This window comes from Saccharopolyspora elongata (assembly GCF_004348985.1).
GTDB classification, from domain to species: Bacteria; Actinomycetota; Actinomycetes; order Mycobacteriales; family Pseudonocardiaceae; genus Saccharopolyspora; species Saccharopolyspora elongata.
This window is the reverse complement of record NZ_SMKW01000053.1, coordinates 1-57,345: the sequence shown is the minus strand read 5'-3', so window position 1 is coordinate 57,345 and position 57,345 is coordinate 1. Positions and strand designations below refer to the sequence as shown.

Here is a 57,345-nt window from a genome sequence, read left to right as displayed (position 1 = left end):
GGCGCGCCCGCTTCGAGCTGATCAGCGAGATGAGCGTCAAGCCGGTGACGTTCTACTACTACATCGACTACGAGACCTACGGCGAAGCCGACCCGGAACTGGGCTACTTCCACGCGCAGTGGCGGCGGCAGAACCCCACCGACGGCGTCGAGCAGGGCGACCAGACCAACGAGGAGTTCCTCTTCGGCGGCACCAACACCGACGGCGCGGGCAACTACGTGCTGCTGGAGGCGGAGGGTCGCGGCCACTACGTCGGCACCGTGCTCAACGTGCACAACCTCCGCCACACCAGCGACTGGAACTGGTACGGCGAGGGCGACGACATGTTCTTCATCGACGGCGAACCCTGGCCGCCGCGGCTGCACGGCACCGGCACCGAGGACTACTTCAACACCGCGTGGTGCCCGAACCAGCCGTACCAGGCGCCGTACCACGGGCTGACCATGCCGGGCGGGCCGAACTGGAGCGGGCAGGTGTCCTACTACCGCTTCCACGTCGAAGACCCGGTGGTGTTCGAGAAGTCCATCAAGGCGACCATCGAGCACGGGCACGCCAACAAGCGCTCCGACGACGTTTCGTCGGTGGCGTACTGGTACCAGACCCTCCCGGCGCTCCCGGTCACCCTCGCCCCGGTCGCGGACCGCATCCCACACCCCCTGTGACCCGGAAGTCCGCAATTTCAATGGAAATCGAACCTCTGATTTCCATTGAAATTGCGGACCGTCACACCAACCGGGGTCGCTCACCCGGGAAATCGCTAGACGGCGCAGCGGAGCGGGCCTCCGTTGTAGGCGATCGCGTCGGCGAACGCCGCCGCCCGGTCGAATTCGGTCTCGTCCGCTTCGGCGTAAGCACGGTGCAGGTTCAGGACGATCCGCTCGCGGTCCGGCCAGCCCGCGAACTCGCCGAGGTCGCAACGCCGGGCCGCCTCCAGTGGCGAGAGGCCGTCGGTGCGGGCCTGGCGGGCCGTGTCCAGCACGAACCGGTAGTAGCGGGCGTGGTCCTCCAGCACCCGCGGGAACGCCGAACCCGGCAGGACAGAGCCGTGGCCCGGCACCACCTTCGCCGCGCCGAACCCCGCCAGCCAGTCCAGCGCCTTCAGCGCGCCCTCCACCGAACCCATGAACACCAGCGGCGTGACGCCGTGGAAGATCAGGTCGCCGGTGAACAGCACCCCGGCGTCCGGCACCCACGCCACCACGTCGCCGGGCGTGTGCGCGGCGTACCCGGGGTGGTGCAGCTCGATCCGCCGGTCGCCGCTCTGCAGGACCAGCGAATCCTGCAGCAGCACCGTCGGCGCGCGGCACTCGGTGATGCCCCAGTCCGGCACGGGATCCCACACCGGCGGCGGCTCCGCGAGGATCGTCTCCGCCAGGATGCCCGTCCGGGTCGCCGGGTGTCCGATGAGGACGGTCGAGTCGGGCAGCAGCGCGTTGCCGTGCGTGTGGTCGCCGTGCAGGTGGGTGTTCACCGCGAACCGGATCGGCGCGTCGTCGCTCGCGGCGCGCACCGCGTCCAGGAAGCGGCGGGTGCGCTGCGCGGTGGCGCAGGTGTCGACCAGCACGACGCCGTCGTCGCCGAGCACCGCCCCGGCGTTGTTGATCCACCACGAACCATCCGGTTGGACCCACGCGTGAACCCCGGGGCCGACCTCGGACAGCGTCGCTCGTTCGGGATGGGCGTTGTCGATGTTCACTGCTGACCTCCGCGGATCCGGGCTCTTCCGAAGTGCGCGATCACGGGCGTCCCCCAGTGTGCCCCGCCGGGCCGCCCCCGGCGGTAGACCGAACGGTCGGCGCACCGAGATCCGGGCGGTCGGCCCCCGCACGTAGGGTGGAGGCGTGGCCGATCCGTCCACCTACCGACCAGCGCCAGGCACGATCCCGGACGCCCCCGGCGTCTACCGGTTCCACGATGCCGGCGGCCGAGTGATCTACGTCGGCAAGGCGAAAAGCCTGCGCAGCAGGCTCTCGTCGTACTTCGCCGACCTCGCCGGACTGCACCCGCGGACCCGGCAGATGGTCACCACGGCCACCGGCGTGCAGTGGACCGTCGTCGGCACCGAGGTCGAGGCGCTGCAGCTGGAGTACTCCTGGATCAAGGAGTACGACCCGAAGTTCAACGTCCGCTACCGCGACGACAAGTCGTACCCGGTGCTGGCGGTGACCCTGCACGAGGAGTTCCCGCGCCTGCACGTCTACCGCGGCCCGCGCCGCAAGGGCGTGCGGTACTTCGGCCCGTACGCGCACGCGTGGGCGATCCGCGAGACCCTCGACCTGCTGCTGCGGGTGTTCCCCGCACGCACCTGCTCCGGCGGCGTGTTCAAGCGGCACTCGCAGATCGGCCGCCCCTGCCTGCTCGGCTACATCGGCAAGTGCTCGGCGCCCTGCGTGGGCCGGGTCGACGCCGGCGAGCACCGCGACATCGTCGAGGACTTCTGCGACTTCCTGGCCGGGCACACCGACCAGCTGATGCGCAAGCTCGACAAGGAGATGCAGGCCGCCTCCGCGGAGCTGGAGTTCGAGCGCGCCGCCCGGCTGCGCGACGACCTGGAGGCCCTGCGGCGGGCGATGGAGAAGCAGGCCGTGGTGCTCGGCGACGGCACCGACGCCGACGTGGTGGCCTTCGCCGAGGACGAGCTCGCCGCCGCCGTGCAGGTCTTCCACATCCGCGGCGGCCGGGTGCGCGGCCAGCGCGGTTGGGTCATCGACAAGGTCGAGCAAACCGAGACCGCCGCCCTCACCTCGCAGTTCCTCACCCAGTTCTACGGCGAGCAGGCGTCGTTGGCCGACCAGGCCGACGCCGGCGGCAGCCCGGTACCGCGCGAGGTGCTGGTGCCGCAACTGCCCGACGACGCGGAGGCGATCGCCGGCTGGCTCGGCGAGCTGCGCGGCAGCCGGGTCAGCCTCCGGGTGCCGCAGCGCGGCGACAAGCGGGCGCTGATGGAAACCGTCGAGCGCAACGCCAAGGAGTCGTTCCAGCAGTACAAGCTGCGCCGCGCCGGCGACCTGACGGCGCGGTCGGCGGCGTTGCAGGAGCTCCAGGAAGCGCTGGCGTTGGACACCGCGCCGCTGCGCATCGAGTGCATCGACGTCAGCCACGTGCAGGGCACCGACGTGGTGGCGTCGCTGGTGGTGTTCGAGGACGGCGTGCCGCGCAAGTCCGAGTACCGCCGCTTCGAGGTCCGGGAGGGCGCCGAGGGCGGCGACGTCGGCTCCATCGACGAGGTCGTGCGCCGCCGCTTCCACCGCTACCTCAGCGAGACGGCGAAGTCCGACATCCCGCCGGAGCAGACCGGTTCGGGGCCCGTCGGCGCGGCGATCGACCCCGACACCGGCCGCCCGCGCAAGTTCGCCTACCCGCCGAACCTGCTGGTGATCGACGGCGGCGCGCCGCAGGCCAACGCGGCCGCGGACGCGCTGACCGAGATGGGCATCACCGATGTCGCCGTGATCGGGCTGGCCAAGCGGCTGGAGGAGGTCTGGCTGCCCGCCGACCCGGACCCGGTGATCCTGCCGCGCACCAGCGAGGCGCTCTACCTGCTGCAACGGGTCCGAGACGAGGCGCACCGCTTCGCCATCGGCTACCACCGCAAGAAGCGCGGCAAGCGCATGACAAGCTCCACATTGGACGCGATTCCGGGCCTGGGCGAAACCCGCCGCGCGGCGTTGCTCAAGCACTTCGGCTCGGTGCGCAAGCTGCGCCAGGCCGGGGTGGACGAGATCGCCACGGTGCCCGGGATCGGCCGCCGCACCGCCGAGACCGTGCACTCGGCGCTGGCGGCCGAAGGGGGAACCGGGCCGAGCCCGGTGCCGGACGACCGGGCGGGGCCCGGCGCCGACAACGCTGAAGGGGAGAGCAGTGACTGACGAGCAGTCGGGCATCGAGGTCGCCGTGGTCAGCGGCCTGTCCGGGGCGGGGCGCAGCACCGCGGCCAAGTGCCTGGAAGACCTGGGCTGGTTCGTGGTGGACAACCTGCCACCGGAACTGATCGCCACGATGGTGGAGCTGGGGGCGCGCTCCAGCGGCGCGGTCACCCGCGTCGCGGTCGTGATGGACGTGCGCAGCCGCGCGTTCACCGAGGACCTGGGCGCGGTCATCAAGGACCTCGACGCCCGCGGCTACAAGCCGAAGGTCCTGTTCCTGGAGGCCACCGACGAGGTGCTGATCCGCCGCTTCGAGCAGGTGCGGCGCGGCCACCCGCTGCAGGGGGAGGGGCGGCTGGCCGACGGGATCGCCGCGGAGCGGTCGCTGCTGTCGAAGCTGCGCTCCGAGGCCGACCTGGTGCTGGACACCACCAGCCTGTCCGTGCACCAGCTGCGGTCCAAGATCGAGGACGCGTTCGGCACCGAGGCGAGCACCCGCACCCGGCTGACCGTGCTGTCCTTCGGCTACAAGTACGGCCTGCCGATGGACGCCGACCTGGTGATGGACTGCCGCTTCCTGCCGAACCCGTTCTGGATCCCGGAGCTGCGCGAGTTCAACGGCCTCGACGAGGAGGTCCGCAACTACGTGCTCGGCCAGGAGGGCGCGGAGGAGTTCCTGCAGAGCTACCAGCAGCTGCTGCGGCTGGTAGGAGCCGGCTACCACCGCGAGGGCAAGCGGTACCTGACGCTGGCGCTGGGCTGCACCGGCGGCAAGCACCGCAGCGTCGCGCTCGCCGAGGAACTGGCCCGCCGCCTCGCCGAGGACGACGGGATGATGGTCAAGACGGTGCACCGGGACCTGGGGCGCGAGTGAGCGCCCAGCTGCGCGCGGTCGCGCTCGGCGGCGGCCACGGCCTGCAGGCGACGCTGTCCGCGCTGCGCCAGCTCACCACCGACGTAACGGCGGTGGTGACGGTGGCCGACGACGGCGGGTCGTCCGGGCGGCTGCGCCGCGAGCTGGGCATGCTGCCGCCGGGCGACCTGCGCAAGGCGCTCGCCGCGCTCGCCGACTCCGACGCCGACGGCCAGCTGTGGGCGACGGTGTTCGAGCACCGCTTCGGCGGCAGCGGGGCCCTCGCCGGCCACGCCGTCGGCAACCTGCTGCTCGCCGGGCTGCTCGAGGTGCTGGGCGATCCGGTCGAGGTCCTCGACCACGCCTGCCGGCTGCTCGGCGTGCAGGGCCGGGTCCTGCCGATGTCGACGGTGCCGCTGGACATGGCCGCCGACGTCGTCGGGCTCGACTCCGATCCCGACGCGATTCGCACGATCCGGGGGCAAGTCGCCATCGCCAGTACGCCCGGACGAGTGAAACAAGTGCGTTTGCACGCGAATGGTGTCGAAGAACCGGCAGCCTGCCCGCAAGCGGTGGAGGCCGTGCTGGGCGCCGATCTGGTGCTGCTCGGACCCGGCTCGTGGTTCACCAGCGTGCTGCCGCACCTGCTGGTCCCGGAGCTGCACGAGGCATTGGTGAGCACCACCGCGCGCCGCGTGGTGGTGCTCAACCTCGTCCCGCAGCCGGGTGAGACGGCGGGCTTCTCACCCGAACAGCACCTGGACGTACTCTCGCAGCACGCACCGCGGCTGCGGGTCGACGCCGTGTTGGCCGACGCTGACTCGGTGCCTACCCCTGATCGGCTTCGAGCTGCGGCCGCCGGTCTGGGTGCGCAGACTTTGCTGGACAAGATCGCCGCGCCGGCCGTGCCGGGACGGCACGACCCGGAGGCGCTGGCGGCCAGCCTGCGGGCCGCATTGGAGAGGAGGACGGACCGGTGGCGATGACCGCGGCGGTCAAGGACGAGTTGAGCCGGTTGTCGGTGACGAAGACGTGCTGCCGACGGGCTGAGGTGTCCTCGTTGCTGCGCTTCGCCGGCGGGCTGCACATCGTCGCCGGCCGGGTGGTGATCGAGGCCGAGCTGGACAGCGGCTCCACGGCGCGCCGGCTCCGCAAGGAGATCCACGAACTGTTCGGGCACCAGTCCGACGTGCACATGATCACCTCCGGCGGGCTGCGCAAGGGCACCCGGTACGTGGTGCGGGTGGTCAAGGACGGCGAGGGCCTCGCCCGGCAGACCGGACTGCTCGACCCGCGCGGCCGCCCCGTGCGCGGCCTGCCCGCGCACGTCGTCTCCGGCGGCGCCTGCGATTCGGAAGCCGCGTGGCGCGGCGCCTTCCTGGCGCACGGCTCGCTGACCGAGCCGGGCCGGTCGTCGTCGATGGAGGTCACCTGCCCGGGCCCGGAGGCGGCGCTGGCACTGGTCGGTGCCGCGCGGCGGATCGGCGTGGCGGCGAAGTCGCGCGAGGTGCGCGGCGCGGACCGGGTGGTGGTGCGCGACGGCGACGCCATCGGCGCGCTGCTGACCAGGCTCGGCGCGCACTCCAGCGTGCTCGCGTGGGAAGAACGCCGGATGCGCCGCGAGGTGCGGGCGACCGCCAACCGGCTGGCGAACTTCGACGACGCCAACCTGCGCCGCTCGGCGCGCGCCGCGGTCGCCGCGGCCGCCCGGGTGGAGCGCGCGCTGGAGCTGCTCGGCCCGACGGCCCCGGATCACCTGACGGTGGCGGGCCGGCTGCGGCTGGCGCACCGGCAGGCATCTCTGGAGGAGCTCGGCCAGCTGGCGGACCCGCCGATGACCAAGGACGCGGTGGCCGGCCGGATCCGCCGCCTGCTGGCGATGGCCGACAAGCGAGCCCGCGAACTGGGCGTCCCAGATACCGAATCCGCGGTGACCGCCGAGATGCTGGAAGCAGACGCCTGACCGGTCGACCGCAGTTTCAATTGAAACTGCGGTCCCGGCGGACGGTAAATCACCGTTTGAATTGGAACTGTGAAAAACCGGCACGGCGCCGAACCGGTGCAGAGATGCCGATCACGGGCCGCGATCGCCGCCGCCGCTCAGATCGAGTCGCTCCGCAGTGCGTTGACCTGCGCTGATGCGCGTGTGGTCGCGGTTGGTCGCGGGCCGGGTGCGGCTGGTGGGAGACATCGCCTTTCCGGAGCGTGAGCCCGCTCGCCCGCCCGCGTGCGAAGGCCCCGGTGGCAGATAGGGTGATGCCGAGACCATCAACCTCACCCGCCGCGTCGCCGGCCGGGTCAGTCACGAGGAGAGATCGGCGTGACCGTTCGCGTAGGTATCAACGGCTTCGGTCGGATCGGGCGGAACTTCTGGCGGGCCGCGACCGCCAGTGATCACGACATCGAGATCGTGGCCGCCAACGACCTGGGCGATGTCGCGACCATGGCCCACCTGCTCAAGTACGACAGCATCCTCGGCCGCCTCGACCAGGAGGTGAAGGTCACCGGTGAGGGCATCGAGGTGGGCGGCAAGCTCATCAAGATCCTCGCCGAGCGCGACCCGGGCAAGCTGCCGTGGGGCGACCTGGGCGTCGACGTCGTCGTGGAGTCCACCGGCTTCTTCACCAACGCCGCGGACGCCCGCAAGCACGTCGACGAGGGCGGTGCGAAGAAGGTCATCATCTCCGCCCCGGCCAAGGGCGAAGACCTGACCGTGGTGCTGGGCGTCAACGACGACAAGTACGACGGCTCGCAGACCATCATCTCCAACGCCTCCTGCACCACCAACTGCCTGGCCCCGATGGTCAAGGTGCTCGACGACGCCTTCGGCATCGAGCAGGGCCTGATGACCACCATCCACGCCTACACGCAGGACCAGAACCTGCAGGACGCCCCGCACAAGGACCTGCGCCGCGCCCGCGCCGCCGCGGTCAACGTGGTGCCGACCAGCACCGGTGCGGCCAAGGCGATCGGCCTGGTGCTGCCGGAGCTCAACGGCAAGCTGGACGGCTACGCGCTGCGCGTGCCGGTGCCGACCGGCTCGGTCACCGACCTCACCGCCACCGTCCGCAAGGACGCCACGGTCGAGTCGGTCAACGAGGCGTTCAAGGCCGCGGCCGCCGAGGGCAAGCTCAAGGGCATCCTCAAGTACAACGAGGACCCGATCGTCTCCGCCGACATCGTCACCGACCCGCACTCGACGATCTACGACTCGCCGCTGACCAAGGTCATCGGCAACCAGGTCAAGATCGTCGGCTGGTACGACAACGAGTGGGGCTACTCCAACCGCCTCGCCGACCTCGTCGACCTGGTCGGCAAGAAGCTCGCTTGAGAGTTCCAGGCTCGTTCTGCGTAGCGGTGCGGGTGGCGGAACCTCAGAAGCTTTCTCGGCTCCGGGATCCCCGACGCACGTATGACCAATACGTCGCGTCGGGGCTGTCCTCGCGACAAAGCTTCTGAGAACCCGCGGCGGTGCCAGTTGCGTAGGTGGGCTAAGCGGCTTCGCCGCTTGCGGCAGCTCAGGCAGGTAGCGGGCTGAGTACCGCGGCGGCCGGTCTACCGCTGGAAGCGGCTGCGCCGCTTGCAAAGACCAGTCTCTGAAGGCCCGCACGAGCCGTTCGGCAAATCCCGGCTCGTGCGGGCCTTTTCCATAACTGCGTAGGAGCAGACGTGAAGAATCTCGACGATCTGCTGTCCGAGGGCGTTCGGGGTCGGCGTGTTCTGGTGCGTGCCGACCTCAACGTGCCGCTGGACGGCGAGAAGATCACCGACGACGGCCGGGTGCGCGCCTCCCTGCCGACCATCCGGAAGCTGACCGGTGCCGGCGCCCAGGTGGTGCTCACCGCGCACCTCGGCCGCCCCAAGGGCGAGCCGGACCCGGAGTTCTCCCTGGCCCCGGTCGCGCGGCGCCTCGGCGAGCTGCTCGGCGCGGACGTCGCGCTGGCCGGTGACCTGGTCGGCGACTCGGCGAAGTCCACGGTGGCGGGCCTGACCGACGGGTCGGTCGCGCTGCTGGAGAACGTCCGCTTCGACGCCCGCGAGACCAGCAAGGACGACGCCGAGCGCGGCGCGCTGGCCGACGAGCTGGCCGCGCTGGTCGGCCCGGACGCCGCCTTCGTCTCCGACGGTTTCGGCGTGGTGCACCGCAAGCAGGCGTCGGTCTACGACGTCGCCAAGCGGCTGCGCGCCTACGCCGGCGGCCTGGTGCTCGCCGAGGTCGAGGTGCTGCGCACCCTGACCGGCGACCCGAAGCACCCCTACGTCGTGGTGCTCGGCGGCTCGAAGGTCTCCGACAAGCTCGGCGTCATCAAGGCCCTGCTGCCCAAGGTCGACAAGCTGCTCATCGGCGGCGGCATGGCGTACACGTTCCTGGCCGCCCAGGGCCACAACGTCGGCAACTCGCTGCTGCAGGAGGACCAGATCTCCTCCACCGAGCAGCTGCTCGCCGAGCACGGCGACAAGCTGGTGCTGCCCGTGGACGTGGTGGTCGCCGACCGCTTCGCCGCGGACGCGGAGAAGCAGGTCGTGGCCGCCGACGCGATCCCGGCCGACTGGATGGGGCTGGACATCGGGCCGCGCAGCGTCGAGCAGTTCGCCGGGATCCTCCGCGAGGCCGGCACGGTGTTCTGGAACGGCCCGGCCGGCGTGTTCGAGTTCCCGGCGTTCGCCGACGGCACCCGCGGCGTCGCGCAGGCCATCGTCGACTCCGACTCGTTCAGCGTGGTCGGCGGCGGCGACTCGGCCGCCGCGGTGCGGACCCTCGGACTGCCCGAGGACGGCTTCTCGCACATCTCCACCGGCGGCGGCGCGTCGCTGGAATACCTCGAAGGCAAGGACCTGCCCGGTGTGGCCGTCCTGGAAGGTGAGCGCTGAACATGGCCAGGCAGCCACTGATCGCCGGTAACTGGAAGATGAACCTGAACCACCTGGAGGCGATCGCCCTGGTGCAGAAGGTCGCCTTCGCGTTGCCGGAGAAGTACTTCGCGAAGGTGGAGGTGGCGGTGCTGCCGCCGTTCACCGACATCCGCAGCGTGCAGACCCTGATCGACGGCGACAAGCTGCTGCTCAAGCACGGCGCGCAGGACATCTCCGAGCACGAGTCCGGGGCCTACACCGGTGACGTGTCCGGGCCGATGCTGGCCAAGCTCGGGTGCAGCTACGTGGTGGTCGGCCACTCGGAGCGCCGCGAGTACCACGCGGAGACCGACGAGCTGGTGAACAAGAAGGTCCGCGCCACCCTCAAGCACGGCATGTCGCCGATCCTGTGCGTCGGCGAGCAGCTCGACGTGCGCGAGTCCGGCGGCCACGTCGAGCACTGCACGACGCAGCTGATCAACGCGCTCAAGGGCCTCAAGGCCGAGCAGGTGCGCCAGGTCGTGGTGGCCTACGAGCCGGTGTGGGCGATCGGCACCGGCAAAGTCGCCACCGCTGCGGACGCGCAGGAGGTCTGCGGGGCGCTGCGGGCGGCGCTGGAGGAGAAGTACGGCAAGGAGATCGCCGACGAGGTGCGGGTGCTCTACGGCGGCTCGGTGAAGTCGAGCAACATCGGCGACCTGATCGGCCAGTCGGACGTGGACGGCGCCCTGGTCGGCGGCGCGAGCCTCAACGGCGACGAGTTCGCCAAGCTCTCCGCCATGGCCGCGGGCGGCCCGATCCCGTGATGCGCTTCCGGCCCGTTCACCTCTCCCGGTGAGGTGAACGGGCCGTTCGCGCCGACCCGCCCGGCACCCCTGGGGTGCACCGGGTGGAGCAGTGTGAGACCGTCCTCGCGGCAAACGGGTGGACGGTGGTCAACTCGCTGTTGGTGGCCCGGTACGCTTGGTCGCGGACCGCTGTGCGAACGAGGACGTGATGACTCTTTTCCTGCAGATCATGTTGATCGTGACGAGTGTGCTGCTGGTGCTGCTGGTGCTGCTGCACCGGGCCAAGGGCGGCGGTCTGTCCTCGCTGTTCGGCGGCGGTATGCAGTCCAACCTGGCCGGTTCCAGTGTGGCGGAGAAGAACCTCGACCGGATGACGTTGTTCGTCATGGCGCTGTGGGTCATCTCCATCATCGGTGTCGGCGTGTTGATCAAGATCGGTTGATCGACCGGGCACCCAGCCGGTCGACAACCCCGGGCCGCTTGGTGGGTGAAGACGGATGACTGGTGGCAACGCCATTCGCGGCACGCGTGTGGGCTCGGGCCCCACGGTAGGCGAGTCGGAGCGGGGGGAAGCCGCGCCGCGCAAGCGGGTCGACTACTGGTGCGCCAACGCGCACCACAGCCGGCCGTCGTTTGCGATGGACGCCGAGGTGCCGGAGGAATGGGACTGCCCGCGCTGCGGTTTGCCGGCGGGCTTGGACCAGGAGAATCCGCCCGAGGCACGGCGGAACGAGCCGTACAAGAGCCACCTCGCGTACGTCAAGGAGAGGCGCAGCGATGCCGACGGGATGGCCATCCTGGAGGAAGCGCTGACCAAGCTCCGCGAGCGCAAGGGCCGCTGAGATCAACGAACCGGGCCGGGTGGGCGACAGCTCACCCGGCCCGGTTCGTTTCTCGTGAGTGCTGGTTCCGGTAAGAACCGGCTTCAGCGCTCACGACGGCTCGACGTCGATCTCGTTGACCGCGGCGAGCATGTGCCGCAGCACCCGCATGGTCGTCGCCACCTCGGGCATCGGTCAGGTCGCCGACGACGCGCCCGCTCCGGTGCCTGATGTGCAGTTTCAATTGAAACTGCGGTACCGGGGCCGGTGTGGCGTTGGTCGCGGTGCGGGGCCGCGTCCGGCTACCGGTGGGTACGCTCGCCGTCCACGACAGCGGCGATCCGGGAGGACTCATGGCTCAGGCGACGGCTGATCTCGCGGACCGGGAAGGCCCGGAGGTGCGCAGCTGCGACGTGCAGTTCCGCAACCTCGGCGGGCGCGAGGCGTTCGAAGGCCGGATCCGCACGGTCACGTGCTTCCAGGACAACGCCCTGCTCAAGAAGGTCCTCTCCGAGCCCGGCGACGGCCAGGTGCTGGTCATCGACGGCCGCGGCTCGCTGCACACCGCGCTGATCGGCGACCTGATCGCCGAGATCGGCCGCTCGAACGGCTGGAGCGGCGTCATCATCAACGGCGCGGTGCGCGACTCGGCGGTGCTGGCCGGGATGGACTTCGGCGTCAAGGCGCTGGGCACCAACCCGCGCAAGAGCACCAAGACCGGCGAGGGAACCGTCGACGATGTCGTCGAGCTCGGCGGCGTCCGGTTCGTGCCCGGCGAGCACGTGGTGTCCGACCAGGACGGCATCGTGGTGATCACCGAGCCGTAGTTCCACCGGCCCGACGGCCGAGCGCACGCGCAGGCCGTCCCGATCGCGTTCCGACGGTTGGCGGCGGTGCGCAACCGCCCTGCCGTGTCGCGGGCAGCCCCGTCCGGGCCGAGCACTTCGCCGAACTCGCCTGACCGGGGTCGTGAGTGCGCAACCGGGTCGGAGCCCGGTCACGCGCTCACGACCGCTCAGCCCAGGCCCAGCACCACCAGCAGGAACCACGGCACCAGGGATCCGGAGACCAGCATGGCGCCGGCGTAGCTCAGCAGCTGGCGGAAGTAGACCTGCTTGTCGCGGTTGCGGACGTTGGCCATCAGCATCGCGCCGCTCGGCGAGGTGGGGCTGACGTCGACCACGCTGGCCGCCACGCCGAAACCGGCCACCGCGCCGGGGATGTGCGCGAAGTTCGCCGCCTGCAGCGGAGGGATCAGGATCGGGAAGGTCGCGCCCAGCGTCGCGGTGGTGGAGGCGAACGCCGACACGACGCCACCGATCACGAACGCCAGCAGGGTGGTGATCAGCGGGTTGCCCAGGCTGCCGATGGCGTTGGAGGCGTAGTCGATCGCGCCGACCTCCTTGGCGACGCCGACGAAGACGAACAATCCCGAGGTCAGCAGGATGACGCTCCACGAGATGCCCTTGACCGCGCCGTCGGCGCGCTTCGGGAAGAACAGCGTGAGCAGCGCGCCGAGCCCGAACGCGGTGATGCCCACGTCCAGCCCGAAGCCCAGCGCCAGCACCATCAGCGCCGCGATGGCCAGCAGCGTGACCTTCTGCTCGCCGGTGATCTTCGTCCGCTCCACGGTGGTGTCGACGCCGTCGACCGCGGGTTCCTCGCCGTGGCCGTGGCGGATCAGGTGCATCCCGCCGAAGGCGAAGTACACCACCGCCATCAGCAGCACGTACATCGCCAGGAACAGCGTGAACACGGACCAGATCGACACGTCGGCCAGACCGGATTTCTCCAGCACGCTCTTGGTCACCGCGCCGTAGGAGTTCAGCGGCGACATGGCGGTGGCGTTGACGCCGTGCAGGATGATCAGGCCCATCAGCAGCGGGCTGACCCGGTACTGCGCGGCGAAGGTCATCGCCAGCGGCGCCAGCAGCGCCAGCGCCGCGGAGGGGAAGACGCCGAGGCGACCAGGACCGCGGCGATCACGCCGAACACCACCGGGATCAGCGCCACCTTGCCGGCGACCAGCCGGACGCCGGTCCGGACTATCAGCTCGACGGCGCCGTTCTCGCGGGCGATCGCGAACAGGTACGTGACCCCGGCGATCAGCACGAAGATGTCGGCGGGGAAGGATTCCAGCACCTGGTCCACGGACAGCCCGCCGATGCCGGCGACCACCAGCGCGCCGACGAAGCCGAGCACGCCGATGTTGACGTTGAAGGCGATCGCCAAGGCGAACATCAGGACCAGGCAACCCACGCTGGCCGCGATCGCAGCGGACATCGTTGTTCCTCTCTGCGGGGTTGGGCGACGAAGAATTCAGCCGAATGCAGCAGTGTGCGAATGTATGCAGCAGAATACGGACACGCGGCGTGAGGTCAAGAGCTTCTTCGTCGTCGACTCGACTCCGTTGGGGCGCAAGGGTTCGGGCTTGACACGTCGCGACGAAGCGAGAGTATGCTTTTGTATACAACGGCGTACCGGGATCCGCAGGCCTGCGGAGGTACCTGCCCTCGGCGCGGTGACGTCGACGACGACCAACCATGGAGCGCGTCTCATGACCAACCCCAGTGACCGGATGCTCATCGGCGGGCAGCGGGTGCGGGCGTCCACCGGGCAGGAGCTGCCCGCGATCAACCCCTTCACCGCGGCGGAGTTCGCCACCATTCCGGACGCGAGCCCGCAAGACGTCGACGCCGCCGTCGCCGCGGCCCGCGCCGCCTTCGACGGCGGCTGGTCGACGACACCTGGCGTGCGCCGCGCCGAGCTGATGAACCGGCTGGCCGCGCTGGTGGACGAGTACGCCGAGGAACTGGGAAGGCTGGAGTCCACCGACAACGGCAAGCTGGTCCGCGAGACCACCGGCCAGGCGCGCTTCGCCGCCCGCAACTACCGGTTCTTCGCCGGTTACGCAGACAAGCTCTACGGGCGCACCATCCCGTTGGACAACCCGGACACCCTGGACTACACGCTCGCCGAGCCGATCGGCGTCGCCGCGCTGATCACCGCCTGGAACTCGCCGATGCAGCTGCTGGCCAACAAGCTCGCCCCGGCGCTGGCGGCGGGGTGCACAGTGGTCATCAAGCCCTCCGAGCACGCCTCGGCGACCACGCTGCGCATGGCCGACCTCGTCGAGCAGGCCGGGTTCCCGCCGGGAGTGATCAACATCGTCTCCGGTGGGCCGCAGGCCGGGATCGCGCTGACCGAGCACCCGGGCCTGGACCGGATCAGCTTCACCGGCAGCGTGCCCACCGGCCGGGCCATCGCGGCCGCCGCGGCCACGAACCTGATCCCGGTCACGCTGGAGCTGGGCGGCAAGTCCCCGAACATCGTCTTCGCCGACGCCGACCTGGACCGCGCGGTCACCGGCGCGGTCGCCGGGATCTTCGCCGCGGGCGGCCAGACCTGCATCGCCGGAAGCCGGCTGCTGGTGCAGGAATCGGTCTACGAGCAGGTGGTGCAGGCGGTCGCGGCGCGAGCCGCGGAGATCCGCCTCGGTGACCCGGCGGATCCGCGGACTCAGATGGGGCCGGTCGCCAACGAGCCGCAGCGCGACCGCATCCAGCGCGCCATCGACTCCGGTGTCGAAGCCGGCGCCCGCGCGGTGGTCGGCGCCGAGCCGGTCGACGACCCGGCACTGGGCGAGGGGCTGTTCGTGCGGCCCACGGTGTTCGCCGACGTCGCGAACGACTCGAAGCTGGCCCGCGAGGAGATCTTCGGCCCGGTGCTGAGCGCGATCCCGTTCGCCGACGACGACGAAGCGGTCAAGATCGCCAACGACAGCGATTTCGGCCTGGCGTCCGGGATCTGGGCCAACGACCTGACCCGCGCCCACCGGGTCGCCAAGCGGCTGCGAGCGGGCACGGTCTGGGTCAACACCTACCGGGCCAGCGCCGCGCAGGCGCCCTTCGGCGGCACCCGGAAGTCCGGCTACGGCCGCGAACGCGGCGAAGAAGCCCTCCACGATTACCTCAACACCAAGAACGTGATGGTCGACCTCACCGGCCAGACCCCCGACCCCTTCTCGATCCGCCTCTGAGGGATGGCGAACGCCGATTTGGTCGCAACTGGAAAGGAGAACGTCGGTGAGTGACACCGTTTCGTTGTGCGGGCTGGGGAACATGGGTGGTGCGGTCGCCGGTCGGCTCGCCGCGCACGGGCCGCTGCGGGTGTTCGACCTCGACGCCGAGCGCGTTGCCGAGGTCGCGAAGGCCCCTCAGGTGAGCGCGGTTGCCGAGGTGGCCGAGCTGGCGGAGTCCGATGTGGTGGTGCTTTCGCTGCCGACGCCGAAGGTTTCGCTGCAGGTGATCGCCGAGCTGGCGCCGCGGATGCGGGCCGGCGGGGTGATCGTGGAGACCAGCACGGTCAATCCGGCCGACATGGCCGAGGAGCTGAAGATCTGCGCTGCCCACGGCATCGGCATTGTGGACGCCGCGATCCTGTCCGGGGTGTCGCAGATGGCCGGTGGCACCGCCACGCTGCTGGTCGGCGGCGAAGAGTCCGATGTGGACAAGGTGACCGACGTGCTGGCGGCGATCAGCGCGACCATCACCAGGTTCGGGCCGGTGGGCAGCGGCATGGCCGCGAAGGTGATCAACAACGCGGTGGCGCACGCGGTGATGGTGGTGCTCGCCGAGGCCGGTGCGCTGGGCGCGGCCACCGGGGTGTCCGGCTCGGCGCTGGCCGCGCTGCTGTCCGGCCCCGAGGCCGGGCTGACCCGCCCGCTGACGCACCGCTTCGTGGAGCGGATCCTGCGCGGCGAATACGACGGCGGCATGCCCACCGAGGCCGCCCGCAAGGACTCCACCCTGGCGTTGGCCATGGCCCAGGACACCGGGGTGCCGCTGTTCGGCATCCAGGGCGCGCACACCGTCTACGAGCTCGGCGTCTCGGAAGGGCTCGGCCGGCTCGACTACGCCTCGATCGCCACGCTCTGGGAGCGCTGGACCGGGCGGCCCATGACCGAAACCTCGAACGACAAGGGAGACGAAGAATGAGCAAGCCGGAGACCGACCGGTTCGACGTCGTGGTGGTCGGCGGCGGCAACGCCGGGTTCTCCGCCGTGCACTCGGCCGTGGAGCAGGGCGCGAAGGTGCTGCTGCTGGAGAAGGCGCCGGAAGACGCCGCCGGCGGCAACTCCTTCTACACCGCCGGTGCGTTCCGGTTCGCCTTCGACGGCCTCACCGACGTCGCCGACCTGCTCGAACCCGACGAGCGGCACGCGGATTCCGTGGTGCCCGCCTACCCGGAGAGCGCCTTCGAGGACGACATGCGGCGGGTCACCGACGGCAAGTGCGACCCGGTGCTGACCAAGATCCTGGTCTCCCGCTCCGCCGATGCCGTGCGCTGGCTGGCCGGCAAGGGCATCCAGTGGCGGCTGATGTACGAGCGCCAGGCCTACCTGTCCGACGGCAAGTGGGTGTTCTCCGGCGGCCTGTTCGTCGGCACCGTCGACGGCGGCAAGGGGCTCATCGCCCAGCACACCAAGGCCGCGCTGGAAGAGGGCGTGGAGATCCGCTACGACGCGGAGGTCACGGCGCTGCACCTCTCCGACGCGGCCGAGCGAGGCGTCACCTACCGCGATTCCGGCGGCGCCGAGCACCGGATCAGGGCACGTGCGGTGGTGTTGTCGGCCGGTGGCTTCGAATCCGACCCCGAGCGCCGCGCCGAGCACCTCGGCGAGGGCTGGGATCGCGCGCTGGTGCGCGGCACGCCGACCAACACCGGTGACGTGCTCGACCTCGCGCTGGCCGCCGGCGCCGCCCCGCACGGCGACTGGGGTTCCTGCCACAGCGTGGCGTGGGACGCCGACGGCAGCCCGACCGGCGGCAACCGGGAGCTGACCAACCAGCTGACCCGGCAGAGCTATCCGATCGGCATCGTGGTCAACATCGAGGGCGAGCGGTTCGTCGACGAAGGCGCGGACTTCCGCAACTACACCTACGCCAAGTACGGGCGGGAGATCCTGCGCCAGCCGCAGGGCCGGGCGTTCCAGCTGTTCGACGCCAAGACCCGCCCGCTGCTGCGCAAGGAGGAGTACGACTCGCGGCCGATCGCGGGCGCGCAGGCCGACTCGCTGGCCGAACTCGCGGAAGAGCTGGGCATCGACGTCGACGGCTTGCGGCGCACCGTGGCGGAGTTCAACGCGTCCATCGTGGACGAGCCGTTCGACCCGGCGGTCAAGGACGGGCGCGCCGCGCAGGTCCAGCCGCCGAAGTCCAACTGGGCGCAGGCCCTGGACACCGCCCCGTACTACGGCTACGCCGTGGGCTGCGGGATCACCTTCACCTTCGGCGGGGTGCACGTGGACGAATCCGCCCAGGTGCTGGACACCGAGGGGCAGCCGATCGACGGGCTGTACGCCGCCGGTGAGATGGTCGGCGGGTTGTTCTCCGGCAACTACCCGGGCGGCAGCGGCCTGACCTCGGGCGCGGTGTTCGGCCGGTTGGCCGGCGCCGGTGCGGCGAAGCCGGTGGGCAATGGCTGAGGACTTCCAGGTCTACGCGATCCGCAGGTGCTGCAACGGTTCCCGGCGGTGCCCGGCCTGGAAGGACTCGCCGTCCGCATCGCCTAGGGACGCAATGCATACCGAGGTATACTTTGCGTTCGGTGCTCGGGCGTGGCGCCTCCGACCGGGTCGCCCGGCGCGAAGGCGCCACGCACCGGACCGAACGTAGTCGTGAGTGGTCGTTCCGGTAGGAGCCGGGGTCGGCGCTCACGAGGTGGCAGAAGGAGTGACGACGCTGTCCGAGGTGTACGACCGGCTGCGCGGCGAGATCGTCGACGGCACCTTCGAGACCGGTGCCCAGCTGGTGGAGCTGGCCCTGGCGGAGCGGTACGGCACCAGCCGCACGCCGGTGCGCGAGGCGCTGCGCCGCCTGGAACAGGACGGACTGGTCGAGCGGGGCGACCGCGGCATGCGGGTCCGCACCCGAAGCCCGGAGGAGATCCTCGAGATCTACGAGGTCCGGATCTCCCTGGAGGCCACCGCGGCATCAGCGGCCGCCCAGCGGCACAGCGAGTTCGATCTGATCCGCATCCGCCGCGCCCAGGCTGCGATGGACAGCACCTCGACCGACGACCCGGCGGCGATGGCGGCGGCCAACCGGGCGGTGCACGAAGCGATCTGGGTGGCCAGTCACAACGGCACCATCGTCGATCTGCTGACCCGCCTGAACAACCACCTGACCCGCTACCCGGCGACCACCCTCAAGGTCCAGGGCCGCTGGGCGGAAGCCCTCGACGAACACCGGGCCCTGATCGACGCGATCGAACAACGCGACGCGGCCCGGGCCCACGACCTGGCCAGAGACCACATGACCAAGGCGCGCGATCTCCGCCTCCAGATCTACCGCGAAGACCCCACCGCCTGACCAGGTGACCGCCGCGGTTCCGGCGGAGATGGCGGCTCAGCGGTCCGAGTAGTGCTCCTTGACGACGCGGGCCATGGCTTCGGCGGCGTTGGTGGTCAGCGACTTCGCGCTGAAGTAGATATCGCCCTTGACGCCGCGGTAGTCGCTGTTGAGCGCCAGGTGGGCGGAGAGCTCGCCGGGGTCGGTCCAGCCCTCCTTGCCGACCCGGTAGGCGGCCTGGCCGATGTAGAGGTCCACGCCGGTGCCCGAGACCGTCTTGGACCACCACGGGATCAGGGCGGCGTAGTCGGCGGCCGGGTGACCGATCTGCCAGTAGACCTGCGGGGCGATGTAGTCGACCCAGCCCTCCCGCACCCACTTGCGGGTGTCGGCGTAGATCGCCGAGTACGACTCCAGGCCCTTGGTGTCCGAGCCGGCCGGGTCGCTGGACGCGTTGCGCCAGATGCCGAACGGGCTGACGCCGAACTTCGCGTCCGGCTTGGCCCGGTGCACCCGGGCGTCGAGGTCCGCCACCAGCTGGTCGACGTTGTGCCGGCGCCAGTCCTCGATGTCGTCGAAGCCCTTGCCGTGCTCGGCGAAGGTCTTCTCGTCCGGGACCTTCTGGCCCTCGACGGGGTACGGGTAGAAGTAATCGTCGAGATGGACGCCGTCGACGTCGTAGTTCTCGACCGCGTGCATGATCGCGCGGGTCACGAACTCGCGGGCCGCCGGCACGCCCGGGTCGTAGTAGAGCTTGCCGCCGTAGGCGAAGGTCCACTCCGGGTGTTTGCGGGCCGGGTGCTCCGGGACGAGCGCCTGCGGGTCGTCGGTCATGCTGATCCGGTACGGGTTGAACCAGGCGTGGAACTGCAGGCCGCGCTGGTGCGCCTCGTCGACCATGAACCGCAGCGGGTCGTAGCCGGGATCGCGGCCCTGCTGCCCGGTCAACCAGTGCGACCACGGCTCGTGCGGCGACGGCCAGAACGCGTCGGCGGTCGGCCGCACCTGGACGAACACGGCGTTCAGCCTGTTCGCGACGGCCTGGTCGAGCAGCTCCCGGTACTCGTCCTGCTGCTGCGCGGCGGAAAGCCCCGGTTTGCTCGGCCAGTCGATGTTCTCCACCCCGGCGATCCACATCCCGCGCATCGCGGTGGTCGGCTCCTTCGCCGCCGCCCCGGTGGTCCCGAAGAGCCCGAGCAGGATCGCCACCAACCCCAGTGCCAGCCCCATCACGTCCGCCCGGATCCGACGCAACCCCTGCGTGCGGGTCATCCCAGCTCACCTCGCCGCTGATCGACAACTGCGCGCCACAGCGTACGACCAACGACGCGGAAATGGCGAGGAACACCCATATCGCCCGATCCGGGCCGATCCCGGCCGGGGCGGGTCACGCCGCCCGGCGGGAGCGGTTCCCGGCCAGTTCCCGGGCCCGTTGCTCGGCTCGGGCCCCGAGCAGGGCCGGATCGCATTCGGCGAGGTGGTCGCGCACCAGCAGGTGCACGAACCGCCACTCGCCGTCCGACCGGCTCAGCAGGCTCCGGTCCGCGGCGTGCGCGAGGAAGTCGCGCCGCCTGGGCGGCAGGTAGCCGGTGAAGCGGAACACCAGCAGGCCGAGCAGCGATGCTCCTGGCCCGTCTTCCCAGGCGAGGAGCCCGCAGCCGCCGATCACCAACCCGACGGCGAACCCGAGGAATCGGGAGTCGGGCGGTGCGCCCACGGCGATGCCCGGCAACACGGCGACGAGCGCTCCCGCGACCACGCAGAGCACGTTCTGCTTGGTGAAGCCCCTGTTCTTCGGCGCGGCCCTGGTCAGCCGGGAGATGCAGAACTGGTCCGTGCCCGAGACCATCGCTCCGATGAAGGCGCTGCCCGCCAGGCCGATCATCCAGCCGGCCACCAGTTCTTCGGTCGGGCCGATCCACAGCACCAGCCCCAGGGCCGCGAGACCGGACGCGAGCCCGACCAACCACGCGGTGACGGCTTCCGCCACGTGGTAAACCGATGCGGTGAGACCGGCGCTGACGGCGGCGCCCGCGGCAACGATGGCGGCGCACACCGGTGCGGGGACATCGGCGAGGATCCAGCGCACCGCCAGCACGAGACCGATCGTGCCCGCCCCGGCAGTCAGGCCGACGACCACTGCGGAGCGGACGGTCTTCGCCAGGTGCGGCAACGGCCGCGCACGGGCGGGCGCGAGCGCGTCGTTGCTGGTCATGGCTGTCGCCGCCGCTGCGGCGCACGCGGTGACCACGCCCGCGAACAGGCCGAACCGCACCACTGCGGCGAGCACGATCGGTGCGGTGAAAGCCCCCAGGGCCACCGGTGTGAAAACGCCCGTGACCGCCACGGTGACGTCGAGCGGGACGCACTTGTACCAGTCGAGGTGGGACAGGAACCGGATCCGCAACGCCGCGTTGCCGCGGTAGGAATCCCTGGCCAGCATCGCCATGAACCACAGCGCGCGGATGGTTTCCCGGGGCGTGTAGCGGGATGGCGGAGTGACCCGGCGCGCCAGCACCTCGCAGACGTAGGCGTCGAACAGCTCCCGGCGCGCGGTGGTCGTGTCCTCGGCCCGCAGCTGCTCGCCGTCGGCTCCCTGCACGGCCAGCGCCATGATGTTGAGCATCAGCGGGGAGTCCAGCAGTTCCCACAGCTCCGGGTCGCTGGTCAGCATCGACCGGACGCCGTGGAGCCCCTGCCCGGTGCCCTCGAAGTACTCCGCCAGCCGACCGCGGGTCAGCGGCTGGATGCGCACCGCGCCGTGCAGGCTGAGCCGCTCGGGCAACCTGTCGTACTCGCCCAGGCGGCTGCACACCGCGATCTGCGGCATGAACACCTTCTGCGGCAAGGAGTTGAGTTCGCGGACGCACTCCTCGCGGTGTTCCGGGGCCACCTCGTCGAGGCCGTCGAGCAACAACGCCAGCTTTCCTGTGGCCAGCCAGGCGTCGGTGACGGCGTGCGGAATGGTGTACCTGCGCCGCAGTTCGTCGCGCAGCCATTGGACGAAATCGTTCGGCCCGCGCTTCTTGTCGTCGGTGCCGGGCCATCCGGAGAGGTCGACCAGCACGGGGATCGGCTGCTCCGGGTCCCGCCGGGCGCGTTCGACCAGCGCGCGAGCCAGCTCCAGCAGCAGCGTGGTCTTGCCCGCGCCCGGATCGCCGAGGATGAGCATCGACTGGTGGAGCTCGTCGAAGACCTCGGAGATCGGCGCGTTCGACGCGATGGCCTTCTCGGCACCGCCGACGGGTTGCACCGTCAGGGACTGCGGGCGGATGACCGCGTCCGGCCGTTCGTCGAGGTCCAGTTCGATGCGTGCTTTGGCGGCGAGCGACTGCGAGAACCGCTGGCCGACGTAGCGCTCGACGCGGTCCAGCGCGTTCGGCCGGTTGCGCGGGTGATCGACGGGGCGGCTGGTGATGGCCGACTGCTGGCGCGCCAGCATCTCCCACAACCCGACCACCACGGAAACGGCCCACAGCACACCGATGACCGGCCAGGTCCAGGCGGTGTACGGCGCGAGGAAGGCCGGGGCGGTGCCGCCGGTGCCGATGTTGATCGCGGTCGGCAGCAGCACGGCGCTGACGGAAATCCCCAGCACGAATGCGCAGACGCGAAGAAGTCGACCTCGTGCACGGCGCATAACGCGGAAGATTACCCAGCGCCCGCAGCGGATTGTTCCCGCTCACGCGGATTGAAACGATCTCGAGGCGTGCCCGGCGACCATCCGGGCATCGATCCCGACGACGAAGCCCGGGACCACATCTCGTTCCTGGTGCACCGGCCCAGCCTGAACCAGCGGACCGCCCGCGGAGCCGGAATGATCAACGGCCCCGCGACCAGATATGCGACCTGCGGAACGGGTGAAGGGCACCTCCGAGCGTGCTCGGGGTGCCCTTCACCCGGGGGATCAGCCTCCGGTCGGGACGGCCGATGCCGCGGTCGGGTCCAGCAGCCACAGGGTCCGGTCCCGGCCGCGGGCTCCCGCCGCCGGGATGTCCACCGGCTTCGCCCCGCCCAGCGCCGCCGCCACCGGTTCGGCCTTCGCCTCGCCCGTGGTCATCAGCCAGACCTCCGATGCCGCCTGGATCGCCCGGAGCGTCAGGGAGATCCGGGTCGGCGGCGGCTTCGGGCAGTCGTGCACGCCCACCACCGTCCGCTCGGCCTCCCGCACGTACGGCGTGTCCGGGAACAGCGACGCCGTGTGCCCCTCCTCGCCGACGCCCAGCAGCAGGACGTCGAAGTGCGGCACCGCGATGTCGGTCGCCCGCGACGCCGTGGTCGCGAGCACCTCCGCGTAGTGCGCCGCCGCCGCATCGGCGTCCGGGCCGAACTTGCCGTCCGACGGCGCCATCGCGTGCACCCGCTCCGGGGTGACCGGGACGTGGTCGAGCAGGGCGTGGCGGGCCTGGGTCTCGTTGCGGTCCGGGTCGCCGTCCGGCAGGAACCGTTCGTCGCCCCAGTACACGTCCACGTTCGCCCAGTCCACCGCGTCCCGGGCGGGGGAGCAGTTGACCTGTTCGAGCACGCCGATGCCCGTCCGGCCACCGGTGAGCACCACCGATGCCACGCCGTGCGCGGCCTGCGCGTCGACGATCCTGGTGATCAGCCGGGCCGCCGCCGCGGCGGCCAGCAGCTCGCCGGTGGCGTGCACGACCACTTCCGGTCGGCTCATGAACCGGCCTCTGCCGAACCGGCGACCTCCGCCGCCGGTTCGCCGCGCACGATCTCGTCCAGGCCCTGCAGGGTGGCCTCGTAGATCTCGTCCGGGTCGAGGCGGCGCAGTTCCTCGGTGAGGCAGTCGCGCACCTCGCGGCGGTGCAGCGACACCCGCCGGTCCGGCTGGCCAGGCTGGGTCAGCGTCCCGACCTTGCCGTCCGGGCGGACGATCTCCACGTTCCCGGACGGGCGCTCCAGCACCGCCGAGACGATGCCCGGTCCGCGCGGGTGCTCCACCCGGCGCACCGGGATGCCCAGGTAGCTGGCCAGCCACGCGGCCAGCAGGTCGGTCGACGGCGAGTCCGCCGCGCCGGTGACCGTGGCGGCCGTGACCGCCTCGTGCGGCGGCAGGTCCAGCGCCGCCGCCAGCACCGCGCGCCACGAGGTCAGCCGGGTCCAGGCCAGATCCGTGTCACCGTCGGCATAGGACTCGACGCGCTTCTGCAGCGAGACGATCGGGTCGCCGTCGGCCGCCGCGTCGGTGATCCGCCGGTGCGACAGCGCGCCGATCGGGTCCTTCGCGGGGCTTTCCGGCGCGTCCGAGGGCCACCAGGCGACCACCGGGGCGTCCGGCAGCAGCAACGGCACCACCGAGCCCGCGCCCTCGTCGGCCAGCGGCCCGTACAGCCGCAGCACGATGACCTCCGACGCCCCCGCGTCGCCGCCGACGCGGATTTGGGCGTCCAGCCGGGGCGCGGCCTGCCGCGCCCCGCTGGCCACCACGATCACCCGGCACGGGTGCTCCCGGCTGGCGTCGTTGGCGGCCTGGATGGCCTTCTCCACCTCGGTGCCGTCGCCGGTGACGATCACCAGCGTCAGCACCCGGCCCAGCGCGACCGCACCACCGGACTCGCGCAGTTCGACCAGCTTCTTGTTGACCTGCGAAGTGGTGGTGGACGGCAGATCGATGATCACGGTCGCCTCCAGACGCGTCCGGTTCGGGCCAGCATCGCGTCCGCCGACGGCGGACCCCACGTCCCGGCCTTGTACGGCTGGGGCTTGCCGCGGGCGGCCCAGTGCTCCAGCACCGGGTCCAGGATTTGCCAGGACAGTTCGACTTCCTCGTTGACCGGGAACAGCGACGGCTCGCCGAGCAGCACGTCCAGGATCAGCCGCTCGTAGGCCTCCGGCGAGGACTCGGTGAACGCGTGCCCGTAACCGAAGTCCATGGTCACGTCGCGCACCTCCATCGAGGTGCCCGGCACCTTCGCGCCGAAGCGCATCGTGATGCCCTCGTCCGGCTGCACCCGGATCACCAGGGCGTTCTGCCCGAGCTCCTCGGTCATGGTGCTGTCGAACGGCAGGTGCGGGGCGCGCTTGAAGACCACCGCGATCTCGGTGACCCGGCGGCCCAGCCGCTTGCCGGTGCGCAGGTAGAACGGGACCCCGGCCCACCGCCGGCTCTCCACCTCGAGGGTGATCGCCGCGTAGGTCTCGGTGATCGAGTCGGACGCGAAACCGCCCTCCTCGTGCAGGCCCGGCACCAGCGAACCGCCCTGCCAGCCGCCGGTGTACTGGCCGCGGGCGGTGGTCTCGTCGAACGGGCCGACCGGCTTGGTCGCCGACAGCACCTTGACCTTCTCCGCGCGCAGGTCCTGCGGCGAGAAGGAGACCGGCTCCTCCATCGCGGTGAACGCCAGCAGCTGCAGCAGGTGGTTCTGGATCACGTCGCGGGCCGCGCCGATGCCGTCGTAGTAGCCGGCGCGCCCGCCCAGGCCGATGTCCTCGGCCATGGTGATCTGCACGTGGTCCACGTAGTGCGCGTTCCAGATCGGCTCGAACAGCTGGTTCGCGAAGCGCAGCGCCAGGATGTTTTGCACCGTCTCCTTGCCGAGGTAGTGGTCGATGCGGAACACCGACTCCTCGGGGAACACCTCGTTGACGACGCCGTTGAGGTGCCGCGCGCTCTCCAGGTCGTGGCCGAACGGCTTCTCGATGACCACCCGCCGCCAGCTCTCGTCGGTCGGCTCGGTCAGCCCGGACCGCGACAGCTGCTTGAGCACCGTCGGGAACGCCGACGGCGGCACCGACAGGTAGAACGCGTGGTTGCCGCCGGTGCCCCGGTCGGCGTCGAGTTCCTTGACCGTGGCGGCGAGCCGGTCGAACGCGGCGTCGTCGTCGAACGAGCCGGGCACGAACCGGATGCCCTCCGCCAGCCGGTCCCAGACGTTCTGGTGGAACGGGGTCCGCGCGTGCTCCTTGACCGCGTCGTAGACGACCTGGCCGAAGTCCTGGTCGGCCCAGTCGCGGCGGGCGAAGCCGGTCAGCGCGAAGCCCGGCGGCAGCAGGCCGCGGTTGGCGAGGTCGTAGATCGCCGGCATCAGCTTCTTGCGGGAGAGGTCACCGGTCACGCCGAAGATCGTCAGCCCGCACGGGCCGGCGATCCTGGGCAGCCGCTTGTCCCGCGGGTCGCGCAGCGGGTTGTGCCACTGTTCGCTTTGAGTCACGCCCGGTCCTCCAAGGAGCGCAGGTCCTGCACGGCCTTGACCAGCTCGACGAGCCCGGCCGCCCGGTCGGTGAGGTGCAGGCGCAGCACCGGCCGGCCCCGGTCGGCGAGCACCTGGCCATCGCCGAGCGCCTGGGCGCGCTGCAGCCCGGCCAGGGTGTACGGCCGGTCCGGCACCTCCAGGTCCTCTTCGGCGGCACCGGTGATCTGCAGGAACACGCCGTTCTGGTGGCCGCCCTTGTGGTACTGGCCGGTGGAGTGCAGGAACCGCGGGCCCCAGCCGAAGGTCGTCTGCAGCCCGGTGCGGCGCGCCAGCTCCGGCCGCAGCACCGCGGTCGAGGCGTCGTCGAGTCGGTCCAGGTACGCCTGCACCGAAAGGTAGCCGCGCTCCGGCGCAATGGCCAGGAACGCCCGCAGCGCCTCGGCCACGGTGCCGACGCCTGCGGTCAGCCAGTCGCCGGAGGCGTGCACCTCGACCGAGCCGTCGACCAGCGCCGGGGTCGCGGCCGGGCCACCGGCCGGGCCGTCCAGCAGCGCCCGCGCGGCCTTCTTCGCGGCCTCCACGTCCGGCTGGTCGAACGGGTCGATGCCCAGCAGCCGGCCGGCCACCGCGGTCGCGAACTCCCACAGCAGGAACATGCCGCCCAGCGGGCCGGTGGTGCTGATCTGCGCGCCCGGCACGTACGGGCCGACGGCCACGGTCGTCGCGTCTTCGTAGGCGTCGAAGAATCCTGGTGCGTCGGTGTTCTCCACGACCACCGGCAGCAGGCCGGTGCCGTTCTTGCCGGTGGACTCGGCGATCAGCTGCTCGACCCAGTCGCCGAAGCCCTTGATGCCCGAGCCGGTGTCGGCGAACACGACCTTCTCCGCGCCCTTGGCGTGCGCGGCACTCAGCGCCGCGGCCAGCTGCAACGCCGGGTTGTCGGCGTCATCGGCGCTCAGCGGCCCGAACGCGGCGGCCGCGTCGTCCAGCAGCGCGGCGACGTCGGCACCGGCCAGCCCGGCGGGCACCAGGCCGAAGGCGGTCAGCGCCGAGTAGCGGCCGCCCACGTGCGGGTCGGCGGTGAAGACCTTGCGGTAGCCTGCCTCGCGCGCCGCCGACTCCATCGGCGAACCGGGGTCGGTGACCACGATGATGCGGGTCACAGGATCGATTCCGTTTTGCGTGAAAGCCCGCTCGAAGATCCGGCGGTGGCTGTCGGTCTCGACGGTCGTGCCCGACTTCGAGGAGACCACCAGCACGGTCCGGTCGAGATCACCGGACAGCGCGTCGGCGACCTGCCCGGGGTCGGTGGTGTCCAGCACGACCAGCGGCACGCCTGCGGTCGCGGTGATCACCTCCGGAGCCAGCGACGAGCCACCCATCCCGGCCAGCACGATGCGGTCCAGGCCCTCGGCGTGCAGATCGGCGCGCAGCGCGTCGATCTCGGCGAGCAGCGGACGCGAGCTCTCGTGCAGCGTCGTCCAGGACAGCCGGATGGATGCCTCGCTCTCCGCGTCCGGGCCCCACAGCGTGGCGTCCTGGGCGGCGAGCTTGCCGGCAACCGCATCGGCGGCCAACTGCTCGACCAGCGGTCGGGCCTCGGCCGCTAGCGCCACATCGCGAATGTCCACGGAGGTTTCGGTTGCCATGTAGTTCCTTCAGCGCTCGATTTAGTTGGACTCGAACCCCAGTTCGACCTGCGTTTTCCGGAGTTCGATCTTGGAAGCCAACTTCGTGCGACCACAGTGTCGCCGATCCGGGCCGGTGCGGCAGATGCGCACCGGCCCGGAATTCCCGGAGACTTCGGCTGTTCGTTACTTCGCTGCCGTCAGCTGCTGGCTGACGGTGTCCAGCAGTTCGGTCCAGGACTTCTCGAACTTCTCGACGCCCTCGCTCTCCAGCACCGCGAAGACGTCGTCGAGGTCGATGCCGATCTTCGCGAGGTCGTCGAAGACCTGCTGCGAGGCGGCGGCCGTGCCGGTGACCAGGTCGCCGCGCACGTCGGCGTGGTCGGCGGTGGCCTTCAGGGTCGCCTCCGGCATGGTGTTCACCGTGTTCGGCGCGACCAGCTCGTCCACGTAGCGCGTGTCGGAGTAGGACGGGTCCTTCACACCGGTGGACGCCCACAGCGGACGCTGCGCCTTGGCGCCGTCGGCCTCCAGCGCCTTCCAGCGCTCGGAGGAGAAGACCTCCAGGTAGGCCGCGTAGGCCAGCCGGGCGTTGGCGATCGCGGCCTTGCCGCGCAGCTCCTCGCCACCCTCGATCTTCGCCAGCCGCTTGTCGATCTCGGTGTCCACCCGGGACACGAAGAACGACGCGACCGAGGAGATCTGGCTGACGTCGTGGCCGTTGGCCTTGGCCTGCTCCAGGCCGGCCAGGAACGCGTCCATCACGTCGCGGTAGCGCTGCACCGAGAAGATCAGCGTGACGTTGACGCTGATGCCCTCGGCGAGCACGCGGGTGATCGCGGGCAGGCCCGCCAGGGTGGCCGGGATCTTGACCATCAGGTTCGGCCGGTCCACGGCCTTCCACAGGTCGATGGCCTCGGCGACGGTGCGGTCGGTGTCGTGCGCCAGCCGCGGGTCGACCTCCAGCGAGACCCGGCCGTCGACGCGGCCGGTCGACTCGTAGACGTTGCGGAAGATGTCCGCCGCGTCCCGGACGTCGGCGGTGGTCAGCTCGCGCACCGTGTCGTCCACGCTCGCGCCGCGGGCCGCCAGCTCGCGCACCTTCTCGTTGTAGTCGGCGGCGTTGGACAGCGCGTTGGCGAAGATCGTCGGGTTGCTCGTGACGCCGACGACCGCCTGGTCGGTGATGAGCTCGGCCAGGTTGCCCGAGGAGATCCGCTGGCGCGACAGGTCGTCCAGCCAGATCGAGACCCCGGCCTCGCTGAGCGCCTTGAGGTTCGGGTTGGTGGTCACAGAAATTCCTCCGCTCACGCCTGCTCGGCGTTGCTCAGGCTGCGCCGGGCCGCCGCGACAACGGCGTCGACGGTGATGCCGAACTCGTCGTACAGGGTCTTGTAGTCGGCCGAGGCGCCGAAGTGCTCGAGGGACACCGACTCGCCGGCGTCCCCGACGAACCGGTACCACGGCAGCGCGATGCCGGCCTCGACGGAGACGCGGGCCTTGACCGCCTTCGGCAGCACCGACTCGCGGTAGGCCTCGTCCTGGGCGTCGAACCACTCGACGCACGGCACGGACACCACACGAGTGGCAACGCCGTCGGCCTCCAGGATCTTCCTGGCCTCGACGGCCAGCTGGACCTCGGAGCCGGTGGCGATCAGGATCGCCTCGGGCTTGCCGTTGCCGGCCTCGGCCAGCACGTAGGCGCCCTTGGCGACGCCGTCGGCGTCCACGCCCTCCAGCGTCGGCACGCCCTGGCGGGTCAGCGCCAGCCCGGCCGGGCCGCTCGGGTCCTCCAGGATCGCCTTCCACGAGGCCGCGGTCTCGTTGGCGTCCGCCGGGCGGACCAGCGAGAAGCCGGGGATCGCGCGCAGCGAGGCGACGTGCTCGATCGGCTGGTGCGTCGGGCCGTCCTCGCCGAGGCCGATCGAGTCGTGCGTCCACACGAAGATGACCGGGGTCTTCATCAGCGCGGCCAGCCGGACCGCCGGGCGCATGTAGTCGCTGAACACCAGGAAGGTGCCGCCGTAGGGGCGGGTGCCGCCGTGCAGCGCGATGCCGTTGAGGATCGCGCCCATCGCGTGCTCGCGGATGCCGAAGTGCAGCGTCCGGCCGTACGGGTTGGCGTTCCAGGTGCTGGTGGAGATCGACTCCGGGCCGAACGAGGCGGCGCCCTTCATCGTGGTGTTGTTGCTCTCCGCCAGGTCGGCCGAGCCGCCCCACAGCTCCGGCAGCACGTCGGCCAGCGCGTTGAGGACCTCACCGGAGGCCTTGCGGGTGGCGACGCCCTTGCCGTCGGCCTCCCAGGTCGGCAGCTTCTCCTGCCAGCCGGCGGGCAGCTCGCGGGTGCTCAGCCGGTCCAGCAGCGCCTTGCGCTCCGGGTTGGCCGAGGCCCACTTGTCGAAGGCGACCTGCCACTCGGCGCGGGCGGCCTTGCCGCGGGCCACGACCTCGCGGGCGTGGGTCAGCACCTCGTCGTCGACCTGGAACGACTGCTCCGGGTCGAAGCCCAGCGCCTGCTTGACCCCGGCGACCTCGTCGGCGCCCAGCGCGGCGCCGTGCGCCTTGCCGGTGTTCATCTTGGTCGGGGCCGGGAAGCCGATCACCGTGCGCAGCACGATCAGCGTCGGGCGGGAGGTCTCGGCCTTGGCCGACTCGATGGCCTCCAGCAGGCCCTTGACGTCCTCGCCGCCGTGCACCACCAGGACCTGCCAGCCGTAGGACTCGTACCGCTTGGCGGTGTCCTCGGACAGCGCGATGCGGGTGTCGTCCTCGATGGAGATCTCGTTGGCGTCGTAGATCACCGTGAGGTTGCCCAGCTGCTGGGTACCAGCCAGCGACGACGCCTCGGAGGTGATGCCCTCCTCGATGTCGCCGTCGGAGGCGATCACGTAGACGTGGTGGTCGAACGGGCTCTCACCCGCGGCGGCCTCCGGGTCGTACAGGCCGCGCTCGCGGCGGGCGGCCATCGCCATGCCGACCGCGGTGGCCAGGCCCTGGCCCAGCGGACCAGTGGTGGTCTCGACGCCGTCGGTGTGCCCGTACTCGGGGTGGCCCGGGGTCTTCGAACCCCACTTGCGCAGCGCCTTCAGGTCGTCCAGCTCCAGGCCGTAGCCGGCCAGGAACAGCTGCACGTACAGCGTCAGGCTCGAGTGCCCGGCCGACAGCACGAACCGGTCGCGGCCGATCCAGTTCGGGTCGGTGGGGTCGTGGCGCATGACGCGCTGGAACAGCGCGTAGGCGGCGGGCGCCAGGCTCATCGCGGTGCCCGGGTGGCCGCTGCCGCAGTTCTCCACCGCGTCGGCGGCCAGCACGCGGGCGGTGTCCACCGCGCGCTGGTCCAGCTCGGTCCAGTCTTCGGGCAGGTGCTTGGTGGTCAAGCGGGCAAGGTCGTCGGTGACGGACACGGACGCAGCTCCAAGTTTCCTTCGGCGGTTTTCGTATGTGACGGCGAATGCGGTGCTGGACCGATTCGAACCGCGGTTATCCCTCGTCCGACGGGCAGCCTAGTCGTGTCCGATCAGCCACGTGCCGACCCGTCTGGATTGCTGTCAGCCGCTCGCGGGGAGCGGCGACGGACGGCGCCCGGCGCTGCGCCTGGGAGACCACGGTTGCGCCATCCGGGTGTCGGAGACTCGGCTGCCGCCTGCCCGTGCCCTGCGGTTTTGCGCTGAGGGGCGACCCCGTTCCCGATCGCGGCGGGAACACGGCCAGGATACCGGGGAAGGGGCGTGACCAGGGCCACCGGTCCGTTCGCGGCGCCTCGGGCGCGACCCGCGCGAGGGCGGCTTCAGTAGCGCGCCTACTATTCATGGTCGGTCCATATCCGGGGTGCCCGGGTTGGTCCAGGTCGTCCGAATCGCCTTAGGAGTGCCATGCCGTCGGTGAGCGCAGCGTCGTGACCACCGTCGTCGACGCCCCCCGGACGCAGCGCGCTCGGCGGCCCGCTGAGCTGCTGAAAGCCTATGCCGGGCTGATCAAGCCGCGGGTCATCGAGCTGCTGCTGGTGACCACCATCCCGGCGATGCTGCTGGCCGCGCGGGGCATCCCGTCGCCCTGGCTGGTGATCGTCACGCTGATCGGCGGCACCATGGCGGCGGGCAGCGCGAACGCGCTGAACTGCGTCGCCGACGCCGATATCGACCAGGTGATGAAGCGCACGCGGGCGCGCCCACTGGTGCGGCACACGGTGTCCAACCGGCACGCGCTGATCTTCGGGATCGTGCTCGGCGTCGCGTCCTTCGGCTGGCTGTGGGCGACGACGAACCTGCTGGCCGCGTCGCTGGCGGTCGGCACCATCCTGTTCTACGTCTTCGTCTACACGCTGGTGCTCAAGCGGCGCACCGCGCAGAACATCGTCTGGGGCGGCGCCGCGGGCTGCATGCCGGTGGTGATCGGCTGGGCCGGGGTGACCGGCCGGGTGGACTGGCCGGCGCTGGTGATGTTCGGCGTGATCTTCTTCTGGACGCCGCCGCACACCTGGTCGCTGGCGATGAAGTACAAGGACGACTATGAGCGCGCCGGCGTCCCGATGCTGCCGGTGGTGGCCGAGCCGACGTACGTGTCGCGGCAGATCCTGATCTACACCTGGCTGATGGTGGCCTGGACGCTGCTGCTGGTCCCGGCGACCGGCTGGCTCTACGCGGCGTTCGCGGCCCTGGCGGGCGCGTGGTTCATCCTCCTGGCGCACCGGCTGCACGCCGCGACCAAGCGCGGCGAGAAGACCAAGCCGATGAAGCTGTTCCACATGTCGAACACGTACCTGATGATCGTGTGCGTGGCCCTCGCGGTGGACTCGGCGCTGAGCCTCCCGGTCTTCGGCTGGCCCTTCTGATCCCCTCCCCGCACTCACCCCGACGTGCGGTCGTCCGCAATTTCAATGGAAATCGGACCTTCGATTTCCATTGAAATTGCGTGAGTTGTCCACAACCTCCGGCATGTCGGGATGCGACACGCCGGAGGCGGGGCATACGTGCGTCGGGATCCCGGAGTCGAGCAGGCCGCTGCGGCTCCCGCAGGGCCGCTAACTGCGCCGCCGCTAACTGCGCCGCCGCTAACTGCGCCGCCGCTAACTGCGCCGCCGCTAACTGCGCCGCCGCTAACTGCGCCGCCGCTAACTGCGCCGCCGCTAACCGCTGGGCTGCTAACCGCTGGGCCGTGCAGGACGAGGCCGGAGAACCCTCATCGGAATGCGGACATCCGCGGTGGTCAGGGCAGGAGGAGGAGTTTTCCGGTGGTTCGGCGGCCTTCCAGGTCTTCGTGCGCCCGGCGGGCGTCCGGCAGCGGGTAGGTGCCGCCGATGCGGATCTTCAGGGTGCCGGCGGCGATCCACGCGAACAGCTCCTCGGCCCGCCAGTCCAGCTCCTCGCGGGTCAGGATGTGGTGCGCCAGGCTCGGGCGGGTCAGGAACACCGAGCCCGCCGCGTTCAGCCGCTGCGGGTCCACCGGCGGCACCGGGCCGCTGGACGCGCCGAACAGCGCCAGCATGCCGCGCGGCCGCAGGCTGGCCAGGCTCGCGTCGAAGGTGGTCTTGCCGACGCCGTCGTAGACCACGTCCACGCCGCGCCCGTCGGTGAGGTCCGCGACCTCCTCGGCCACGTCCTCCTCGGTGTAGCGGATGATCTCGTCGGCGCCCGCCTCCCGCGCCAGTTCCTCCTTCTCCGCCGTGGACACGGTGCCGATCACGTTGGCGCCGCGCGACTTGATCAGCTGGGTCAGCAGCAGGCCCATGCCGCCGGCCGCGGCGTGCACCAGGGCGGTCTCGCCGGTGCCCACCGGGTAGGTGGAGGTGATCAGGTAGTGCGCGGTCAGCCCCTGCAGGAGGGCCGCGGCCGCCGTCCGGTCGTCCACCCCGTCCGGCACCCGCACCGCCTTGTCGGCGGGCACCAGCGCCCGCTCGGCGTAGCTGCCCGGCGCCATCGCCCAGGCGACCCGGTCGCCGACGCCGAAGCCGGTCACGTCGGGGCCCACCGCGACGACCTTGCCCGCGCCCTCCGAGCCGGGCGTGAACGGCAGCTGCATCGAGTAGATCCCGCTGCGCTGGTAGGTGTCGATGAAGTTGACCCCGGCCGCGGCAACCTCGACCAGCAGCTGGCCGGACTGCGGGTCGGGCAGCTCGGTTTCGCCGTACTCCAGGACCTCCGGTCCGCCGTTGGCCGCCACCCGAATCGCACGCATGCTCGCTCCTTCGCCTGTTGTCGTTCGAGGGGTGCAACTCCGCACGCCGACCCGATCTTCCCCGCTGGAAGCTGTTTCCAAACTCATCTTGCACGGCGGTGCCGGCTGCGTAGGCGGGCCGAGCGGCTGCGCCGCTTCGAGGGAGGAGCCCGACCCGATCTTCCCCGGAAACCTGCCGGCAGTCGAAATCATCCCCGGCGGGCCCGTTGATCGCGCGGGTGTCGTGCGCAACGTGGCGGCCCTCCAAGGGTGAAACGTGTTTAGGATTCCGGGCATGACGGCTGCTGAGAAGGACACCGAACAGACCGCCGCACCGTCGCCGAAGGCGATCGCCGCGGCCAAGGCGTTCGTCGCCGCGCACGGCGGGTCCGCGCGCGCGGTGGTGGAGAACCTGGGGCGGGCCGGTGCCCGGGTCGTGCTGGTCGGCGAGGACGGGCTGCTCGGCGACGTGATGGTGCCCGACGTGGCGGCGGGGGAGGCCCTCGTCGAAGCCGTCGACGGGCTGTCGCCGCACGAGTGGGACGGCGAGACGGTCGCGGCGCTGAAGATCGGCCCCGCGCACCGGCGGAAGATGGCCGGCCCGCGCGCCCGGTGAGGAGGCTGTTTCCAGGCTCGTTTTGCGCCAAGAACGCCGACGGGGCGGGCACAGTCTGAGAACCCGCGGCGGTGCGAGCCGAGTCCCACACCGCATGCGGCTGACGCCGCATCCTGAAAGAACTGCTGAAGGCCCGCAACACACCGGTGGTCGATGCTGGCCGAAATCTTCGCTGTGGTCTATTTTTTCAGCGATGACTAAAGTCGATCACTTGGAGTCGTCGTGTCCGACTACTTGCAGCGCACCGACCGGCCAGCCATGTCGGAGTGGATCGAGCAGATGGCCGCGCACTTCGAGGCCAGCGAGGGCATGCCGCTGATCGCCGGCCGCATCCTGGCGTTCCTGCTGGTCTGCGACCCGCCGGAGCGCACCGCCGCGGAGCTGTCCCACGCGCTGGCCGCGAGCACGGGTTCGATCAGCACCAACGTCCGGCTGCTGATGCGGCTCGGGGTGATCTCCAAGACCACGCGGCAGGGCCGCGAAGCGGCGCTGTACCAGGTGGAGGAGGACCGCTGGCCGGCGCTGGTGCGCCAGCGCATGGAGCGGGTGACCGCGCTCGAAGCGCTCACCGCGGAGGGGCTGCGGATGTTCAGCGGCCAGGGCGAGCGGGCCCGCCGCCTGCGCACGGTGAACGAGTTCTACCAGTGGCTCTCCGGCGAGATGCCGGAGCTCTGGCGCCGCTGGGAGCGTGAGGGCAAGCCCAAGCTGCGCTTCTGACCGCCGGGGCGCGGGGGATGTCGGCATCGGCCGATCGGCTGATGCCGGTTCGAGCGAGCCGGGCGATGTCCGGCGGAGCGCCGCCCCGCGAGACTCGCGGCATGGCGATCATCGAAGTCGACGGGCTGTGCAAGTCCTACGGGGGAAGACCCGTCGTGGACGGCGTGGACTTCACCGTCGAAGCCGGCGAGATCTTCGGGATCCTCGGCCCCAACGGCGCGGGCAAGACGACCACCGTCGAATGCATCGAAGGCCTGCGCGCACCGGATGCCGGGGCGGTGCGGGTCGCCGGTCTCGACCCGGCGGCCGACCGCGACCGGCTCACCCGGATCCTGGGCGCGCAGCTGCAGGAGTCCCAGCTGCAACCCAAGATCACCGTGCGCGAGGCGCTGGAGCTCTACGCCGCTTTCTACCCGCGGCCCGCGGACTGGCGGGGCCTCGCGGAGCGGCTCGGGATCACCGCGCAGCTGAAGACCCGCTTCGGCGCGCTCTCCGGCGGCCAGCAGCAGCGGCTGTTCATCGCGCTGGCCCTGATCGGCAATCCCGAGATCGTGGTGCTCGACGAGCTCACCACCGGCCTGGACCCGCGGGCCCGCCGGGACACCTGGCGGCTGATCGAGGAGGTGCGCGCGGGCGGCGTGACGGTCGTGCTGGTCACCCACTTCATGGAGGAGGCCCAGCGGCTGTGCGACCGGGTCGCGGTGATCGACCGCGGCAGGGTGGTGGCCCTCGACGCCCCGGCCAGGCTCGTCGGCCGGGCCGCCGCGTCGACCGTCATCTCCTTCGCGCCCTCGGGGCGGCTCGACGAGACCGAGCTGGCTTCGCTGCCGGACGTGGCGTCGGTGCGGCGCGAGGGCGATCGGCTGGTCATCAGCGGCACCGACGAGACGGTCAACGCGGTGCTCACGCTGCTGGCCCGGCAGGGCGTCACCGCCCGCGAGCTGCGCGTCACCGACACGACGCTGGATGAGGCCTTCCTCGACCTGACCGGGAAGGAGGCCTGACATGGCGGCATCGGCATCCGTCGCGGTGCTCAAGGCCGAGGCCCGGTTGTTCGCCCGCGAACCGGGGAACCTGTTCTGGATCGTGCTGTCGCCCACCGTGCTGCTGACGATCCTCGGCCTGATCCCGGCGTTCCGGGAGGCCGATCCCGACCTGGACGGCCGGCGCGTCATCGACCTCTACGTCCCGGTGGTGGTGCTGACGGCCATGATCATGGCCGGTGTCCAAGCCATGCCGCCCGTGCTCTCCGGCTACCGGGAGCGCGGCATCCTCCGCCGCATGTCGACCACGCCGGTGCGGCCGAACGCGCTGCTGGCCGCGCAGATCGGCCTGCACGGTGCCGCCGTGCTGTGCTCGGTGGTGCTGGCGATCACCGTCGGCCGCGTCGCCTTCGGCGTCGCGCTGCCCGACCGGTTCGCCGCCTACGCGTTGACCTTGTTCCTCGCCATGCTCAGCGCGCTCGCGCTGGGCGCGGCGTTGTCCGCCGTGGCGCGGAGTTCGAAGGCCGCGGCGGCGCTCGGTTCGGTAGCGTTCTTCTCGATGATGTTCACCGCCGGGGTGTGGATTCCGGTTCCGATCATGCCGGAACTCCTGCAACGGATCGTCTCGTTCACGCCGCTGGGGGCGGCGTCGCTGGCGCTCGGCGAGGCGGCCGGGGGCAGCTGGCCGAACTGGCTGCACCTGGTGGTCCTGGTGGTGTGGATCAGGGTTCTCGTCGGTGCCGCCGTGCGCTGGTTCCGCTGGGAAAAGCCGGGACGGTGAAGCGGGGCATGACGACGGTCGAGCAGCGGGACTGGTCCGTCCGCTGGGGTCCGCACGCGCTGTTGGGCGTCGCCACGCTGGTTTCGGCGTTCGCGGCGGATGCGGTGATGACGAGCGCGGAGATGGAGGTCGCGGCCGCGCTGGTCCTGGTGTCGCTCGTCTGGCAGCTGTGCTGGGAGCGCATCCGGCCGGGCGTGCCCGAGCACGGGGTGCACGGGCAGGTCTACTTCGTCGTGCGGTGGGCGCTCGCGTTCGTGCTCACCTGGCTCAACCCGTTCTTCGCGATCTACGCGCTGCAAGGCTACTTCGACGTCAGGCAGCTGCTGCCGCCACGCACGGCGAACGCCGGGCTCGTGGCCACCGCGCTCACGATGGCGGGTTCGCAGTCCGGCGGGCTGCCGCCGCAGAGCCCGATGAACTGGGTCGCATTCGTCGCGTTGTTCGCGATCAACGCCGGGTTGGTGCTCTTGTTCGTGCGGCTGGAGGTGCAGCGGGACGAGAGCGCCAGGGGCAGGGCGCTCACGATCGACGAGCTTCAGCGGGCCAACGCCCAGCTGCGGCAGGCGCACGAGGAGAACGCGGGCCTGCACGCGCAGCTCCTGGTGCAGGCGAGGGAGGCCGGCATCAGTGACGAACGCCGGCGGCTGGCGGCCGAGATCCACGACACCATCGCGCAGAGCCTGGCCGGGATCGTCACGCAGTTGCAGGCGGCCGCGGACAGCGAGGACCCGGCGGTGGCTCGCGGCCACGTCGAGCGGGCCGCGAGCCTGGCGCGCCACGGTCTAGGCGAAGCTCGTCGGTCGGTGCAGGATCTCGGGCCCAGCGCGTTGGAGCACGACGCGCTGCCCGTGGCGCTGCACAAGACGGTCGAGGAATGGTCGGCCACCGCCGGTGTGCGGGCCGGGTTCACCGTGACCGGCGACGTCGAGGCCCTGCACGAGGAGATCGAGGCGACCTTGCTGCGCATCGCCCAGGAGGCGCTGGCCAACGCGGGGCGGCACGCCCGCGCGACCCGGGTCGGCGTGACCCTGTCGTACATGGACGACGAGGTGACCGTCGACGTGCGCGATGACGGCCGCGGCTTCGATCCGCACCGCGTCGATGCCCGGGAGCGCGCGGGCGGCTTCGGGATGGGCGGGATGCGCGCCCGCGCGGAGCGGGTGGCGGGGACCTTCGAGATCGAGTCCGAGCCCGGGTGCGGGACGGCGGTTTCGGCGCGCGTACCTTTGGTGCGCCATGCCTGACCGCGCCATCACGCTGCTGATCGTCGACGACCATCCGGTCGTGCGCGACGGGTTGCGCGGGATGTTCGATTCGGCGGCCGACATCGAGGTTCTCGGCGAGGCGTCGGACGGGCCGTCGGCCGTCGCGCTGGCCGTGGAGCTGGATCCCGACGTGGTCCTGATGGATCTGCGGATGCCCGGTGGCGGCGGGGTGGCGGCAATCGCCGAGCTGGTCCGGCGCGGTCAGCGCTGCAAGGTGCTCGTGCTGACCACTTATGACACGGATTCCGACACCCTCGCGGCGATCGAGGCCGGCGCCACCGGCTACCTGCTCAAGGATGCGATGCGCGACGAGCTGTTCGCCGCGGTCCGGGCGGCGGCCGCGGGCCGGACGGTGCTCTCGCCGGCAGTGGCCTCGCGGCTGGTGTCCCGGGTGCGGTCGCCGGGCGAGCAGCCGTTGAGCGCGCGCGAGCGCGAGGTCCTGGGGCTGGTGGCCAAGGGGCGGTCGAATCGCGAGATCGCGGCGGACCTGTTCGTCAGCGAGGCGACGGTCAAGACCCACCTCACCCACCTCTACGGCAAGCTGGGCGTCAACGACCGGGCCGCCGCGGTAGCCGCGGCCTACGACCGCGGCATCCTCGGCTGACCGACGGTCTTCTCGCGCGGTGAACGAAAACGTCGAGCGCGAGGTGCGCTTGTGATCTCCGCGCGCTGCTAGGTCGATTCCCGGATGACGAGTTCGGGAACCAGCTCGACGCTCGCCGTTTCCTCCTGCCGCGCGAGCAGGCGTTCCACCTCGTCGACCGCGAGGCTTCCCAGGCGCCGCTTGTCGATGTGCAGCGTGGTCAGGGGCGGCGTGATCAACTCGCCCAGCGCCAGGCCGTCGAAACCCAGCACCGCGCAGTCCTGCGGAACGCGCAGCCCGCGCGCGTGCAGGGCGCGCACGACCCCCACCGCGGTCAGGTCGTTGAACGCGAAGATCGCGGTCGAACCGGGTCGGCGGTCCAGCAGCCGGTGCGTCGCCCGCTCGGCGTCCGGGATGGACTGCTCGGCCTGCTCGATCGCGTCGGCGGGCAGTTCGATCCCGCTCTCCCCGAGGGCCTGCACGAAGGACCGCCGCCGCTGGTGGCGGTCGCAGCTGGTAGCGCAGTCGATCATGCCGAGGGTGCGGTGCCCGCGGTCCAGCAGGTGCCGCACGCCGGCCCGCACGCCCGCGTCGACGTCCACGGTGACGGCACCTCGGCGCGGCGCCTCGTCCTCGGCGTCGAGCAGCACGACGGGGATGTCCACGTCCAGCTCGGCGGGCGTCCGGTCGAGGTGGTTGAAGTAGCCGACCAGGGCGTCCACCTCGGCGGCGAACGATCTGAGCAGGTCGGCCTCGTCGGCCGGTCCCGCGCTGCTGACGACGTTCACCTGCCAGCCGCGGGTCGCGGCCGAGTCGATCAGCCCGGCCATGACCTCGGGGAAGAAGGGGTTGGTCAGGTCCGGGATGACCAGGCCGATCGTGCTCGGGCGCGGCTTGACCAGGGCCCGCGCGTGCCTGCTCGGCCGGTATCCGAGCCGCTCGGCGGCCGCGAGCACCCGGCGCTTGGTCTCCGGGTCGATGTCCGGCTTGTCGTTGATCGCGCGGGAAACGGTCTGGTACGACACCTGGGCGGCGCGCGCGACGTCCTTGATCGTGGGTCTGCGTACCGGGGCCGCCATCGGTCCATCTCACCACATCGGCGAAGAACGTTCGCGGCTTGCGGCCTTGACGCCGGCATGTCCTCGCGGCATCCTCGTGAACGTTCACGGGAACGTTCACGGGAGGCTGCGTTGAGCAATGCGAAGGACGCCGCGCCGCGGTTGTTCAGCGGCGTGGGAATCGCCGGGGCGTTCGCGGGTTTCGTCCTGATCGGTGCGCTCCAGGCTCTTTACGGCCCCGCGATCCCGGCGGTGCGCGCCGCGCACGGGGTTTCGCCGGCCGTGGCCGGGCTGGCGCTGAGCGCCCACTTCGTCGGCGGGCTGCTCGGCGTGATGGCGTTCCACCTGGCCGGCGGCCGGATCGGCAACCGAGTCCTCCTCGGCTGGTCCTACGTGGCGATGGCGGTGGGCGCCGCCGTGTTCGCGGCGGCGCCGCAGTGGCCGGTCGCGCTCCTGGGCGCGTTCGTCGCCGGGCTCGGGTACGGCGCGATCGACTACGGGCTCAACTACCTGTTCGCGATCGGGTTCGGCGCGCGCAGCCCGGCCATGCTGAACCTGCTCAACGCGTTCTTCGGGGTCGGGTCGATCCTCGCCCCGGCGGTGCTGGCGCAGCTGGGCCCAGAGGGCTACACCCGGGTCTTCTTCGTCTTCGCGCTCGCGTCGGCCGCGGTCGTGGTGCTGGTCCGCGGCGTGCGCGAGCAGCGGGTCGGGATCGGCCCGACCGCTGCCGTGGACCGGAGCACGCACCTGCGCAGCCGCGGCATCGCCATCACCGGCGCGTTCATCGTTCTGTACGTGCTCAACATGGGCGTCGAGTCCGGGGCCGGCGGGTGGGAGCCGACGCACCTGACGTCCGTCGGCTACACCGTCGGCGCGGCGACGACCGCCACCGCCGTGTACTGGCTCATGATGACGGTCGGCCGGTTCCTCGTGGCGCCGCTGACGCTCCGCTGGTCGGAGCAGACCATCCTCACCGGGAGCTGCGTGGGCATGGCGGTCTGTCTCGCGCTGGCGGTCGTCCCGCCGCTCGCTCCGTTCGCCTACGCCGGCCTCGGCCTGTTCATCGCGCCGGTCTTCCCGACCGGCCTGCCGTGGCTGCACCGGCTGGTGCCCGATGCGCGCCGTGCCGGGGCGTACGTGATCGCGGCTTCGATGCTGGGCGGCGTCGCGTCCCCGCCCTTGCTCGGCATCGGCATCGAACTGGCTTCCGCCACATCGGTTCCGATCGTCCTGTTCGGACTCAACGCCCTGTGCCTGGTGGCGATCTGGTGGGTCCTGCGCCGGTCCCGCTCGACGGCGGGCACGAAGGAGACCGCGGTCAGGCGGGGACGGATTCCTTGGCGGTGGCCTCGGTCGCCGGCTGCGGCAGCGGGCCGCGGTGGCGGGCCTCGCACCAGAGCATGGCGGTCACGATGATCACCAGCGTCGCCGCCAGCATGTGCAGCACGACCATCGCCTCGGGCACGCCGAGGTAGTACTGCACGGAGCCGATCCCGCCCTGCACCAGCACGAGCACGCACGCAGTGCCGTAGGTCTTCAGCAGGGCCTTGGTCGGGCGGGCGTTGCGCAGCCACACGCCGAAGATCGCGAGCAGCAGCACGTACGCCATCACCAGCAGGCCGTGGGCCTGGACCAGCGTCGGCACCGGGATGTCGAGCCGCGGGGTGTCCGGGTCGCCGGCGTGCGGGCCGGCGGCGGTGACCAGGGTGCCGAGGACCAGCACGGCCGCGGTGACCACCACGAGGGCGGCCAGCAGCTTGCGCATCGGCGCCGGCACCACGCCGACCGGCGGGCGGTCGCCCTCGGTGGTCGCCTTGACCAGGATCGCGGCCAGGAAGATGAGCACCGCGGAGGCCATGAAGTGGATCGACACGCTCCACCAGGCCAGGTTGACGCGCACCGTGATGCCGCCGATGATCGCCTGCGCGACCACGCCCAGCGGCATGATCAGCGCGAGCCCGACCAGCCGCTTCCGGTACGGCAGGCAGCGCCACGCGGCCAGCAGGCAGGCCAGCGCGATGAACCCGATCACGCCGGTCAGCAGCCGGTTGCCGAACTCGATCACCTGGTGCAGGGTCGCGACCTCGGGGTGCTCGACGGGCACCATGCTGCCGGGGAAGCACTGCGGCCAGGTGGGGCAGCCGAGCCCGGAGCCGGTCACCCGGACGATCACGCCGGTCACCGAGATCAGCGCCTGCGTCACCAGCACGGCGATGGCCAGCGCGCGCACGACGCGCGGCGACGGGCGGGAGATCCGGGAAGTCAGAGAGGCCGTTGGCACGACCTCGATGGTATGACGCCGCCGGGACCCGCCCGCCCGCAGGGGCTTGACAACGCGGGGCCGATGATTTTCAGCGCGTGCGGCGGAGTCCCTGCGGCATCGCGCCCGCCTCCACCAGCGCCTTGCTGAGCCTTCCGCCGCTGCCGATCAGCTCGGTCGTCCGGGTCTCGCCGAGCGCGGACCAGGGGGCCATCGACATCGCGTCGGTCGCGGCCTCGATCTCCTCGCGCAGCGCGTGACCGGCCTCGGTGATCTCGCGGTCGGCGCTGACCAGGCCGCGCTCGCGCAGCTGCTGGAAGGCGCGGTCCCATTGCTCGTCGGACCAGGCGCGGAGCTTCTTGGCCGCGTCCCCGTTGAAGCCGCCCGGCACGGTGCTGTGCAGCGCGAGCGCCTGGATGCCGCTCAGGCCGCCCTGCTGCAGTGCGGCGATGTGCGCGTCGCCGCGGAATTCGCGCAGCAGCGTGATCGCGTGCCAGAGCTCGAGGTGCGGCTCGTCGGGCCAGTCGAGGTCGGCGTGCGCGGCGTACAGCGGTTTGCCGTCCGGGGTGCAGGCCTGCGCGGCCTCGCGGGCCAGTTCGGCGGTTTCTGCGACGGCGCCGGAGGCGATGGTGTCGTCGCCGAGCAGCCGGCGCAGCGCCGCGTCGGCGGCTTTGAGCCGGGCGGTGAGGACGGCTTCCGGCGCGGCGATCGACCAGGCCCGGGGGATCACGGGGGCGATGGATTCGGGGTTGAAGTTGTAGAACGTCGCCGCGACGACGCCGGCGCCGACGGGGCCCATCGCGGCGGACCGGCCGGCGTAGTAGGACATCAGGCCGCGTTCGAGGCCGAGCCCGGCGAAGCCGTCGGCGGCCTCGGGGGCGAAGTAGATCATGGCGTGGATGAGTTCCAGGGACTGCTTCGCTCGCCGCGCGATCTCCGTCATGCGCGCATCGTAGAACGCCGTTCCAGTATTTGTCTGCCCTCGCGCGGTTTCACCGGACTCAGACCCGTGTGCACTTTGTGCTGTTATGAGCCTGTTTCCAGACTCATCCTGCGTAGCGGTGCGGGTGGCGGAACCTCAGGTGCCTTCTCGCTGTGGGATCCCCGACTCATGAATGCCAATTCACCACGCCGGGGCTGTCCTCGCGAGAAGACCCCTGAGAACCCGCGGCGGTGCCGGTTGCGAGGGTGGGCTAAGCGGCTGCGCCGCTTCAAAGACGAAACCCCGCGTTACCACACCTCACACCACGACATCCAAAACAGCCTCTACAGCAACGCAAAGTGGACACGGTTGCCTGCTTGCGGGAAAGGGTCAGGTCAGGCGGGTGGTGCGGATCGCCAGGGCGCCGCACACCGCGCCCCACGCCGCGAGCACCGCGACCGGCTGGACGCCCGGCAGGGCGCCGTCGACCAGGGCCGCGTCGAGCGCTTCCGCGAGGGCACCGGAGGGCAGGTATCCGGCGACCGCGGCGACCGGGCCCGGCAGGTCGCTCGCGGGCAGCGCCAGGCCGCCGGCGAGCAGCAGCACGAACCAGATCGCGTTGGCCAGCGCCAGCACGATCTCGGCCCGCAGCGCACCGCCGACCAGCACCCCGGCCGCGCCGAAGGCCAGCGTGCCCAGCACCAGCAGCGGGATCGCCGGCAGCAGCCCGGAAAGAGCCGGTGACCAGCCCAGCAGTACTGCGGCGACGCTCAGCACGACCGCCTGCAGCGCGACGACCAGCAGGGTCGCCAGGACGCGCCCGGACACCAGCGTCCACCGCGGCAGCGCCGTCGCGGACAGCCGCTTGAGCACGCCGTAGCGGCGGTCGAAGCCGAGCGCGATGGCCTGGCCGGTGAACGCCGTGGACATCACCGCCAGCGCCAGGATCCGCGGCATCACCGAGTTCACCCGCGGCTCCGGCAGCGTGCCGATGTGCAGCGTGCTCAGCCCGATCAGCAGCGCCAGCGGGATGATCAGCGTCAGCAGGGCCTGCTCGCCGTGCCGGATGATCAGCAGCGCCTCGATCTTGGTCTGCGCGGCCAGCATCCGGCCAGCGCGGCCCCGGCCCGGCTTCGGCGCGAACGTGCCCGCCGGGAACTGGGCGCCGAGCTGGGCCGGCGCGTTGGTCTCGGCGTTCACGATCGCAGCTCCCGTCCGGTCAGTTCGAGGAACACGTCCTCCAGGCTGCGGCGGCTGACCCGGAGTTCCTGCGCGAGCACGCCGTGCTGCGCGCACCACGCGGTCACCGTCGACACCACCTGCGGGTCGACGACGCCGCGCACCACGTAGTCGCCGGGGCGCAGCTCGGTGGCCTCGCAGCCCTCCGGCAGCGCCGCCAGCAGCAGCTTCAGGTCTAGCCCGGTCTGCGAGCGGAAGCGGAGTTCCTGCCTGCCGTCCGCGGGCTCGGTGAGCTCCTCGGCGGTGCCCTCGGCGACCGCGCGACCGTGGTCCACGATCAGCACCCGGTCGGCCAGCGCCTCCGCCTCGTCCATCAGGTGGGTCGTCAGCAGCACGCTGACGCCGTCCCTGCGCAGCGCGCCGACCAGGTCCCAGACCAGCCGCCGCGCCTGCGGGTCCAGGCCGGCGGTGGGCTCGTCGAGGAACACCAGCTCGGGGCGGCCGACCAGGGCGCACGCCAGCGACAGGCGCTGCTGCTGGCCGCCGGAGAGCCGCTTGTAGGGCGTGCGGCGTGCGGCGTCGAGGCCGAGCACGTCCAGCAGCCACGCCGGGTCCAGCGGGTCGGCGGCGCAGGCGGCGACCAGGTGCAGCATCTCGTCGGCGCGCACGCCCGGGTAGGCGCCGCCGCCCTGCGGCATCACGCCGATCCGCGGCCGCAGCGCCTCGGACTGGGTGCGCGGGTCGAGCCCGAGCACGCGCACTTCGCCTTCGTCCGGGCGCTGGAAGCCCTCGCAGATCTCGACGGTGGTGGTCTTGCCCGCGCCGTTGGGGCCGAGCAGCGCCAGGACGCTGCCGCGCGGCAAGCACAGGTCGAGTCCGGCAACGGCGACGGTGTCGCCGAAGCGCTTCTTCAGCCCCCGCAACCGGACGGCCGGGCTGTCGGCGTTGCTCACGACATCCAAGCCTATTGCGTGACCGGCCGAACACCGCCGCGGGTCGGCAGCAGGCCCGGTACCTTGCCGCGCACCAGCCAGAGCGTGATCGCGAAGGCGATCGCCGCGGCGATCACCGCGAACGGGATCTGGTAGGCGCGCAGCACGAATCCCGCGCCGGTCGGCGGCACCAGCAGCGAGACCACGGCGCAGATCGCGGCCGCGATGATCCGGAACCGGGTGTTGTTGGTGGACAGCGCCAGCGGCACCACCGACCACAGCAGGTACCAGGGCCACAGCACCGGCACCGCCAGCGCGAGGGTGAGGAACGTGATGCCCATCGCCGCCAGCGGTTCGATGCGGCCGCGGAAGGACAGCCACAGCATCCGCAGGCACATCGCGGCGACGATCAGGTAGCCGATGATCTTGGTGATGACCAGCATCGCGTCGGTCTGGTTGCCCAGCCCGAGCAGCGTGCTCAGGCCGCCGCCGGTCATCCCGAACGCGGTCAGCGGCGCCATGAACGTCTTGACCCGGTTGGGCACGTCGAAGGTGTCGATCCAGCCGAGGCCCCAGCCGCTGGCCACCGTGATCACCGTCATGGTGGCCAGGAACACCGCGCTCAGCAGCGCAGCGACCCGCACCAGGTCGCGGAACCGGCCGCCGCGCCGCAGCACCAGGTAGATGCCGAAGAAGCCGAGCGCGATCCACCCCGGCGGCTTGATCGCCCCGGCGACGGTCAGCAGCACGCCGGCGGCGATGGTGCCCGGCAGGGTCTGGTAGCGCAGGCCCAGCTCGATGGCGGCGAGCATGATGCCGACCATCAGCGCCTCGTTGTGCATGCCGCTGACCACGTGGAACAGCACGATGGGGTTGGCCGCGCCGAGCCACAGCGCCGCTGCCGGGTGCACCCCGCAGCGGCGGGCCAGCCGCGGGATCGCCCAGATCGCCAGCGCCAGCCCGCACAGCATCACCGCGCGCCACACCAGCACCCCGAACACCACGTTGTCGCCGACGATCCGGGAGATCACCTGGCCGAACATCAGGAACAGCGGCCCGTACGGCGACGGGGTGTCGCGCCAGATGTTGGGCACGTTGGCGGTGAACGGGTGGTCGACGCCCAGCGCGGCGGCGGAGCCCAGCACGTACGGGTTGAAGCCGCGCGCGGCCACCTCGCTCTGCGCCAGGTAGCTGTACATGTCGGTGCTGAACAGCGGCGGGGCCAGGGCCAGCGGCAGCGCCCACATCGCCAGGGTGCGGGCCAGCTGGGTGACCGACAGCATCCGGGCGCGGCCCGGCCAGCAGAGCTTGCCCAGCCACAGCCAGGCCATGACGATCATCAGCATGCCCAGCCAGCAGCTGGCCATCGCCACGGTCGGGATTCGGACGGGCAGGCCGATCAGGCGGGCTCCCGACAGCGGGTTGTCCACCGGGGCGGCGCCGGCGCCGATCGCGCCGACCGCGAGCACCAGCGACCCGGTGGTGCCGAACCGGCGCACGACGTCGAGCTGACGCCGCTCGGTGCGGTCCAGGGGCTGTTGCGCCGCGGGATCCGCCGCCGCTGTGTCTTGGGATTCGACTGCCGCCACGACGACGAAGCGTAATCGCGTGAGTCAGCTCACGCGGCGACCCCGCACCCTGGTGCCTCGCGAGGAAATAGGTAACATTCGTGTTGTGAAAAACGTCGGGACGCCTCCGCCTGCCCCAGCTGTGGGCACCGCGGCCGCCGCTGAGGGCCAATCGCCCCAGCACGGTGCGGCCGCGCACGGCGATGGGCGCACCCGGCACACGGTCGCGCGGTTGCTGCTGGAACGGGGGCCGATCACCGCTGCCGCGGTGGCCGACGAACTCGGGCTCAGCCCCACCGCCGTGCGCCGGCACCTCGACGTGCTGGTCGCCGAGGGCGAGGCCTACACCCGGGAAGCCTCCTCGCGGGGCCGCCGGGGTCGCGGCCGGCCCGCGAAGCTGTTCCTGCTCACCGAGGTGGGCCGGGCGCGGTTCGGGCACGCCTACGACGACCTGGCGGTGGCCGCGCTGCGGTTCATCGCCGAACACGAGGGGGAGCAGGCGGTCCGCGAGTTCGCCGACCGGCGGATGGCCGCGCTGGTGGCCAACCACCGGGAGGTGCTGGCGGCCGCGGCAAGCCCGGCCGAGCGCGCGGAGGTCCTTGCCGACGCGCTCACCAGGGAGGGCTACGCTGCCTCGACGCGAAGCGTCGCCAGCGGCGAGCAGCTCTGCCAGCACCATTGCCCGGTCGCGCACGTCGCTGCGGACTTCCCGCAGCTGTGCGAGGCCGAGACGGCGGCGTTCGCCGAAGTGCTCGGCACCCATGTGCAGCGGCTGGCCACCATCGCGAACGGTGATGCGGCCTGCACCACGCACGTCCCAACCGCGCGGTTCGCGGATCCGGGTGGCGACACCCGGGGCTCCGCCCAGACACCTGCCGGCCCGCTCCCGAAGGGCCAGCAGATCACCGCCCCGATTCCTGATGGAGGGGAGTCCGTATGACTACCGCTGCGGAGCAGCGCACACCCACCACGCCGTCCGAAGGCAATGGCCAGCTCAGCCAGGACGAGATCCTGGCCAGCGTGGGCAGCTACGAGTACGGCTGGGCCGACTCGGACGCCGCCGGTGCCAGCGCCCGCCGTGGTCTCGACGAGGGCGTCGTCCGCGACATCTCGGCCAAGAAGGACGAGGCCGACTGGATGCTGGAGACTCGGCTCAAGGCGCTGCGGTTGTTCGACCGCAAGCCGATGCCGAACTGGGGCGCCGACCTCTCCGGGATCGACTTCGACAACATCAAGTACTTCGTCCGCTCCACCGAGCAGCAGGCCCAGACCTGGGAGGACCTGCCGGAGGACATCAAGAACACCTACGACAAGCTGGGCATCCCGGAGGCGGAGAAGCAGCGCCTCGTCGCGGGTGTGGCCGCCCAGTACGAGTCGGAGGTCGTCTACCACAAGATCCGCGAGGACCTTGAGGAGCAGGGCGTCATCTTCCTGGACACCGACACCGGCCTCAAGGAACACCCGGAGCTGTTCAAGGAGTACTTCGGCTCGGTCATCCCGGCCGGCGACAACAAGTTCTCCGCGCTGAACACCGCGGTGTGGTCGGGCGGTTCGTTCATCTATGTGCCGCCGGGCGTGCACGTCGACATCCCGCTGCAGGCCTACTTCCGGATCAACACCGAGAACATGGGCCAGTTCGAGCGGACCCTGATCATCGTCGACGAGGGTGCCTACGTGCACTACGTCGAGGGCTGCACGGCGCCGATCTACTCCAGCGACTCGCTGCACTCGGCGGTCGTGGAGATCATCGTCAAGAAGGGCGGCCGCTGCCGCTACACGACGATCCAGAACTGGTCGACCAACGTCTACAACCTGGTCACCAAGCGCGCCAAGGCCGAAGAGGGCGCCACCATGGAGTGGGTCGACGGCAACCTCGGCTCCAAGGTGACCATGAAGTACCCGTCGGTGTTCCTGATGGGCGAGCACGCCAAGGGCGAGGTGCTCTCGGTGGCGTTCGCCGGCGAGGGCCAGCACCAGGACGCGGGCGCGAAGATGGAGCACCTGGCGCCGCACACCTCCTCGACGATCGTGTCGAAGTCGATCGCCCGGGGCGGCGGCCGCACCTCCTACCGCGGCCTGGTCAAGGTCGCGAAGCGGGCGCGCCACTCGTCGTCCAACGTCAAGTGCGACGCGCTGCTGGTGGACACCATCAGCCGCTCCGACACCTACCCGTACGTGGACGTCCGGACCGACGACGTGTCGATGGGCCACGAGGCGACCGTGTCCAAGGTCAGCGACGACCAGCTGTTCTACCTGATGCAGCGGGGCCTGACCGAGGACGAGGCGATGGCGGTGATCGTGCGCGGCTTCGTCGAGCCGATCGCCCGCGAGCTGCCGATGGAATACGCGCTGGAACTGAACCGCCTGATCGAGCTGCAGATGGAAGGGGCCGTCGGCTGAGATGAGCACCACCAAGACGGACGCCCAGCACGGCCTAACCGAGCACTCGCACGGGGGCGGCTCGGGCATCCCCCAGTCGTCCCGCGGGGCGCGCTTCACGTCCTACGACGTCGAGGCCTTCGAGGTCCCCGGCGGCCGCGAGGAGGACTGGCGCTTCACGCCGATGAAGCGGCTCAAGGGCCTGCACGACGGCACCGCCACCGCCACCGGCAACATCAAGGTCGAGGTCACCGGTGACGGCGCGACCGTGGAGACCGTGGGCCGCGAGGACGCGCGGATCGGCAACGGCGGCATCCCGTCCGACCGCATCGCCGCGCAGGCCTGGAGCTCCTTCACCGAGGCCACCATCGTGACGGTCCCGAAGGACACCAAGCTCGAGGGCCCGATCACCGTCACGGTGCACGGCCCGGGCGAGGGCCAGGTCGCCTTCGGGCATCTGCAGGTCCGCGCCGAGCAGTTCGCCGAGGCCGTCGTGGTGGTCGACTACCGCGGCTCCGGCACGCTGGGCGACAACGTCGAGTTCGTCGCCGGCGACGGCGCGCAGCTGCGCGTGGTGTCGGTGCACGACTGGGCCGACGACGCCACCCAGGCCAGCTCCGAGCATGCCTACCTGGGCCGCGACGCGGTGTTCCGGCACCTCGCCGTCACCCTCGGCGGCGACCTGGTGCGGGTCAACACGACCATCACCTACGGCGACAAGGGCGGCGACGCCGAGCTGCTCGGCCTGTACTTCGCCGACGCCGGCCAGCACCTGGAGCACCGGATGCTGGTGGACCACGCGGTGCCGAACTGCCGCAGCAACGTGCTCTACAAGGGCGCGCTGCAGGGCGACGCGGCGCACTCGGTGTGGATCGGCGACGTGCTGATCCGGGCCGCGGCCGAGGGCACGGACACCTACGAGCTCAACCGCAACCTGGTGCTGACCGAGGGTGCGCGGGCCGACTCGGTGCCGAACCTGGAGATCGAGACGGGCGAGATCGAGGGCGCCGGGCACGCCAGCGCCACCGGCCGCTTCGACGACGAGCAGCTGTTCTACCTGCAGGCCCGGGGCATCCCGCAGGACCAGGCCCGGCGCCTGGTGGTGCGCGGCTTCTTCGGCGAGCTGCTGCAGAAGATCACCGTGCCCGAGGTCCGGGAGCGGCTCGAAGCGGCCATCGAGGCCGAACTCGCCGTCGTCGGCGCCTGACCCGCAAGCTTTTCGAACACACCAGGAGAACGAAGAAGAACATGGCCACCCTGGAGATCAAGGACCTGCACGGCTCGGTCCTCACCGAGGACGGCGCCAAGCCGATCCTCAACGGCGTCAACCTGACCATCCGCTCGGGCGAGATCCACGCGATCATGGGCCCGAACGGCTCCGGCAAGTCGACGCTGGCCTACGCCATCGCCGGGCACCCGAAGTACCAGATCGACTCCGGCACGGTGCTGCTGGACGGCGAGAACGTGCTGGAGATGAGCGTCGACGAGCGGGCCCGCGCCGGTCTGTTCCTCGCGATGCAGTACCCGGTGGAGGTGCCGGGCGTGTCGATGTCGAACTTCCTGCGCACCGCCGCGACCGCGGTCCGCGGCGAGGCGCCGCAGATCCGCAAGTGGGTCAAGGAAGTCAAGCAGGCCATGTCGGACCTGGACATCGACCCGTCGTTCGCCGAGCGCAGCGTCAACGAGGGCTTCTCCGGTGGTGAGAAGAAGCGCCACGAGATCCTGCAGCTGGACCTGCTGGACCCGAAGTTCGCGATCCTCGACGAGACGGACTCCGGCCTCGACGTCGACGCGCTGCGGGTGGTTTCCGAGGGCGTCAACAAGTACCACGGCAAGGGCGGCAAGGGTGTTCTGCTGATCACCCACTACACCCGGATCCTCAAGCACATCACCCCGGACTACGTGCACGTGTTCGCCGAGGGCAAGGTCGTCGAGTCCGGTGGTGCCGAGCTCGCCGACGAGCTGGAGGAGAAGGGCTACGTGCGTTTCACCGGCAAGAAGGAGGCGGCAGCCCAGTCATGACCGTTGAGCCTCCTCGCACGAGCACGCCGCTGGACGTGGCGGCGATCCGCGCGGACTTCCCGATCCTGGGTCGCACGATCCGCGACGGGCAGCGCCTGGTGTACCTGGACTCCGGGGCGACCTCGCAACGGCCGCGCCAGGTGCTCGACGCGGAGCGTTCCTTCCTGGAGCACTCCAACGCGGCAGTGCACCGCGGCGCGCACCAGCTCGCCGAGGAGGCCACGGACGCGTACGAGGGCGCCCGGGACCGGATCGCCCGCTTCGTCGGCGTCGACGCCGACGAGGTGGTGTTCGCCAAGAACGCCACCGAGGGCATCAACCTCGTCGCCTACGCCATGAGCAACGCCGCCACGTCCGGGGCGGAGGCCGAGCGCTTCCGCCTCGGGCCGGGCGACGAGGTCGTGGTGACCGAGATGGAGCACCACGCGAACCTGGTGCCGTGGCAGCAGTTGTGCGAGCGCACCGGCGCCACGCTGCGCTGGTTCGGGGTCACCGACGAGGGCCGCCTCGACCTGTCCGATGTGGACGGTGTGATCACCGAGCGCGCCAAGGTGGTCGCCTTCACCCACCAGTCCAACGTGCTGGGCACGGTGAACCCGGCCGAGCAGATCGTCTCGCGGGCGCACCAGGTCGGCGCGCTGGTGGTGCTGGACGCCTGCCAGTCGGTGCCGCACAAGCCGGTGGACTTCAAGGCGCTGGGCGTGGACTTCGCGGTGTTCTCCGGGCACAAGATGCTCGGCCCCTCCGGGGTCGGCGTGCTCTACGGGCGCCGCGAGCTGCTGGCCGCGATGCCGCCGTTCATCAGCGGCGGCTCGATGATCGAGCTGGTGCACATGGAGCGCTCCACGTTCGCCGCGCCGCCGCAGCGGTTCGAGGCGGGCGTGCCGATGACCTCGCAGGCCGTCGGCTTGGGCGCGGCCGTCGACTACCTCACGGCGATCGGCATGGACCGCATCGCCGAGCACGAGCAGCAGCTCACCGAGGTCGCGCTGCGGGAGCTGTCGGCGATCGACGGCGTGCGCATCATCGGGCCTACCAACACCGAGCACCGCGGCGGTACCGTGTCGTTCGTGATCGACGGCGTGCACCCGCACGACGCCGGTCAGGTGCTGGACGACAAGGGCGTCGAGGTCCGCGTCGGACACCACTGCGCATGGCCGCTGCACCGCCGGATGGGAATTCCGGCGACCGTGCGGGCGTCCTTCTACCTGTACAACGAACTGGACGAGGTCAAGGCGTTGGTGGACGCGGTGCGCGAGGCGCAGCGCTTCTTCGGGGTGGCTTGATCGGGGACTGCCGGAGAACTCTTCATGCAGCTTGAGCAGATGTACCAGGAGATAATCCTGGACCACTACCGCAAACCGCACCGGCACGGCCTGCGGGAACCGTTCGACGCCGAGTCGTTCCAGGTGAACCCCACCTGCGGCGACGAGGTCACCCTCCGGGTCCGGTTGACGGGCACGGACACCGACGCGATCGTCGACGACGTGTCCTACGCGGGGCAGGGCTGTTCGATCAGCCAGGCGTCGGTGTCGGTGCTCACCGACCTGGTCGTCGGCAGGCCGCTGCGGGAGGCGCTGACCACCGAGGCCGCGTTCAGCGAGCTGATGCACGGCCGCGGCAAGGTCGAGCCGGACGAGGACGTGCTGGAGGACGGCGTCGCGTTCGCGGGAGTGGCGAAGTACCCGATGCGCGTGAAGTGCGCGCTGCTGGGTTGGATGGCTTTCAAGGACGCGGTTTCACGTGTTGTCGTGGAGGCGTCATGAGCGAAAATCTCTTCCGCGCTCATGTAAGCCGACCGGGTGCGGGTGTCCCGCAGATCACCGTGGAGGCGTCATGAGCAGCCCTGTGTCAACCCGAGTCCTCCTCAACCGCGCCTCAGGGGAACGTGACGCAAACCAGCCACGAGAAACTGCGAAACGCGGGATTGAGCCGGGCGCAACCACAACTGTGAAACGCGGAGAGGCGGAACTGGCATGAGCGAGCAAGCCCCGGTGCAGGAGGAAACCGACGTGGCCCGCAGCGCCGAGGCGCTGCCCGAGCAGGCCGCGCCGGCCGCCGAGGTGGCCGCGCTGGAAGACGTCGAGGAGGCCCTGCGCGACGTCGTCGACCCCGAGCTGGGGATCAACGTCGTCGACCTCGGCTTGGTCTACGACATCCGGGTGGACCAGGACAACACGGCGACCGTCGACATGACGCTGACCTCGGCGGCCTGCCCGCTGACCGACGTCATCGAGGACCAGGCGCGCGCCGCGCTGACCACCGGCCCGGGTGGCGGCCTGGTCGACGACTTCCGCATCAACTGGGTGTGGATGCCGCCGTGGGGCCCGGAGAAGATCACCGAGGAAGGCCGCGAGCAGCTGCGCGCCCTCGGATTCACCGTCTGATCCCGGGTTCCACAACGATCGTGAGTGCGTAACCGGCCTCCAGGTCGGTTACGCACTCACGACGCCCAGAGCGGGGCGTCGTGAGTGGCACCCTGGTCGAGCAGCAGCTTCCGGTGGGTCCAGGCGAAGTGGAGGGCTGCTGCCGCTCCAGGGGACAGCCTCTTGGACTCTCGGAGCCTGGTCAGTGTGTTCTCTTCGAATGGGAAGGCCCGTGCTGGCACCGAGCCTTCCGAGTTGGCCTCGACGGCCTTTGTGAAGACTTCGTCGTAGGTGTCCGGCGCGATGACGGCAACAGTGAGGATGTCTCCGGCCAAGGTGAGCGCATCGAGCGTGACACCCAGACAGAACACGTGAATACGGCCATCTCGAACCGCGTTGTCCAATGCGGTGAGCGGTTCCAGTTCGTGGTATCGGATCGGTCTGCCGGAGCCATCGTATTCGCCATGGTTCAGGAGTTCTTCGGCATACTCGCGCTGAATATTGCGCCAGATCGAGAAGTCCGCCGTGATGGCTGCCGGTATGACCGACGAGGGTTGGAAGATTCCCGCAGGAAGCAGGTGCACCATTCCGCCACCGCCTGCGACGCGGGCGGAGTCGCGTTGGTGAAGAACGACGCTGGGACACTCTCCGCCCCGGATGGTAAGGGTGCCGATCGCGCCCATCAGCGGGCGGCGGCTGAAGTCGAACGGATCCGCGATCAGCTTGCGGAACGCCAGCCGTCGCTGGGATGCGCGAGGCAGGACGGTTTCACCGCCGCTGTCGATGGCCAGGTGGTGAGCGGCGAATTCATGGGCAAGCGTCTCATTGGTATCCATTGCGTCGAAGAAGCTCATCTGCCCGAAGCGCATGTGAGGCTTGGCCCAATCGAGCCCGACTAGCCGGAAGCACAGCCGGTTCTCGAACAGGCGTGGTGGGGCGTGGTCGCGAATGGCGTCGTGGTAACAGCGGTACCGGGTGTCGATGCTGGCCAGAGGGCGAGTTCATCCGCTGCGCAGTCGAACAGTTGCGCAAGAAGCCGACGGTAGAAAGGTTGTGGCCACACGACTTCACCACGTTCCCATCGACCAATGGTCTTGCGGGTGATCTGCGGGTACTTGCGGTACCGAGTGGCGGCGAGATTGGTCAGCTCGTCAGCCAGATCTTGCTGGGACAGCCCGGCGCGCTCGCGCAGGCCGATCAGCACGGTGTTTGGCATGCGGGCCTCGTCCCGGGACATGGGACCAACGATAGGGCCTGTGGTGCGTGCAGACCGGGAATGTCCCTCCAAAGTCCCCGATCTGGCCCAACTGTGGGCGCTTGGTGTGGTCGCTTTCGTCCTTGCTGGCTGGTGAACTCATCGCGGATACGTCCGAACCAGGGTTCCCATGACCGAACCAACGTCAGTTTCACGGCTTCGAGGAGGCAGGATGAGTGACACCGGATCCAACACCTGGGCGCCGGAGCCCGACGAATACGCCTTGGTGCAAGACGAAATCCGCTGTGGGCCGAAGCTTTTCGCGTTGTGCGAGCTGGACCGTGACGAGACCGACTGGGAACTCGCCGAGGGGCGGGTGCTCGCCTGGGGCCTGGCTTTCTCCGATCATGCGGAACTTGTCAGCACGGACGGCCGAGGCCGTGGCAGCTTCCAATCCCCCGACCGTGCTGCCGAGATCTTCGCCCGCACAGCCGAAGTCCGTCTCGTCTACCCCTGACGTGGACGCCCAGGGTGTGAGTGCGTAACCGAGCTCCAGCCCGGTCACGCACTCACGTCACGCGTAAAGAGAATCAGGCGCGGCGTTCGGGCCGGTGGCCCAGTCGGTGGGTTGGTCGGCGAGGCGGTGGCTGATCGTGCTGCCCGCCCGCAACCGCTCCCGCCAGGTGCACCACGACCAGATGAGCTGATCCGTCGGTTCGTCGACGAAGCCCCGGAAACCGTTGCAGTGGAACGGTTTCCGTCGATTCGTGCGTTCGGGGCGAGGGTGGTTCCCGGGGTGCCCCGCCTTGCGGGCGTGGTCGGCCCCTGCTAATCTTCCGGCGCGCCCCGGATGGGCCTACGCATGGAGGTAGCGGCTTCTAAGCCACCTTTTGAGTTGCGACACGATTCTGCGTGTCTCGCACCTGGTCTCGTCTTATTGCGGTAATTCGCCTGCGGTACGACGTTTCCCTCCAGCGTTCCTGGCCTGCGGGGCTCTTTTCGTGTCCGCTCCTGGTGGTGCTCCTCCTCCGATCAACCGATCCATTGGGAAGGACTGCATGACAGACGGACAGACCGACGACTACGCCGACTTCGACGCCGACGCGTTCAACCGGCAGGTCGTCGAGGAATTCAGGCAGCACAACGGCAAGCTCAGCGGCTGGATGGAGGGCTGGTCGCTGGTCGTGCTGACCACGATCGGCGCCAAGTCCGGTCGGCGCCGCGAGGGCCCGGTGGGCTACTTCGAGGTCGACGGAAAGCCGCTGGTCGTCGCGTCGGCGATGGGCGGCCCGAAGAACCCCGCCTGGTACCACAACATCGCGAAGAACCCGCAGGTGACGGTCGAGACCGGCACCGAGACCTACGAGGCGATCGCGACCATCACCACCGGCGCCGAGCGCGATGCGCTGTTCGCCGGGGTCGTCGCGCAGGACCCGGGCATGGGCGAGTACCAGGAGAAGACCACCCGCGTGCTGCCGGTGATCACCCTGCGCCGGATCGACGCCGAGCCGATCGCCGGGGCGGAACCGGCGGCGGATCCACATCGGATTCCGGCGCCGAGCGGGTGAGCGGCTTGGGCGATTTCCTGGTGGAGGGCCACGATTGGCTCCGCGAGGAGCTCACCGGGCTCCGCGCCCAGGTGGACGAGATCATCGCCGGCGGTGCTGACGGCGCCGCGCTGGAGCGGGCGAAGCCCGGGCTGGCGGAGCAGATGCGCGCGCACTGCCTGGAGTTCTGCGCGGCCGTGAAGGAGCACCACACGGGCGAGGACATGGGTGCCTTCCCGATGCTGGCCCAGCAGTACCCCGAACTCGCCCCGGAACTGGAGAAGCTGGGCGAGGAGCACAAGGTGGTGGCGCGGCTGCAGGACGAGATCCGGCAGCTCGTGGAGGGCTACGCGCCGGGCAAGAGCGACCCGGTGCAGCTGCGGGAGCGGCTGGAAGTCCTGGCGTCCGAGCTCGAGGAGCACTTCGCCTACGAGGAACGGACGATCGTCGACGCCCTCAACAAGATGGGGCCGGCGCCGAACATCCCGTGAGCGCAAGAGATCGCGGGTGGTTCCCGGGTCGGAACCACCCGCGATCGTCGTTCGTCAGCCGGCGATCTCGGCGGCGATGCGGTCGATGACCGCGGCCGGGCTCGGCTGGGCGGCCATCTCGGCGCGCACCTCCGCCGCTTCCTGGCGGAAGGATTCCTCGGCGAGCAGCCGCTCGGCGAGCTCCCGGATGACAGAAGCATCCAGTGTGGACGGATCGGCGGACAGGCCGACCTTGCGGTCCCCCACCCGCTGCGCGCACAGCTCGTTGCCCGCACCGCCGGGCACGATCAGCTGCGGTACGCCGTAGTGCAGCGCGGAGGCCGTGGTACCCGACCCGCCGTGGTGCACGATCAGCGAGCAATCCCGCAGGATCCCGGAAAGCGGCACGAACCCCGCCGGTCGTCTGGCAGTCTCCTCGGCATGCGATTCTGCGGAAAACCCTTGTTTCGCGGAGGATACGCCGAGTTTCCGCGCGGGTGGTGGACCCTCGTCGATGTACTGCAGCTTCGAACCGTCGGCCCCGGGCGCCTCGATCTTCAGCGGCGGACCGCCCGGCAGCTCCACGACGGCGCCGGCGAACCGCGGCGCGTTCAGCACGAACTGGCCGGTGCCCGGCGTCGTCGGGTACAGGCCCAGGGCGCTGAAGACGTACCAGGCCGACATGGTGCCCAGGTCGTCGTTGCCGGTCACGCCGTCGGCGGCGTTGGTGAACAGGGTCTGCTGCGCCCGCACCACCGCGGAGGTCTTCGCGGGCTGCCCGACCAGCGAGTACATCCACGGCGAGTGCAGGTCGGGCTCGTTGTTCGGGTTTTGACGTCCTCTCCCGCTTGAAGGCGGGTGATTCCTCGGTGTCATGCTGCGGTGACGTTCGAGGATGGTTCACGCAACCGGCTATCGGTTCAACCCAGCCTTCTGACGTACGCCTCGGCCGGGCTGCTCGGAAGTGCCTTTGGCGGAGCGGAGCATGTTGCGGACCTTCAAGTCCTCGACCGCGATCAGGCCGTGGTTTTTGGCCAGGTCG

The 57,345-nt window shown here is 70.6% G+C and carries 52 protein-coding genes and 3 pseudogenes (1 of these 55 only partly in view); 33 read left to right on the top strand and 22 right to left on the bottom strand.

Annotated elements, in window-relative coordinates; translation table 11 throughout:
• On the top strand, positions 1-662 hold the 3' portion of the coding sequence (locus tag E1288_RS31180) for a glycoside hydrolase family 172 protein (RefSeq protein ID WP_132491596.1). 418 nt of this gene lie to the left of the window's left edge; the window shows 662 of its 1,080 coding nt (coding positions 419-1,080); its start codon lies beyond the left edge, outside the window; the stop codon is at positions 660-662.
• A gap of 95 nt (positions 663-757) precedes the next feature.
• Here E1288_RS31180 and E1288_RS31175 read toward each other — a convergent pair whose 3' ends face one another.
• Complete coding sequence (locus E1288_RS31175) at positions 758-1,696, bottom strand: MBL fold metallo-hydrolase (RefSeq protein WP_132491594.1); 939 nt, start codon at positions 1,694-1,696, stop codon at positions 758-760.
• A gap of 145 nt (positions 1,697-1,841) precedes the next feature.
• Between E1288_RS31175 and uvrC the strand changes: the two genes are divergently transcribed.
• The 10 genes from uvrC to rraA all read left to right on the top strand — a co-directional run bounded on the left by uvrC (position 1,842) and on the right by rraA (position 12,009).
• Complete coding sequence (gene uvrC / locus E1288_RS31170) at positions 1,842-3,869, top strand: excinuclease ABC subunit UvrC (protein ID WP_132491592.1); 2,028 nt, start codon at positions 1,842-1,844, stop codon at positions 3,867-3,869.
• Positions 3,862-4,740, top strand: a complete 879-nt coding sequence (gene rapZ / locus E1288_RS31165; protein ID WP_093260432.1) for an RNase adapter RapZ — start codon at positions 3,862-3,864, stop codon at positions 4,738-4,740. The genes uvrC and rapZ overlap by 8 nt, the downstream gene beginning before the upstream one ends.
• The gene (locus E1288_RS31160) at positions 4,737-5,705 is read left to right on the top strand and encodes a gluconeogenesis factor YvcK family protein (RefSeq protein WP_132491590.1); all 969 of its coding nucleotides are present in this window, start codon (positions 4,737-4,739) and stop codon (positions 5,703-5,705) included. Before rapZ ends, E1288_RS31160 begins: the two co-directional genes overlap by 4 nt.
• Positions 5,696-6,682: a DNA-binding protein WhiA gene (gene whiA / locus E1288_RS31155; RefSeq protein WP_093260428.1), complete on the top strand. Its 987-nt coding sequence runs from the start codon at positions 5,696-5,698 to the stop codon at positions 6,680-6,682. Before E1288_RS31160 ends, whiA begins: the two co-directional genes overlap by 10 nt.
• A gap of 357 nt (positions 6,683-7,039) precedes the next feature.
• Positions 7,040-8,050 carry a type I glyceraldehyde-3-phosphate dehydrogenase gene (gene gap, locus E1288_RS31150; protein WP_132491588.1) on the top strand — a complete coding sequence of 337 codons (1,011 nt, stop codon included), beginning with the start codon at positions 7,040-7,042 and terminating at the stop codon, positions 8,048-8,050.
• Positions 8,051-8,388: 338 nt separating this feature from the next.
• A complete protein-coding gene (locus E1288_RS31145; protein ID WP_132491586.1) occupies positions 8,389-9,591 on the top strand; it encodes a phosphoglycerate kinase in 1,203 nt (400 codons plus the stop codon).
• Positions 9,592-9,593: 2 nt separating this feature from the next.
• Positions 9,594-10,379 (top strand): triose-phosphate isomerase, encoded by a 786-nt coding sequence (gene tpiA, locus E1288_RS31140; RefSeq protein ID WP_132491584.1) that lies wholly within the window; start codon positions 9,594-9,596, stop codon positions 10,377-10,379.
• A gap of 190 nt (positions 10,380-10,569) precedes the next feature.
• Positions 10,570-10,803, top strand: a complete 234-nt coding sequence (gene secG / locus E1288_RS31135; protein WP_132491582.1) for a preprotein translocase subunit SecG — start codon at positions 10,570-10,572, stop codon at positions 10,801-10,803.
• 55 nt (positions 10,804-10,858) lie between these two features.
• The gene (locus E1288_RS31130; RefSeq protein ID WP_132491580.1) at positions 10,859-11,203 is read left to right on the top strand and encodes an RNA polymerase-binding protein RbpA; all 345 of its coding nucleotides are present in this window, start codon (positions 10,859-10,861) and stop codon (positions 11,201-11,203) included.
• 332 nt (positions 11,204-11,535) lie between these two features.
• Entirely contained in the window at positions 11,536-12,009 is a 474-nt protein-coding gene (rraA, locus tag E1288_RS31125) for a ribonuclease E activity regulator RraA (RefSeq protein ID WP_132491578.1), read from the top strand.
• 188 nt (positions 12,010-12,197) lie between these two features.
• On the opposite strand, the gene E1288_RS47280 is transcribed toward rraA, so the two are convergent.
• A complete protein-coding gene (locus E1288_RS47280; protein ID WP_165968339.1) occupies positions 12,198-13,097 on the bottom strand; it encodes an SLC13 family permease in 900 nt (299 codons plus the stop codon).
• Positions 13,086-13,423 (bottom strand): annotated as a pseudogene (locus tag E1288_RS47275) (SLC13 family permease); the annotation flags it as partial. The gene E1288_RS47280 and the pseudogene E1288_RS47275, both read right to left, overlap by 12 nt.
• 316 nt (positions 13,424-13,739) lie before the next feature.
• On the opposite strand from E1288_RS47275, the gene E1288_RS31115 reads away from it, so the two are divergent.
• The 4 genes from E1288_RS31115 to E1288_RS31100 all read left to right on the top strand — a co-directional run bounded on the left by E1288_RS31115 (position 13,740) and on the right by E1288_RS31100 (position 18,555).
• Positions 13,740-15,221 (top strand): aldehyde dehydrogenase, encoded by a 1,482-nt coding sequence (locus E1288_RS31115; RefSeq protein ID WP_132491574.1) that lies wholly within the window; start codon positions 13,740-13,742, stop codon positions 15,219-15,221.
• 46 nt (positions 15,222-15,267) lie between these two features.
• Positions 15,268-16,179 carry an NAD(P)-dependent oxidoreductase gene (locus E1288_RS31110; protein WP_207954660.1) on the top strand — a complete coding sequence of 304 codons (912 nt, stop codon included), beginning with the start codon at positions 15,268-15,270 and terminating at the stop codon, positions 16,177-16,179.
• Positions 16,176-17,669, top strand: a complete 1,494-nt coding sequence (gene tcuA, locus E1288_RS31105; RefSeq protein ID WP_132491572.1) for an FAD-dependent tricarballylate dehydrogenase TcuA — start codon at positions 16,176-16,178, stop codon at positions 17,667-17,669. The genes E1288_RS31110 and tcuA overlap by 4 nt, the downstream gene beginning before the upstream one ends.
• A gap of 247 nt (positions 17,670-17,916) precedes the next feature.
• Positions 17,917-18,555 (top strand): GntR family transcriptional regulator, encoded by a 639-nt coding sequence (locus E1288_RS31100; protein ID WP_207954659.1) that lies wholly within the window; start codon positions 17,917-17,919, stop codon positions 18,553-18,555.
• A gap of 36 nt (positions 18,556-18,591) precedes the next feature.
• Here E1288_RS31100 and E1288_RS31095 read toward each other — a convergent pair whose 3' ends face one another.
• The 8 genes from E1288_RS31095 to tkt all read right to left on the bottom strand — a co-directional run bounded on the left by E1288_RS31095 (position 18,592) and on the right by tkt (position 30,711).
• Complete coding sequence (locus tag E1288_RS31095; protein ID WP_207954658.1) at positions 18,592-19,806, bottom strand: glycoside hydrolase family 10 protein; 1,215 nt, start codon at positions 19,804-19,806, stop codon at positions 18,592-18,594.
• Positions 19,807-19,921: 115 nt separating this feature from the next.
• Positions 19,922-22,174, bottom strand: a complete 2,253-nt coding sequence (locus E1288_RS31090) for an NACHT domain-containing protein (RefSeq protein WP_132491570.1) — start codon at positions 22,172-22,174, stop codon at positions 19,922-19,924.
• 267 nt (positions 22,175-22,441) lie between these two features.
• On the bottom strand, positions 22,442-23,206 hold the full coding sequence (gene pgl, locus E1288_RS31085) for a 6-phosphogluconolactonase (protein ID WP_132491568.1): 765 nt from the start codon (positions 23,204-23,206) through the stop codon (positions 22,442-22,444).
• The gene (gene opcA / locus E1288_RS31080) at positions 23,203-24,165 is read right to left on the bottom strand and encodes a glucose-6-phosphate dehydrogenase assembly protein OpcA (protein WP_132491566.1); all 963 of its coding nucleotides are present in this window, start codon (positions 24,163-24,165) and stop codon (positions 23,203-23,205) included. Before opcA ends, pgl begins: the two co-directional genes overlap by 4 nt.
• Entirely contained in the window at positions 24,162-25,697 is a 1,536-nt protein-coding gene (gene zwf / locus E1288_RS31075) for a glucose-6-phosphate dehydrogenase (protein ID WP_132491563.1), read from the bottom strand. The genes opcA and zwf overlap by 4 nt, the downstream gene beginning before the upstream one ends.
• Complete coding sequence (locus E1288_RS31070) at positions 25,694-27,328, bottom strand: glucose-6-phosphate isomerase (RefSeq protein WP_132491561.1); 1,635 nt, start codon at positions 27,326-27,328, stop codon at positions 25,694-25,696. Before E1288_RS31070 ends, zwf begins: the two co-directional genes overlap by 4 nt.
• Before the next feature lie 165 nt (positions 27,329-27,493).
• Positions 27,494-28,600, bottom strand: a complete 1,107-nt coding sequence (tal, locus tag E1288_RS31065; RefSeq protein ID WP_132491558.1) for a transaldolase — start codon at positions 28,598-28,600, stop codon at positions 27,494-27,496.
• A 14-nt stretch (positions 28,601-28,614) separates the two neighbouring features.
• Positions 28,615-30,711 carry a transketolase gene (gene tkt, locus E1288_RS31060; protein ID WP_207954657.1) on the bottom strand — a complete coding sequence of 699 codons (2,097 nt, stop codon included), beginning with the start codon at positions 30,709-30,711 and terminating at the stop codon, positions 28,615-28,617.
• 491 nt (positions 30,712-31,202) lie between these two features.
• On the opposite strand from tkt, the gene E1288_RS31055 reads away from it, so the two are divergent.
• Positions 31,203-32,138: a heme o synthase gene (locus E1288_RS31055; RefSeq protein ID WP_132491555.1), complete on the top strand. Its 936-nt coding sequence runs from the start codon at positions 31,203-31,205 to the stop codon at positions 32,136-32,138.
• 374 nt (positions 32,139-32,512) lie between these two features.
• On the opposite strand, the gene E1288_RS31045 is transcribed toward E1288_RS31055, so the two are convergent.
• Complete coding sequence (locus E1288_RS31045; protein WP_132491551.1) at positions 32,513-33,481, bottom strand: quinone oxidoreductase family protein; 969 nt, start codon at positions 33,479-33,481, stop codon at positions 32,513-32,515.
• Between the two features lie 274 nt (positions 33,482-33,755).
• Between E1288_RS31045 and E1288_RS31040 the strand changes: the two genes are divergently transcribed.
• The 6 genes from E1288_RS31040 (at position 33,756) to E1288_RS31015 (ending at position 38,426) form a co-directional block, all read left to right on the top strand.
• Positions 33,756-34,076, top strand: coding sequence for a hypothetical protein (locus tag E1288_RS31040; protein WP_132491548.1), 321 nt, complete (start codon positions 33,756-33,758; stop codon positions 34,074-34,076).
• 222 nt (positions 34,077-34,298) lie between these two features.
• The gene (locus E1288_RS31035) at positions 34,299-34,793 is read left to right on the top strand and encodes a GbsR/MarR family transcriptional regulator (protein ID WP_132491546.1); all 495 of its coding nucleotides are present in this window, start codon (positions 34,299-34,301) and stop codon (positions 34,791-34,793) included.
• A 101-nt stretch (positions 34,794-34,894) separates the two neighbouring features.
• Positions 34,895-35,797 (top strand): ABC transporter ATP-binding protein, encoded by a 903-nt coding sequence (locus E1288_RS31030; RefSeq protein WP_132491543.1) that lies wholly within the window; start codon positions 34,895-34,897, stop codon positions 35,795-35,797.
• A gap of 1 nt (position 35,798) precedes the next feature.
• A complete protein-coding gene (locus E1288_RS31025; protein ID WP_132491540.1) occupies positions 35,799-36,557 on the top strand; it encodes an ABC transporter permease in 759 nt (252 codons plus the stop codon).
• A gap of 8 nt (positions 36,558-36,565) precedes the next feature.
• Positions 36,566-37,801, top strand: coding sequence for a sensor histidine kinase (locus E1288_RS31020; RefSeq protein WP_132491538.1), 1,236 nt, complete (start codon positions 36,566-36,568; stop codon positions 37,799-37,801).
• On the top strand, positions 37,794-38,426 hold the full coding sequence (locus E1288_RS31015; protein ID WP_132491536.1) for a response regulator: 633 nt from the start codon (positions 37,794-37,796) through the stop codon (positions 38,424-38,426). The genes E1288_RS31020 and E1288_RS31015 overlap by 8 nt, the downstream gene beginning before the upstream one ends.
• Positions 38,427-38,494: 68 nt before the next feature.
• Here the strand turns inward: E1288_RS31015 and E1288_RS31010 are convergent, their stop codons facing one another.
• Complete coding sequence (locus E1288_RS31010; protein WP_132491534.1) at positions 38,495-39,484, bottom strand: LacI family DNA-binding transcriptional regulator; 990 nt, start codon at positions 39,482-39,484, stop codon at positions 38,495-38,497.
• A 111-nt stretch (positions 39,485-39,595) separates the two neighbouring features.
• Between E1288_RS31010 and E1288_RS31005 the strand changes: the two genes are divergently transcribed.
• Positions 39,596-40,879, top strand: coding sequence for an MFS transporter (locus tag E1288_RS31005; protein WP_235883920.1), 1,284 nt, complete (start codon positions 39,596-39,598; stop codon positions 40,877-40,879).
• On the opposite strand, the gene E1288_RS31000 is transcribed toward E1288_RS31005, so the two are convergent.
• From E1288_RS31000 to mptB, 5 genes are all read right to left on the bottom strand, one after another.
• Entirely contained in the window at positions 40,782-41,744 is a 963-nt protein-coding gene (locus tag E1288_RS31000) for a COX15/CtaA family protein (RefSeq protein ID WP_132491529.1), read from the bottom strand. The two genes, E1288_RS31005 and E1288_RS31000, sit on opposite strands and share 98 nt — an antisense overlap.
• Before the next feature lie 70 nt (positions 41,745-41,814).
• Positions 41,815-42,666, bottom strand: a complete 852-nt coding sequence (locus tag E1288_RS30995) for an SCO6745 family protein (RefSeq protein ID WP_132491526.1) — start codon at positions 42,664-42,666, stop codon at positions 41,815-41,817.
• A 369-nt stretch (positions 42,667-43,035) separates the two neighbouring features.
• Positions 43,036-43,752 (bottom strand): ABC transporter permease, encoded by a 717-nt coding sequence (locus E1288_RS30990; protein ID WP_165968342.1) that lies wholly within the window; start codon positions 43,750-43,752, stop codon positions 43,036-43,038.
• A gap of 89 nt (positions 43,753-43,841) precedes the next feature.
• Entirely contained in the window at positions 43,842-44,777 is a 936-nt protein-coding gene (locus E1288_RS30985) for an ABC transporter ATP-binding protein (protein ID WP_132491520.1), read from the bottom strand.
• A gap of 11 nt (positions 44,778-44,788) precedes the next feature.
• Complete coding sequence (gene mptB, locus E1288_RS30980; protein ID WP_132491517.1) at positions 44,789-46,345, bottom strand: polyprenol phosphomannose-dependent alpha 1,6 mannosyltransferase MptB; 1,557 nt, start codon at positions 46,343-46,345, stop codon at positions 44,789-44,791.
• Positions 46,346-46,430: 85 nt separating this feature from the next.
• Here mptB and E1288_RS30975 point away from each other — a divergent pair, with 85 nt between their 5' ends.
• The 7 genes from E1288_RS30975 to E1288_RS30945 all read left to right on the top strand — a co-directional run bounded on the left by E1288_RS30975 (position 46,431) and on the right by E1288_RS30945 (position 53,112).
• Positions 46,431-47,264 carry a helix-turn-helix transcriptional regulator gene (locus E1288_RS30975; RefSeq protein ID WP_132491515.1) on the top strand — a complete coding sequence of 278 codons (834 nt, stop codon included), beginning with the start codon at positions 46,431-46,433 and terminating at the stop codon, positions 47,262-47,264.
• Positions 47,261-48,724: a Fe-S cluster assembly protein SufB gene (gene sufB, locus E1288_RS30970; protein WP_132491512.1), complete on the top strand. Its 1,464-nt coding sequence runs from the start codon at positions 47,261-47,263 to the stop codon at positions 48,722-48,724. The genes E1288_RS30975 and sufB overlap by 4 nt, the downstream gene beginning before the upstream one ends.
• 1 nt (position 48,725) lies before the next feature.
• Positions 48,726-49,910 carry a Fe-S cluster assembly protein SufD gene (gene sufD, locus E1288_RS30965; RefSeq protein ID WP_132491509.1) on the top strand — a complete coding sequence of 395 codons (1,185 nt, stop codon included), beginning with the start codon at positions 48,726-48,728 and terminating at the stop codon, positions 49,908-49,910.
• Between the two features lie 41 nt (positions 49,911-49,951).
• Positions 49,952-50,725, top strand: coding sequence for a Fe-S cluster assembly ATPase SufC (gene sufC, locus E1288_RS30960; protein WP_132491506.1), 774 nt, complete (start codon positions 49,952-49,954; stop codon positions 50,723-50,725).
• Positions 50,722-52,011: a cysteine desulfurase gene (locus tag E1288_RS30955; protein WP_132491503.1), complete on the top strand. Its 1,290-nt coding sequence runs from the start codon at positions 50,722-50,724 to the stop codon at positions 52,009-52,011. The genes sufC and E1288_RS30955 overlap by 4 nt, the downstream gene beginning before the upstream one ends.
• 24 nt (positions 52,012-52,035) lie before the next feature.
• A complete protein-coding gene (sufU, locus tag E1288_RS30950; RefSeq protein WP_132491500.1) occupies positions 52,036-52,491 on the top strand; it encodes a Fe-S cluster assembly sulfur transfer protein SufU in 456 nt (151 codons plus the stop codon).
• A gap of 210 nt (positions 52,492-52,701) precedes the next feature.
• Complete coding sequence (locus E1288_RS30945) at positions 52,702-53,112, top strand: metal-sulfur cluster assembly factor (RefSeq protein WP_093260343.1); 411 nt, start codon at positions 52,702-52,704, stop codon at positions 53,110-53,112.
• A 56-nt stretch (positions 53,113-53,168) separates the two neighbouring features.
• On the opposite strand, the gene E1288_RS30940 is transcribed toward E1288_RS30945, so the two are convergent.
• Together E1288_RS30940 and E1288_RS49120 are read right to left on the bottom strand one after the other, a co-directional pair.
• Positions 53,169-53,945, bottom strand: a complete 777-nt coding sequence (locus tag E1288_RS30940) for a hypothetical protein (RefSeq protein ID WP_235883919.1) — start codon at positions 53,943-53,945, stop codon at positions 53,169-53,171.
• Between the two features lie 41 nt (positions 53,946-53,986).
• Positions 53,987-54,328, bottom strand: coding sequence for a helix-turn-helix transcriptional regulator (locus E1288_RS49120; protein ID WP_235883918.1), 342 nt, complete (start codon positions 54,326-54,328; stop codon positions 53,987-53,989).
• A gap of 190 nt (positions 54,329-54,518) precedes the next feature.
• Here E1288_RS49120 and E1288_RS30935 point away from each other — a divergent pair, with 190 nt between their 5' ends.
• From E1288_RS30935 to E1288_RS49110, 3 genes are all read left to right on the top strand, one after another.
• On the top strand, positions 54,519-54,803 hold the full coding sequence (locus E1288_RS30935) for a hypothetical protein (RefSeq protein ID WP_132491497.1): 285 nt from the start codon (positions 54,519-54,521) through the stop codon (positions 54,801-54,803).
• A 541-nt stretch (positions 54,804-55,344) separates the two neighbouring features.
• Complete coding sequence (locus E1288_RS49115; RefSeq protein ID WP_132491494.1) at positions 55,345-55,854, top strand: nitroreductase/quinone reductase family protein; 510 nt, start codon at positions 55,345-55,347, stop codon at positions 55,852-55,854.
• Positions 55,851-56,324, top strand: coding sequence for a hemerythrin domain-containing protein (locus E1288_RS49110; protein WP_132491491.1), 474 nt, complete (start codon positions 55,851-55,853; stop codon positions 56,322-56,324). The genes E1288_RS49115 and E1288_RS49110 overlap by 4 nt, the downstream gene beginning before the upstream one ends.
• Positions 56,325-56,378: 54 nt before the next feature.
• Here the strand turns inward: E1288_RS49110 and E1288_RS49105 are convergent.
• Positions 56,379-56,714, bottom strand: a pseudogene (locus tag E1288_RS49105) (glycosyltransferase); the annotation flags it as partial.
• A gap of 102 nt (positions 56,715-56,816) precedes the next feature.
• Positions 56,817-57,140: pseudogene (locus E1288_RS49100) on the bottom strand (glycoside hydrolase domain-containing protein); the annotation flags it as partial.
• Between the last annotated feature and the right edge of the window lie 205 nt (positions 57,141-57,345).

Excerpts from the sequence above, each read along its gene's own strand:
- tpiA (WP_132491584.1), top strand. The coding sequence starts at position 9,594 with ATGGCCAGGCAGCCACTGATCGCCGGTAACTGGAAGATGAACCTGAAC.
- secG (WP_132491582.1), top strand. The coding sequence starts at position 10,570 with ATGACTCTTTTCCTGCAGATCATGTTGATCGTGACGAGTGTGCTGCTG.
- E1288_RS31130 (WP_132491580.1), top strand. The coding sequence starts at position 10,859 with ATGACTGGTGGCAACGCCATTCGCGGCACGCGTGTGGGCTCGGGCCCC.
- rraA (WP_132491578.1), top strand. The coding sequence starts at position 11,536 with ATGGCTCAGGCGACGGCTGATCTCGCGGACCGGGAAGGCCCGGAGGTG.
- E1288_RS47280 (WP_165968339.1), bottom strand. The coding sequence starts at position 13,097 with ATGACCTTCGCCGCGCAGTACCGGGTCAGCCCGCTGCTGATGGGCCTG.
- E1288_RS31115 (WP_132491574.1), top strand. The coding sequence starts at position 13,740 with ATGACCAACCCCAGTGACCGGATGCTCATCGGCGGGCAGCGGGTGCGG.
- tcuA (WP_132491572.1), top strand. The coding sequence starts at position 16,176 with ATGAGCAAGCCGGAGACCGACCGGTTCGACGTCGTGGTGGTCGGCGGC.
- E1288_RS31095 (WP_207954658.1), bottom strand. The coding sequence starts at position 19,806 with ATGACCCGCACGCAGGGGTTGCGTCGGATCCGGGCGGACGTGATGGGG.
- E1288_RS31090 (WP_132491570.1), bottom strand. The coding sequence starts at position 22,174 with ATGCGCCGTGCACGAGGTCGACTTCTTCGCGTCTGCGCATTCGTGCTG.
- pgl (WP_132491568.1), bottom strand. The coding sequence starts at position 23,206 with ATGAGCCGACCGGAAGTGGTCGTGCACGCCACCGGCGAGCTGCTGGCC.
- E1288_RS31070 (WP_132491561.1), bottom strand. The coding sequence starts at position 27,328 with ATGGCAACCGAAACCTCCGTGGACATTCGCGATGTGGCGCTAGCGGCC.
- E1288_RS31045 (WP_132491551.1), bottom strand. The coding sequence starts at position 33,481 with ATGCGTGCGATTCGGGTGGCGGCCAACGGCGGACCGGAGGTCCTGGAG.
- E1288_RS31040 (WP_132491548.1), top strand. The coding sequence starts at position 33,756 with ATGACGGCTGCTGAGAAGGACACCGAACAGACCGCCGCACCGTCGCCG.
- E1288_RS31030 (WP_132491543.1), top strand. The coding sequence starts at position 34,895 with ATGGCGATCATCGAAGTCGACGGGCTGTGCAAGTCCTACGGGGGAAGA.
- E1288_RS31025 (WP_132491540.1), top strand. The coding sequence starts at position 35,799 with ATGGCGGCATCGGCATCCGTCGCGGTGCTCAAGGCCGAGGCCCGGTTG.
- E1288_RS31020 (WP_132491538.1), top strand. The coding sequence starts at position 36,566 with ATGACGACGGTCGAGCAGCGGGACTGGTCCGTCCGCTGGGGTCCGCAC.
- E1288_RS31015 (WP_132491536.1), top strand. The coding sequence starts at position 37,794 with ATGCCTGACCGCGCCATCACGCTGCTGATCGTCGACGACCATCCGGTC.
- E1288_RS31010 (WP_132491534.1), bottom strand. The coding sequence starts at position 39,484 with ATGGCGGCCCCGGTACGCAGACCCACGATCAAGGACGTCGCGCGCGCC.
- E1288_RS30995 (WP_132491526.1), bottom strand. The coding sequence starts at position 42,666 with ATGACGGAGATCGCGCGGCGAGCGAAGCAGTCCCTGGAACTCATCCAC.
- E1288_RS30990 (WP_165968342.1), bottom strand. The coding sequence starts at position 43,752 with ATGCTGGCCGCGCAGACCAAGATCGAGGCGCTGCTGATCATCCGGCAC.
- sufB (WP_132491512.1), top strand. The coding sequence starts at position 47,261 with ATGACTACCGCTGCGGAGCAGCGCACACCCACCACGCCGTCCGAAGGC.
- sufD (WP_132491509.1), top strand. The coding sequence starts at position 48,726 with ATGAGCACCACCAAGACGGACGCCCAGCACGGCCTAACCGAGCACTCG.
- sufC (WP_132491506.1), top strand. The coding sequence starts at position 49,952 with ATGGCCACCCTGGAGATCAAGGACCTGCACGGCTCGGTCCTCACCGAG.
- E1288_RS30955 (WP_132491503.1), top strand. The coding sequence starts at position 50,722 with ATGACCGTTGAGCCTCCTCGCACGAGCACGCCGCTGGACGTGGCGGCG.
- sufU (WP_132491500.1), top strand. The coding sequence starts at position 52,036 with ATGCAGCTTGAGCAGATGTACCAGGAGATAATCCTGGACCACTACCGC.
- E1288_RS30945 (WP_093260343.1), top strand. The coding sequence starts at position 52,702 with ATGAGCGAGCAAGCCCCGGTGCAGGAGGAAACCGACGTGGCCCGCAGC.
- E1288_RS30940 (WP_235883919.1), bottom strand. The coding sequence starts at position 53,945 with ATGAGCTTCTTCGACGCAATGGATACCAATGAGACGCTTGCCCATGAA.
- E1288_RS49120 (WP_235883918.1), bottom strand. The coding sequence starts at position 54,328 with ATGTCCCGGGACGAGGCCCGCATGCCAAACACCGTGCTGATCGGCCTG.
- E1288_RS30935 (WP_132491497.1), top strand. The coding sequence starts at position 54,519 with ATGAGTGACACCGGATCCAACACCTGGGCGCCGGAGCCCGACGAATAC.
- E1288_RS49115 (WP_132491494.1), top strand. The coding sequence starts at position 55,345 with ATGACAGACGGACAGACCGACGACTACGCCGACTTCGACGCCGACGCG.